General features: G+C 40.6%; 47 protein-coding genes and 1 riboswitch (2 of these 48 cut by a window edge). Of the genes, 25 read left to right on the top strand and 22 right to left on the bottom strand.

Going from position 1 to position 57,671, the window contains the following annotated elements; all coding sequences use genetic code 11:
- From rseP to BMY70_RS17255, 4 genes are all read left to right on the top strand, one after another.
- Positions 1-865: the 3' portion of an RIP metalloprotease RseP gene (gene rseP, locus BMY70_RS17270; RefSeq protein ID WP_090337309.1), read on the top strand. The gene continues 452 nt to the left of window position 1, outside the view; 865 of the gene's 1,317 nt are visible here — the last part of the coding sequence; the start codon falls outside the window, past its left edge; the stop codon is at positions 863-865.
- 115 nt (positions 866-980) lie between these two features.
- Positions 981-1,430: a DUF6702 family protein gene (locus BMY70_RS17265; RefSeq protein ID WP_143072115.1), complete on the top strand. Its 450-nt coding sequence runs from the start codon at positions 981-983 to the stop codon at positions 1,428-1,430.
- 168 nt (positions 1,431-1,598) lie between these two features.
- Positions 1,599-4,076, top strand: coding sequence for an endopeptidase La (gene lon / locus BMY70_RS17260; protein WP_177197053.1), 2,478 nt, complete (start codon positions 1,599-1,601; stop codon positions 4,074-4,076).
- A 126-nt stretch (positions 4,077-4,202) separates the two neighbouring features.
- Positions 4,203-5,693, top strand: coding sequence for a tagaturonate reductase (locus tag BMY70_RS17255; protein ID WP_090337305.1), 1,491 nt, complete (start codon positions 4,203-4,205; stop codon positions 5,691-5,693).
- An 85-nt stretch (positions 5,694-5,778) separates the two neighbouring features.
- Here BMY70_RS17255 and BMY70_RS17250 read toward each other — a convergent pair whose 3' ends face one another.
- Positions 5,779-6,498, bottom strand: coding sequence for a DUF3784 domain-containing protein (locus tag BMY70_RS17250; protein ID WP_090337303.1), 720 nt, complete (start codon positions 6,496-6,498; stop codon positions 5,779-5,781).
- A gap of 108 nt (positions 6,499-6,606) precedes the next feature.
- On the bottom strand, positions 6,607-8,007 hold the full coding sequence (locus BMY70_RS17245; protein WP_090337301.1) for an alpha/beta hydrolase family protein: 1,401 nt from the start codon (positions 8,005-8,007) through the stop codon (positions 6,607-6,609).
- Positions 8,008-8,174: 167 nt separating this feature from the next.
- Between BMY70_RS17245 and BMY70_RS17240 the strand changes: the two genes are divergently transcribed.
- The 3 genes from BMY70_RS17240 (at position 8,175) to BMY70_RS17230 (ending at position 12,157) form a co-directional block, all read left to right on the top strand.
- Positions 8,175-10,616 (top strand): helix-turn-helix domain-containing protein, encoded by a 2,442-nt coding sequence (locus BMY70_RS17240; protein ID WP_090337299.1) that lies wholly within the window; start codon positions 8,175-8,177, stop codon positions 10,614-10,616.
- Between the two features lie 522 nt (positions 10,617-11,138).
- Positions 11,139-11,888, top strand: a complete 750-nt coding sequence (locus BMY70_RS17235; protein ID WP_090337296.1) for a hypothetical protein — start codon at positions 11,139-11,141, stop codon at positions 11,886-11,888.
- Complete coding sequence (locus BMY70_RS17230; protein WP_090337293.1) at positions 11,882-12,157, top strand: hypothetical protein; 276 nt, start codon at positions 11,882-11,884, stop codon at positions 12,155-12,157. Before BMY70_RS17235 ends, BMY70_RS17230 begins: the two co-directional genes overlap by 7 nt.
- Before the next feature lie 73 nt (positions 12,158-12,230).
- Here BMY70_RS17230 and BMY70_RS17225 read toward each other — a convergent pair whose 3' ends face one another.
- The 5 genes from BMY70_RS17225 to BMY70_RS17205 all read right to left on the bottom strand — a co-directional run bounded on the left by BMY70_RS17225 (position 12,231) and on the right by BMY70_RS17205 (position 17,694).
- The gene (locus BMY70_RS17225; protein ID WP_090337291.1) at positions 12,231-12,905 is read right to left on the bottom strand and encodes a bifunctional 4-hydroxy-2-oxoglutarate aldolase/2-dehydro-3-deoxy-phosphogluconate aldolase; all 675 of its coding nucleotides are present in this window, start codon (positions 12,903-12,905) and stop codon (positions 12,231-12,233) included.
- A gap of 105 nt (positions 12,906-13,010) precedes the next feature.
- The gene (locus BMY70_RS17220; protein WP_090337288.1) at positions 13,011-14,006 is read right to left on the bottom strand and encodes a sugar kinase; all 996 of its coding nucleotides are present in this window, start codon (positions 14,004-14,006) and stop codon (positions 13,011-13,013) included.
- Between the two features lie 159 nt (positions 14,007-14,165).
- On the bottom strand, positions 14,166-15,593 hold the full coding sequence (gene uxaC, locus BMY70_RS17215; protein ID WP_090337285.1) for a glucuronate isomerase: 1,428 nt from the start codon (positions 15,591-15,593) through the stop codon (positions 14,166-14,168).
- A 53-nt stretch (positions 15,594-15,646) separates the two neighbouring features.
- Positions 15,647-16,837: a mannonate dehydratase gene (uxuA, locus tag BMY70_RS17210; protein WP_090337282.1), complete on the bottom strand. Its 1,191-nt coding sequence runs from the start codon at positions 16,835-16,837 to the stop codon at positions 15,647-15,649.
- A gap of 245 nt (positions 16,838-17,082) precedes the next feature.
- Positions 17,083-17,694, bottom strand: coding sequence for an RNA polymerase sigma-70 factor (locus BMY70_RS17205; protein WP_090337280.1), 612 nt, complete (start codon positions 17,692-17,694; stop codon positions 17,083-17,085).
- 284 nt (positions 17,695-17,978) lie between these two features.
- On the opposite strand from BMY70_RS17205, the gene BMY70_RS17200 reads away from it, so the two are divergent.
- Complete coding sequence (locus tag BMY70_RS17200) at positions 17,979-19,013, top strand: LacI family DNA-binding transcriptional regulator (protein ID WP_090337277.1); 1,035 nt, start codon at positions 17,979-17,981, stop codon at positions 19,011-19,013.
- Here the strand turns inward: BMY70_RS17200 and BMY70_RS17195 are convergent.
- Positions 18,999-20,279, bottom strand: coding sequence for a DUF349 domain-containing protein (locus BMY70_RS17195; RefSeq protein WP_090337274.1), 1,281 nt, complete (start codon positions 20,277-20,279; stop codon positions 18,999-19,001). The two genes, BMY70_RS17200 and BMY70_RS17195, sit on opposite strands and share 15 nt — an antisense overlap.
- A gap of 71 nt (positions 20,280-20,350) precedes the next feature.
- Here BMY70_RS17195 and ettA point away from each other — a divergent pair, with 71 nt between their 5' ends.
- From ettA to BMY70_RS17165, 6 genes are all read left to right on the top strand, one after another.
- Positions 20,351-22,018 carry an energy-dependent translational throttle protein EttA gene (gene ettA / locus BMY70_RS17190; protein ID WP_090337270.1) on the top strand — a complete coding sequence of 556 codons (1,668 nt, stop codon included), beginning with the start codon at positions 20,351-20,353 and terminating at the stop codon, positions 22,016-22,018.
- A gap of 363 nt (positions 22,019-22,381) precedes the next feature.
- Positions 22,382-24,643 (top strand): T9SS type A sorting domain-containing protein, encoded by a 2,262-nt coding sequence (locus BMY70_RS17185; protein ID WP_177197052.1) that lies wholly within the window; start codon positions 22,382-22,384, stop codon positions 24,641-24,643.
- 131 nt (positions 24,644-24,774) lie between these two features.
- Positions 24,775-26,157, top strand: a complete 1,383-nt coding sequence (locus BMY70_RS17180; RefSeq protein ID WP_090337266.1) for a UDP-N-acetylmuramate--L-alanine ligase — start codon at positions 24,775-24,777, stop codon at positions 26,155-26,157.
- A 36-nt stretch (positions 26,158-26,193) separates the two neighbouring features.
- Positions 26,194-26,796, top strand: a complete 603-nt coding sequence (locus BMY70_RS17175) for an LOG family protein (RefSeq protein ID WP_090337263.1) — start codon at positions 26,194-26,196, stop codon at positions 26,794-26,796.
- Positions 26,797-26,841: 45 nt separating this feature from the next.
- Positions 26,842-28,419 (top strand): OmpA family protein, encoded by a 1,578-nt coding sequence (locus BMY70_RS17170; RefSeq protein ID WP_090337261.1) that lies wholly within the window; start codon positions 26,842-26,844, stop codon positions 28,417-28,419.
- A 119-nt stretch (positions 28,420-28,538) separates the two neighbouring features.
- Positions 28,539-29,750 carry a TCR/Tet family MFS transporter gene (locus BMY70_RS17165; protein ID WP_090337258.1) on the top strand — a complete coding sequence of 404 codons (1,212 nt, stop codon included), beginning with the start codon at positions 28,539-28,541 and terminating at the stop codon, positions 29,748-29,750.
- Here the strand turns inward: BMY70_RS17165 and BMY70_RS17160 are convergent.
- On the bottom strand, positions 29,747-30,373 hold the full coding sequence (locus BMY70_RS17160) for a cytochrome c oxidase subunit 3 (protein ID WP_090337256.1): 627 nt from the start codon (positions 30,371-30,373) through the stop codon (positions 29,747-29,749). The genes BMY70_RS17165 and BMY70_RS17160 overlap by 4 nt on opposite strands.
- Positions 30,374-30,472: 99 nt before the next feature.
- Positions 30,473-31,282 carry a 4-(cytidine 5'-diphospho)-2-C-methyl-D-erythritol kinase gene (gene ispE / locus BMY70_RS17155; RefSeq protein ID WP_090337254.1) on the bottom strand — a complete coding sequence of 270 codons (810 nt, stop codon included), beginning with the start codon at positions 31,280-31,282 and terminating at the stop codon, positions 30,473-30,475.
- A 124-nt stretch (positions 31,283-31,406) separates the two neighbouring features.
- On the opposite strand from ispE, the gene BMY70_RS17150 reads away from it, so the two are divergent.
- Both BMY70_RS17150 and BMY70_RS17145 read left to right on the top strand, forming a co-directional pair.
- Positions 31,407-31,970, top strand: coding sequence for a Crp/Fnr family transcriptional regulator (locus BMY70_RS17150; RefSeq protein ID WP_090337251.1), 564 nt, complete (start codon positions 31,407-31,409; stop codon positions 31,968-31,970).
- A 116-nt stretch (positions 31,971-32,086) separates the two neighbouring features.
- Positions 32,087-32,404, top strand: a complete 318-nt coding sequence (locus tag BMY70_RS17145) for a DMT family transporter (RefSeq protein ID WP_090337832.1) — start codon at positions 32,087-32,089, stop codon at positions 32,402-32,404.
- A 27-nt stretch (positions 32,405-32,431) separates the two neighbouring features.
- Here the strand turns inward: BMY70_RS17145 and BMY70_RS17140 are convergent, their stop codons facing one another.
- Positions 32,432-33,901, bottom strand: a complete 1,470-nt coding sequence (locus BMY70_RS17140; protein WP_090337248.1) for a M20/M25/M40 family metallo-hydrolase — start codon at positions 33,899-33,901, stop codon at positions 32,432-32,434.
- A 315-nt stretch (positions 33,902-34,216) separates the two neighbouring features.
- On the opposite strand from BMY70_RS17140, the gene BMY70_RS17135 reads away from it, so the two are divergent.
- The 3 genes from BMY70_RS17135 (at position 34,217) to BMY70_RS17125 (ending at position 38,161) form a co-directional block, all read left to right on the top strand.
- A complete protein-coding gene (locus tag BMY70_RS17135) occupies positions 34,217-35,698 on the top strand; it encodes a xylulokinase (RefSeq protein ID WP_090337246.1) in 1,482 nt (493 codons plus the stop codon).
- Between the two features lie 254 nt (positions 35,699-35,952).
- Complete coding sequence (locus tag BMY70_RS17130) at positions 35,953-37,095, top strand: T9SS type A sorting domain-containing protein (protein WP_090337244.1); 1,143 nt, start codon at positions 35,953-35,955, stop codon at positions 37,093-37,095.
- A 178-nt stretch (positions 37,096-37,273) separates the two neighbouring features.
- On the top strand, positions 37,274-38,161 hold the full coding sequence (locus BMY70_RS17125) for an aldo/keto reductase (RefSeq protein WP_090337242.1): 888 nt from the start codon (positions 37,274-37,276) through the stop codon (positions 38,159-38,161).
- 4 nt (positions 38,162-38,165) lie between these two features.
- Here the strand turns inward: BMY70_RS17125 and BMY70_RS17120 are convergent, their stop codons facing one another.
- A complete protein-coding gene (locus BMY70_RS17120) occupies positions 38,166-38,579 on the bottom strand; it encodes a hypothetical protein (RefSeq protein ID WP_090337240.1) in 414 nt (137 codons plus the stop codon).
- 125 nt (positions 38,580-38,704) lie between these two features.
- On the opposite strand from BMY70_RS17120, the gene BMY70_RS17115 reads away from it, so the two are divergent.
- On the top strand, positions 38,705-38,986 hold the full coding sequence (locus BMY70_RS17115) for a hypothetical protein (protein WP_090337238.1): 282 nt from the start codon (positions 38,705-38,707) through the stop codon (positions 38,984-38,986).
- Positions 38,987-39,063: 77 nt separating this feature from the next.
- Here BMY70_RS17115 and BMY70_RS17110 read toward each other — a convergent pair whose 3' ends face one another.
- Positions 39,064-39,996 (bottom strand): SAM hydrolase/SAM-dependent halogenase family protein, encoded by a 933-nt coding sequence (locus tag BMY70_RS17110; RefSeq protein ID WP_090337235.1) that lies wholly within the window; start codon positions 39,994-39,996, stop codon positions 39,064-39,066.
- 150 nt (positions 39,997-40,146) lie between these two features.
- Here BMY70_RS17110 and BMY70_RS17105 point away from each other — a divergent pair, with 150 nt between their 5' ends.
- Positions 40,147-41,667: a GH3 family acyl-acid amido synthetase gene (locus BMY70_RS17105; protein ID WP_090337233.1), complete on the top strand. Its 1,521-nt coding sequence runs from the start codon at positions 40,147-40,149 to the stop codon at positions 41,665-41,667.
- Here BMY70_RS17105 and BMY70_RS17100 read toward each other — a convergent pair.
- Together BMY70_RS17100 and BMY70_RS17095 are read right to left on the bottom strand one after the other, a co-directional pair.
- Positions 41,662-42,267, bottom strand: coding sequence for a hypothetical protein (locus tag BMY70_RS17100; protein ID WP_090337230.1), 606 nt, complete (start codon positions 42,265-42,267; stop codon positions 41,662-41,664). The two genes, BMY70_RS17105 and BMY70_RS17100, sit on opposite strands and share 6 nt — an antisense overlap.
- A 52-nt stretch (positions 42,268-42,319) precedes the next feature.
- Positions 42,320-42,892: a hypothetical protein gene (locus BMY70_RS17095; protein ID WP_090337228.1), complete on the bottom strand. Its 573-nt coding sequence runs from the start codon at positions 42,890-42,892 to the stop codon at positions 42,320-42,322.
- Positions 42,893-43,092: 200 nt separating this feature from the next.
- Here BMY70_RS17095 and prfA point away from each other — a divergent pair, with 200 nt between their 5' ends.
- Positions 43,093-44,166, top strand: a complete 1,074-nt coding sequence (prfA, locus tag BMY70_RS17090) for a peptide chain release factor 1 (RefSeq protein ID WP_090337225.1) — start codon at positions 43,093-43,095, stop codon at positions 44,164-44,166.
- Positions 44,167-44,403: 237 nt separating this feature from the next.
- On the opposite strand, the gene BMY70_RS17085 is transcribed toward prfA, so the two are convergent.
- Positions 44,404-44,964 carry a thioredoxin family protein gene (locus tag BMY70_RS17085; RefSeq protein WP_090337223.1) on the bottom strand — a complete coding sequence of 187 codons (561 nt, stop codon included), beginning with the start codon at positions 44,962-44,964 and terminating at the stop codon, positions 44,404-44,406.
- 135 nt (positions 44,965-45,099) lie between these two features.
- On the opposite strand from BMY70_RS17085, the gene BMY70_RS17080 reads away from it, so the two are divergent.
- Positions 45,100-45,465, top strand: coding sequence for a glyoxalase superfamily protein (locus BMY70_RS17080; RefSeq protein ID WP_090337220.1), 366 nt, complete (start codon positions 45,100-45,102; stop codon positions 45,463-45,465).
- Positions 45,466-45,496: 31 nt separating this feature from the next.
- Here the strand turns inward: BMY70_RS17080 and BMY70_RS17075 are convergent, their stop codons facing one another.
- Positions 45,497-46,459, bottom strand: coding sequence for a DMT family transporter (locus BMY70_RS17075; protein ID WP_229209660.1), 963 nt, complete (start codon positions 46,457-46,459; stop codon positions 45,497-45,499).
- A 92-nt stretch (positions 46,460-46,551) separates the two neighbouring features.
- Positions 46,552-46,747, top strand: a riboswitch (cobalamin riboswitch).
- Between the two features lie 59 nt (positions 46,748-46,806).
- Between BMY70_RS17075 and BMY70_RS17070 the strand changes: the two genes are divergently transcribed.
- Together BMY70_RS17070 and BMY70_RS17065 are read left to right on the top strand one after the other, a co-directional pair.
- Positions 46,807-48,732 carry a TonB-dependent receptor plug domain-containing protein gene (locus BMY70_RS17070; protein WP_229209659.1) on the top strand — a complete coding sequence of 642 codons (1,926 nt, stop codon included), beginning with the start codon at positions 46,807-46,809 and terminating at the stop codon, positions 48,730-48,732.
- A 70-nt stretch (positions 48,733-48,802) separates the two neighbouring features.
- Positions 48,803-49,873, top strand: a complete 1,071-nt coding sequence (locus BMY70_RS17065; protein WP_090337217.1) for a DUF5074 domain-containing protein — start codon at positions 48,803-48,805, stop codon at positions 49,871-49,873.
- Between the two features lie 88 nt (positions 49,874-49,961).
- Here the strand turns inward: BMY70_RS17065 and BMY70_RS17060 are convergent, their stop codons facing one another.
- From BMY70_RS17060 to BMY70_RS17040, 5 genes are all read right to left on the bottom strand, one after another.
- Entirely contained in the window at positions 49,962-50,702 is a 741-nt protein-coding gene (locus BMY70_RS17060) for a tetratricopeptide repeat protein (protein WP_090337213.1), read from the bottom strand.
- A 70-nt stretch (positions 50,703-50,772) separates the two neighbouring features.
- A complete protein-coding gene (locus tag BMY70_RS17055; RefSeq protein ID WP_090337211.1) occupies positions 50,773-52,116 on the bottom strand; it encodes a DEAD/DEAH box helicase in 1,344 nt (447 codons plus the stop codon).
- A 38-nt stretch (positions 52,117-52,154) separates the two neighbouring features.
- Positions 52,155-53,150 (bottom strand): class 1 fructose-bisphosphatase, encoded by a 996-nt coding sequence (gene fbp, locus BMY70_RS17050; protein WP_090337829.1) that lies wholly within the window; start codon positions 53,148-53,150, stop codon positions 52,155-52,157.
- Between the two features lie 511 nt (positions 53,151-53,661).
- Positions 53,662-56,292: a valine--tRNA ligase gene (locus BMY70_RS17045; protein WP_090337208.1), complete on the bottom strand. Its 2,631-nt coding sequence runs from the start codon at positions 56,290-56,292 to the stop codon at positions 53,662-53,664.
- Positions 56,293-56,410: 118 nt separating this feature from the next.
- On the bottom strand, positions 56,411-57,671 hold the 3' portion of the coding sequence (locus tag BMY70_RS17040; RefSeq protein WP_090337206.1) for a sensor histidine kinase. Its footprint extends 560 nt past the window's final position; the window shows 1,261 of its 1,821 coding nt (coding positions 561-1,821); its start codon lies beyond the right edge, outside the window; the stop codon is at positions 56,411-56,413.

Below are 57,671 nucleotides of genomic sequence, written 5' to 3'. Positions count from 1 at the left end.
CTTGAAAACAGGCGATAAAATTGTGAAAGTGAACGGTAAATCATTCACCGATTTCAATGATGTTGTTAGCTCGGATGTATTTTTGGGAAGCAATAGCTCATACACGGTGAATCGTAACGGCCAGGAAGTTGACATTGATATCCCGAATAATTTTATTGAAAAACTTTCTGACCCGGAAGAAAAAGGGAATTTTATTCGTCCGGCGATGCCGTTTAAAATCGCAGAACTTGTGCCTGGAATGCCTGCTGCGAAGGCAGGTTTGAAACCAGGCGATAAAATCGTTTCGATCAATGGCTCTCCTATCCGTTTTTACAATGAAATTCAGGCACAACTTCCGTTGTTAAAAGGCAAAGAAGCTAAGCTTGGTATTGAACGTGAAGGCAGGCAACAGGAAATAAATGTAAATGTTTCGGCAGACGGCACGATCGGGTTTTATCCTGAAAGTCTTTTAGCTACAACAACGATAAATTATACTTTGGGCCAGGCTGTAAGCAAGGGCACAGAAAATGCATTTGCCGTAGTATTTAACAACATTAAAGGTTTCGGCAAAATATTCCGCGGCGAAGTTTCTGCATCAAAAGCATTGAGCGGACCCATCGGAATTGCCCGTATGTTTGGCGGAATCTGGGATTGGAGCCGGTTCTGGTATTTAACAGGACTTCTTTCCATGGTTCTGGCATTTATGAATGCCTTGCCAATTCCGGCTTTGGATGGTGGTCATGCTGTCATCCTTTCTTATGAAATTATTTCCGGCCGGAAGCCGTCGGATGCTTTCCTTGAGAATGCACAGAAAGTAGGGATGGTTCTCTTACTGGGCCTCATGGCCTTCGCCATTTTCAACGACGTTTGGAAAGCTGTTTTCTAAAAAATTGCTTAACCGGTTTCCAGAATGGAGACCGGTTATTTTTATAAATTTTACATCTTCTTACACGTTTGCATTGAAGATATCCTGTTTCCCTTTTCTGCTGATTATTCTTTGTTTGTCAAGTTCCTTTGCTCCAAAACATGAGTATCATGTAAGTGTTACGCAAATGCAATACGACAAGCCGGGGAAATCTTTTCAAATCAGTATCCGGATTTTTACGGATGATCTTGAAAAAGGTATTTCGGAAGACAATAACAAACGAATCTTTACGATTAAAAATAACGATCAGAACAATCCATTCGTTGAACGTTACATCCGCAAACATTTTATATTAACCAGCGGACAGAAAAAAGCAGAAGTTCAGTATCTTGGCAAAGAAGAGGAAGCTGACGCAACCTGGGTATACCTTGAAATTCCATTTTCAGAAAATCCGGAGGGCTGGAAACTTCAAAATAGCATTTTAATGGAAGTGTTTGATGATCAAGTCAATATGACGAATGTCAAATCGCCGGCCGGCCCAAAAACTTTTTTGTTCAAGAAAGGACAAACTGTGCAATCACTTTAAGCGGATTATTTGCAAAATGCCTGACACTAATTCCATTGGCACGGCTATTTTGTTTTTATATTCCCTTTCTTTTGAAAGTCATTATTTATAAATTGGGAAAAGATTATCTGTCATTATGACAGAATGCCTATGAAATTTGAACCTTCTGACCTCTATAGTCGGCTACTTATGTCCGATTCGGATTTAGATAGCCTTGAAATTGTACCCCTTGGTGGTCCTGAGGGATCCGATGAACCATTTGAAGTACCTAATGAACTTGCCATTTTGCCGATCCGGCAAACTGTACTTTTTCCCGGCATGGTAATTCCGGTTACCGTAGTACGCCAAAAAGCAATTCGTCTCGTAAAGAAAATATATCGGAATTCGGATATTAATATGCGGATTCTGGGAGCGGTTACGCAGGCAAAACCAAATAAAGAAGATCCTACTGCGGAAGATCTGCATAAGATCGGAACCGTCGCGCATATCCTGAAAATGATCACATTACCAGATGGAAATGTGACGATCATCGTGCAGGGACGCCAGCGTTTTGAAATTAAAAAGATATTAAGCGAAGATCCTTATCTGACTGCGGAAGTGGAAGCTATCGAAGATTCTTTCGTTGCTCCGACTAAAAAAGAATCAAAAGCACTTTTACAATCGCTTCGCGACGGTGCGCATAAAATCATGCGTCTGAATCCCGAAATACCTCAGGAAGCCAGAATTGCGCTGGATAATATCGAAAGCCCTGTTTTTCTGATTCATTTCCTCTCTTCAAATATTAATGTTGAAGTCGCGGATAAGCAAAGATTACTGGAAGAAAGAAACGGCCATAAACAAGCAACACTTCTGCTTCAGTATATGATGCGGGAGATTGAAATGCTTGAATTGAAACGTGAAATCCAGTCGAAGGCGAGTTCTGATATCGACCAGCAGCAACGTGATTATTACCTGCGTCAGCAAATCAAAGTTTTGCATGATGAGCTTGGAATTGATAGCCCTGAGCGCGATATGGACGATATCCGTGCAAAAGCAAGCCAAAAGAAGTGGTCTGATTCTGTTCGTGCGCATTTTGACAAGGAACTTGCCAAATTACAGCGCATCAATCCAATGGCACCAGAATATCCGGTTACTTTAAACTATCTGGAAACATTGGTTGATTTACCTTGGGGTGAATATACAAAGGACAATTTTGATCTTGTTCGTGCACAAAAGGTGTTGGACTCTGATCATTTTGGTTTAGAGAAAGTGAAAGAGCGGATTATCGAATACCTGGCTGTTTTGAAACTGAAAGGTAATTTGAAGGCTCCGATCCTTTGTTTGTATGGCCCTCCCGGTGTTGGTAAAACTTCCTTGGGTAAATCCATTGCAAAATCCCTGAACCGGGAATATATCCGTATGGCACTTGGTGGTGTGCATGATGAAGCTGAAATACGCGGTCATCGAAAAACCTACATCGGTGCAATGCCCGGAAAAGTTATTCAAAATATCAAAAAAGCAGGCTCTGCAAATCCGGTTTTCATTCTGGATGAAATTGATAAGGTAAGCTCGGATTACCGCGGCGATCCTGCTTCGGCTTTATTGGAAGTATTGGACCCTGAGCAAAATTCTTCTTTTACAGATAATTATCTGGAAGTGGAATACGATCTTTCGCGCGTACTATTCGTAGCAACAGCCAATGCTCTTGACACTATCCATCCGGCGCTTCGTGACCGTATGGAAATTATCGAGATGACAGGTTATACAATTGAAGAAAAATTACAGATTGCGAAACGTTATCTTGTGCCTAAACAGCGTAAAGATCATGGACTGAAGGCAACAGACGTTAAAATTGACGACGCCGCTCTTCTTCGCGTCATCGAAGGATATACCCGCGAATCTGGTGTTCGGAATCTTGAACAAAAGGTGGGAACGCTGATCCGGAAAATTGCAAAATCAGTTGCGATGGAACAGGAATATCCTAAAACCATCAAAATTGAGCACGTCGAAAAATTCCTTGGTGCCGAAATTTTTGATAAAGATCTGTATCAGGATAATGATTTTGCAGGCGTTGTAACAGGATTAGCCTGGACTTCTGTGGGTGGTGAAATTCTTTTTATTGAAACAAGTTTAAGCCGCGGAAAAGGTGGCCTGACACTTTCCGGACAGTTGGGCGACGTTATGAAAGAATCTGCAATTACTGCACTTTCATACCTCAAAGCGCATTCAGATGAATTGGATATCGATTACAGGATTTTCAATCACTACGATTTACACGTGCACGTTCCTGCCGGGGCAGTTCCGAAAGATGGTCCTTCGGCTGGTATCACCATGGTAACATCGATGGCGTCTATTTTCACACAGCGTCGTATCCGCCCGTTCCTGGCCATGACAGGGGAAATTACACTTCGTGGAAAAGTGCTTCCGGTTGGCGGTATTAAAGAAAAAATTCTTGCCGCCAGAAGAGCTGGTGTTAAAGAAATTATCATGTGCGTGAAAAACCGCAAAGATGTAGAAGAAGTACCGGCAAACTATATCCAGGATTTGAAATTCCACTATGTAGATAAAGTTGATGAAGTGCTGGCCATTGCGCTTTTACCAGAAAAAGTTAACAATGCTACAACTTTTGTTTTCCCAGAAGAGAAGAAAGAAAAAGAAGAAAGTGGTTTTGTAACGCTTAACGCGTAAATATAGGTTTAAAGAGAGCTTTAATCTAAAAATAATATGTTAAAAGAGGCATCCAAACGATGCCTCTTTTTTTAGGGGTTTCATTCAAGAAACGGCGTCATACCTACGAACAAGAACTTTACAAAAATGACTGCACCACAGCTTTCTCCGGAATTGATCGAACAAAGACCTGAATTATATCCTGACCATAAAAAACTTTTGGCTTTGCCTGAGAAAATTATTCAGTTTGGCACCGGCGTACTCTTACGCGGTCTCCCTGATTTTTTTGTCAATAAGGCAAATCAGCAAAATATTTTTAATGGACGTATTGTTGTTGTGAAATCTACATCACAAGGCGGTGTTGATGCTTTTGCAACTCAAAAAAATATGTTTTCACACAGTATCCGAGGGATTGAAAATGGGAAGCAAATTGACGAAACGATAATAAACAGTGCCATCAGCAGAACACTTTCAGCCAGCAATAACTGGGCTGAAATTCTTGAATGTGCTCACAATCCTGAAATGCAAATTGTTGTTTCCAATACAACCGAAGTTGGGATACAGTATGTGGAAGACGATTTGAAAGCTTCTCCGCCTGTTTCTTTTCCAGGAAAACTGACTGCCTTTTTGTTCGGACGTTTCAACGCATTTTCAGGCTCAGCGGAATCCGGAATGGTGATTGTTCCAACGGAGTTAATTGTTGGAAACGGTACCAAGCTTCGCGAAATCGTTTTGAAACAAGCTGAGCAACATAATTTAGGTACTGATTTTATCAACTGGCTCGAAAAGCACAATCACTTCTGCAATTCGTTGGTTGACCGCATTGTTCCGGGAAAACCCGATGCTGAAACTGTGGCTGAACTGAGCGAAAAATCCGGTTACAAAGATGACTTGTTGATCGTTTCGGAGGTTTACAGTCTGTGGGCGATTGAAGGTGGTGATCATGTGAAATCGGTATTGAGTTTTGCTCAGGCAGATAAGGGTGTGGTGATTGAACCAAACATTGACCTTTTCCGTGAATTGAAACTGCGCCTTTTAAATGGTACACATACCCTGGCTTCCGGCTTATGTTTCTTACATGGACTTAATACCGTTCGGGAAAGTATGGAAAACCCGGAAACTGCGGATTTCATTTCTGGTGTGATGCTGAAAGAATTAGCACCCGCAATTCCCTATGAAGTTGATCCGGCACGTGCGCAGGAATTTGGGAATCAGGTTTTGGATCGTTTCAGAAATCCGTTTATTCGTCACCAGCTGATTGATATAACTGTTCAGTATACTGCGAAAATGAAAATGCGTAATATTCCTACGCTCTTAAATCATTATCAAAAATCAGATGAAGTACCTGCTCTTTTTGCCAGAGGATTTGCTGCGTTCTTATTGTTCATGAAGCCGGTTCAACTGGTTGATGGAATTTATTCAGGTGACCGCAATGGCGAATTATATCCGATCCGTTGTGATTCAGCAGCTTATTTTGCAAAAAAATGGGAAAATGCAGAATCTCAGACTGAACTTGTTAACGCCGTTTTAAGTGACCAGAGTTTATGGGGCGCCGATCTTTCATCACTTTCAGGATTTAACGATGCAGTTGTGAAAAATTTGAAACTACTTTCAAAACAGGAGACGATCATTAATTAAGTTTATACTATACCAAAAACGATCTTGTTAATAATGTTGGCAAGATCGTTTTAAAGTTACCTCATGACTTCAAAATTCTAATTTCTTATAGCCCCTTCCACTTCTCAATCTTCCAAATCAAAGTTTCCGAAGGCTGATGTGTGGAGCTGAAATATATTTCCCCATCTCGTGTGTTTAACATAAGGAAAGGTTTTTGTTTATTATTGACGATCAGCTTGACTGTTTTTCTATCTTTCGTCCTGAAATATCCTTTCCTGAAATCACCTGCGGCAAATCCATTTGAACGGATTGCTATTTGCGGTAACTCTGGCACCAGTGTTAGTCCTAAAATCTCCTCCCGACTGATTTTCTCGCCGTACATTCCGGTTATTTCGAGATTATCCTCGTTAATTAGGATTTCACTATTCTGCAATCCATTCCAAAATAAATGTCCGACACCCACTATCGTAAGCATTAAAATTAACACACCGACTATCGTCCCAACTTTATTATTTTTAACTTCCGTAAAATATTTCCTGCCTTTGATAAGGAAATAAACGTAGGCAAGCAAAGGATATATACCAAGAAAAATCCCAGCTAGATTTTTATTGATCGCTTCAAAAAACATAACGCAAACGAATACAGATATGCCTAGAAACAAATGAAATCGTTTGTGGAATTTTAAATATCGGTCAATATCAACCGAAGCTCTTTGCGAATCAGACATGGTATTGTATCCCGAAAGAATGTATCTGGCGTTACTTTTTGTAACAATAAACGCTAGCGAGCCAAATATGACTGAAAGAATAAGTGTAGGAATTAGCATACGTTAATAAATATTCGGATAGCTGCCAAATCATTTTATCAATTATAAGATACAAAAAATCCGGGATTTCTTATTAGTTGAAATCCCGGAAAATATACTTACTCAATGTTATTTAACTATTTTATTGATCCACGTTGTTACTTCGGACAAAGCACTCGGTGAAAATGTTTGTTCAATCTTGCCATAATCATTAGGAGATCCGGTTTTGCTTTCCTGAAAAAGGTGGTTCAGGTTCGGCAAATCCTTTGTCGTAAAATTTTCATTTCCTCCTTTTTCCAGCGCGATTTTAATCGCTTCAAGATTTTCTTTAGGTGGTACTTGCAAATCATTCTCACCATTCAAAGCCAGCACAGGACATTTTACTTTTTCCAAAGCTGGCGCTGGATCATAAGTCAGGAAAAAATGGGTCCATGGCGATACAATTGAATTGACCATCCTGGAAATTACCGCTTCCTTGTCACGATCAGAAAGTCTCTGTTCGGCAGGCGCATTGTTATGATCTTCTTCCAGAAGTACTTTAATCTGCTTTTTAGTCTCAGCAAGATCTAATTTCTGTTTTAAAACTGCATATACCTTCCTGTTCATTTGCTCTGATTTATCCAATGCTTGATCTGGTATACCACCAGCCTTTCCGATCAGACGATTTTGTTTTATCATAATTTGATCTCCGGGAATTCCTGGTCCCGCAAGCAAAACGATAAAAGCTACATCCTTAGAATCTGCTGCGACCATCGGAGCTATTAACCCGCCTTCACTATGCCCGATCAAACCTATTTTCTTAACATTAACTTCTTTTCTAGTCTTCAAATAAGAAATCGCTGCTTCAACGTCTGTCGCAAATTCTCTGGATGTAGCAGCATTAAAATCACCTGTTGACTGTGCGGTTCCCCTGTCATCATATCTCAAAACAGCGATTCCATTTTTAGTTAAATGATCCGCTATGACCAAAAATGGTTTATGACCCATAATTTCCTCGTCCCGGTTTTGCGGACCGCTACCTGAAATTAAAATTGCTACCGGATAATTTCCTTCTTTCGATGGCAAACTCAGGGTGCCCGCCAACGTAATTTTGTCCTTTTTGTTTTCAAATTTCACTTCCTCTGTGTAATATGAATAAGGTTTTGCAGGTTCCTGCGGACGCAAGGCTTTGGTACCTTCTAAAACTTCCCGGCCAAGGTCCAAAGGAAAGGACATGCCATTTTGCCTGAATGTTCCCTTAAAATTATTTCCGGCTTCCAGTGTTCCCTGGTATTCTGCATTAATACCTGACAATTGTATTTTTAAAACCGAATTGGAAAATTCGACGCTGTTGACCGGAATGCCTTTCGCACCCTGATCAGGACTGTCTAATGTTGCAGCATATCCGCTGCCATTCTTGGATAAATTAAGTACCAGTTTCAGTTGAGCTCCCGAAATTTTTAGAATTCCATACCATTGTCCGGAGATATCCTGAGCACGGGCTACAAAAGATATGAGTAAAAGGAATGTAATTAGTAATGTGTTTTTCATCGTGATATATTTGTGAAGAGTAAAACGATTTGTCACCGATATGCTACGATTGCAATAAAACGCAAAGTACACGGAAAACAAATAAGAAAAGGATAAGTGGAAAATTTCTTTCCGAAATCAACTTTTAACAACCGAAAGCAAAATTCTGCGGTAATTAACCCATTGTCATGGAGCAAAACACACAACTGGAATTAGCGGCTCAATTCGTTCATTTTACAAATAAGAATATTTTCCTTACCGGAAAAGCTGGTACCGGGAAAACCACTTTTTTACATAATCTCAAAAAAACTTTAAGCAAAAGAATGGCGATTGTGGCTCCAACCGGAGTTGCAGCCATTAATGCTGGCGGAGTCACGATTCATTCTTTTTTTCAACTTCCTTTCGGGCCATATATTCCTGAAAGTAATACAAATGAACAGCGATACAGCCGTTTTAATACGGAGAAAATCAACTTGATTAAAGGGCTCGATCTGCTGGTAATTGATGAAATAAGTATGGTCCGCGCTGATACCTTAGACGGAATTGATGAGGTTTTAAGAAGATATAAAGACAGAAATAAACCTTTTGGCGGTACACAATTGCTCATGATCGGGGATTTGCATCAGCTTTCACCTGTTGTGCAAGATCAGGAATGGAGCATGCTTAAACCTTACTACGATACTTTTTATTTTTTTAGCAGTAACGCTTTGAAACAAACAGCGCCCGTAAGAATTGAGCTGAAACATATTTACCGCCAATCAGATACTTTTTTTATTGATATACTAAATCGCATCCGCGAAAACAAGCTTGATAAAACTACATTAGAAGCTTTGAATCAGCGATTTATCCCGAATTTCAAACCAGCTGACGACGAAGGTTATATCACGCTGACCTCTCATAACCATTCGGCACAAGAAATCAATAGTAAAAAACTGGCCGATCTTGGCGCGAAATCGAAATTTTTCGAAGCTCGGGTCGTGGAAAATTTTGTAAAGGAAACCTTCCCGACCGAACAAAGTCTGGAGCTGAAAGTCGGTGCTCAGGTAATGTTTGTAAAAAACGATTCTTCGCGCGACAAGTTATATTACAACGGAAAAATCGGAACAATAACGCGTTTTGATGAGGATACGATTTATGTAAAATGCAAAGGAGATTATTCTGAAATTGATGTTCATCCGGCTGAATGGCAAAATATCAAGTATGCGCTGAATCCTCAGACAAAAGAAATTGAAGAGCAGGTTATTGGAAGTTTTACCCAGTATCCTCTTAAACTGGCCTGGGCCATAACGATTCACAAAAGTCAGGGCCTGACTTTTGAAAAAGCGATTATTGACGCTAATAATTCATTCGCTCATGGTCAGGTATATGTTGCGCTGAGTCGTTGTAAGAGTTTTGAAGGTATGGTCTTACGGACACCGATTTCCCTGAACAGTGTAAAAACGGATGGAACGGTTGCTGCTTATGTAAAAGAAGCGAGCGCAAACGAACCGGATACAAGCCAGTTAACTGATTCCAAGATCGTTTTTCAAAGATCTCTTCTGCAGGAATTATTTGATTTCAGCGAAGTCAAAAATACGGCTTTCCGGTTGAACCGTGTGTTGGAAGAGAATGAAAGTATTATCAATAAATCTGCCAACACCACGATGAAACTGATAAAAGCTGCGGCAGACCATGACGTTTTCAACGTAGCAGATAAATTTAAAAATCAGTTAAACCAGTTTTTTACAGAGCCAGGTCTTCCTGAGGAAAATGAAGTTCTGATTAATCGTGTTCAAAAAGGTGCTGTCTATTTTTACGACAAAATCGACCAGTCTATCTATCAGGAAAGCAGATCTATTGAGATTGAAACAGATAATACGGCGGTAAAAAAAGTTGCAGTTCAGGCGCTTGAAAATTTCCAGAGAGCCGTTTTTATCAAACGAGCGGTCATGCAGGCGACTAAGGAAGAGTTCAGTACTTCTAATTATCTGAGAGCAAAATCGAATGCGGAAATCGATTTCAAAGTAAGCATAAAAACCACTACCGCTACCAAAACAGCCACAACGGTTTCAAAAGATATACCCAATCCTGAGCTTTACAAAACAATTAAAAACTGGCGCAATAACATTGCCACTGAAAACGATGTTTTTGTGTACATGATTTTACCGCAAAAAGCGATGGAAGAACTGGTAACCAAATTACCTACCACTTTGCCGGAGCTTGAAAGTGTAAAAGGTATTGGTAAAGCGAAAGTAAAACAATTTGGAAAAGAGCTGGTTGAAATGGTTATTGCTTATTGTGAACAAAACCAGATAGACAAGGGTACGATTGAGCTTCCGCTTAAAAAGGAAAAAGTAGATACGAAAAAAGTAAGCTTTGACCTTTTCCACTCCGGAAAGAATATCGAAGAGATTGCAGAAGAACGAGGTTTTGGAGTTTCGACGATTGAAACGCATCTTGCCCATTATATCGGCACCGGCGAACTTGAAATCTTCGATATTTTCCCGAAAGAGAAGATCAATAAGATCATTGATTATTTCCTGGAAAATAAACAAGTCACTTTGAACGAAGCGAAGGCAGCTTTACCTGATGACGTTACCTACGCTGAGCTACGCGCAGCTTTAAAACATCTGGAGTTTTTGGGCGCGTAACCGGATAGCGATAATTACTTGCATTTGTTATGTTTGATTGAACAAAAAACGGCGGATTCTTTTTATGATTCTTCCATGCGTGTTCCTGACGTCGACTGGATTAAAATAGGGCGCTGGGATCTGCTTTCAATGTCTAAAAAAAAACTTTCCCATACCTCGCTCGTGATTTTATTATTGAGCTTAAATCAGAAACGGACAGTATGAATGATCTGAAAGCAAAAGATGTAAAAATGGATAGATAATGGAGTCAGACTTGACTGGCTCGTCTCTACCGAAGATCAGATCGCCTAAATTTATGAGCCAGCAAAAGAGGTTATGCTATGCTCCTTCAATGATGTATTGTATGGTGACCGGGTAGTAACTGATTATTCTTTAAGGTTGAGTGACATGCTCGAATATTAATCCCGCCGCTCGCTCATTATAACCAAAACAAACAGGAATACTTCGTAAACGTTTTGGTCATTTTGGACACAAGCAGTTACTTTGTGGAGAAAGCTTATTTCTCACACAAATTACAACGTCATGAAAAAAAATTACATTTCCCTGATCCTTCTCTGGGCTTTTCTGGGTATTTCTTTTATTGGATGTACCGACCACGACATTGAGCCGCAAGCGTGGTTAAATGATCTGGAAACTTTATTGGGGCAAGGCACCAAAACAACAATAGAAGGCTGGATCAACGCGGGCCTTGACGAAGAAAAAACAAAAGAAGCGTTTGGAAAATCAGGAAATAAAGCCGGATTGTTTAGCAGTTTGAAAACAGCAATCAGTATTTACGATCAGCGCGTTTATATTGAAGACTGGGATCGCATTCCTGGCATTGAAAGAGGAAATTACGTTGCCAACGGGCTAAAATCCGGCGCTTCTAATCCTGTTTGGAATAATTCTGAGCTTGATCTGTCGGCGGCGGACGCGGCGAACTTTGTTGATGCGAAAGCTGATGATCTGCCAGCCGGAACAAAAATCTACCGTGTAACAGGGGAAAATCCAGCAGGCGGATACTGGACGATTCAAGTTTCTGGTTCTGTTGGAGATGTCATTGGTGGAACTGCGGTGCGTCCTGCATGGAATAATTTTTCTAAAATGTACGTTTATGAAGTTCCGGCAGGTCAAACATTGAAAGTATGGAGAGGCACAACGGCTGCTCAGCAAATTGCAGACGGCGTAATCAATCCGTTTCTGGCTGGAAAAGCCGAACAATTATTTATCCCATTTGTAGTGAGAGATGCTGCGTTTAAATCTCTTGTACAAGAAATTCCGTTACCATGGTAAGCAACTTAAAAGCTCAAACAGACAATTTATTTCAGGAACTGATAACATTATTGACCGCTGAATCAAAGTTCGATTCCTACAATAGCCAGTTCCTTCAATACGTTCAGGAAAAGCATCATTTTATCCAACAAAACACGGATGAAGCTGAGGTTTTAGAAGCCATCAGAGGAATTAACCGCTATTCCGATGAATTCTCCTTCACCGATATCAATACAAAGAAGATCAAAGTGACTATCGATAATCTCTATAATTTGGCCAATCGTTCGTAGTTCATAACCGTTGTTAAAATAAAAGCTCAACAGACCAGGTACCTGTTGAGCTTTTATCTTAACAAAATTCCAATTATACTTTCGCTCTAAATTCCTTAATCAAAGCAATGCTTTCAGCTACTTTTGCTTCGATCCAGGCATAATTTCCTTCTGTAATTACGTTTTTAGGGAATAAATTCGAACCCATTCCAACGCCATAAGCGCCTGCGCCAAACCATTCTTCAATACTTTCTTTGGTAGGAGAAACTCCGCCGGTTACCACAATTTTCACATGCGGCATTGGTCCTTTTACTGCTTTTACAAACGCAGAACCAACAACTTCACCCGGGAAAAGTTTTACAACTTCTGCTCCGCCTTTCAGCGCGTGAAAAATTTCAGTCAAAGTAGCAATTCCTGGTATCCATGGAATATCTGCTTTATTACAAACTTCTCCAACTTCAGGATTTGTGAAAGGTGCCACGACAAATTCTGCACCTGCATCAATGTATTTTTGAGCTGTTTCTGCGTCATAAACTGTACCAATTCCCAATGCTAAGCCTGGTAGGTTTTCAAGCGCATAAGCGATAAGTTCAACAAAAACTTCGTAGGCATTTACACCACGATTTGTAAACTCAAATGCTCTTGCACCTCCGTTATAACTGGCAGTCAAAACCTTTTTAGCAATTTCAACATCTGCGTGATAAAAAAGCGGTAATATTCCCGTTTCATTCAATAAAATGATCGTAGTATCTTTATCTATTGTTGCCATAATTTATATTTTAGATTTTCCGGCATACGAGTTATTATCGTGCGCTGCACCGTCAATACCCGTCGCCCATACATTCTCCCTAAAAATATTGCTGTGCGTTGCACCTTATCTTCTGATTCTTCCGGAAGTTTCACCCTGGCGAATTGCTTCAACCTCGGCAACCGTAGAAATAAGTGCATCACCTTCAATGGTATGTTTCAAAGCAGATGCTGCAACGCCAAATTCAAGCGCTTTCTGTTCGTCGTTAAATGAAATCAAACCGTGAATCAAACCGGCTATGAAAGCATCTCCTCCCCCAACCCGGTCGACAATTGGGTTAATGTCAATATCAGGCGTTTCCAATACGCTCGTTCCATTCCAAAGATATGCTCTTAGCAAGTTATGCGTCGCACTTATTGAAGTCCTTTTTGTATCTACAACCCTGCTAACCTGAGGAAAAGCCTTCTTTAAATTGACACAAGATTCGATAAAATCGTTTCCGTCGATGCCAAATATTTCCTTTATGTTTTCACGGTTTGCGATCACGATATCGGTTCCCGCTGTCAACGCGGGAAGTACATCGGAGGGTTTTTTGCCATACTTCCACAAATTAGCACGATAAAAAATATCACCTGAAACTGTAATTTCTTTTCTGCGGGCCGCTTCAATTCCAGCCAGACAAGCATCTGCCGCTCCTTGTGAAAGCGCCGGGGTAATACCTGCCCAGTGAAACCAATTCGCATCTTTCAGGATTTCATCCCAGTTCAATTCACTTGGATCGATGGTTGCAAGGGAAGAATTTACACGGTCATAAACAATCTGGCTGGCACGTAAAGCTGCACCCGTTTCCAGAAAATAAACCGCCATTCTAGGTCCACCGTAAATGATATTTGAAATATCAACACCATGAAAATGAAGATATTGTGCAGCTGAACGTCCGATCGGAGAGTCAGGAAAGCGCGTAACGTGAGCGGTATGATGTCCCCAATAAGCCAATGCAGAAGCTACATTGGCTTCTCCGCCGGCATAGGTAACGTCAAGTTGCCTGGCTTGTTCAAAACGTGAAAAACCTGGCGTCGACAGGCGCATTAATACTTCTCCGAATGTTACTATTTTAGACATAATTACTAGGTCAATTTAATCTGAAATGGTTAAGATGGCATCAGTTTTAAATGCCGGAATAGGATTTAAATTACTGACCGCTAAGTTATACCAAAAGCCGGCCGATTTGCAAAATCAGACCGGCTTTCTGCAATAAGGTTTTAAAAAGAAATCCTACCGTCAAAACCCAAAATAATTTTTGGCATTGTAATAAGATATATCCTGCACCAGTTTTCCTAACCAGGGAATATCTTTGGGCAGTTCGCCATTTTCAACATCAGTACCGATCAGGTTACAAAGAATCCTTCGGAAATATTCGTGACGCGGATAAGAAAGAAAACTTCTGGAATCGGTAAGCATACCTACAAAACGGCTTAATAAACCAATGTTGGAAAGTGCATTCATTTGTTTTTCCATACCGTCTTTCTGGTCTAGAAACCACCAGCCGGATCCAAATTGCATTTTTCCCGGAATGGTTCCGTCGTTGAAATTACCGGTCATTGTAGCTAAAACTTCATTATCACCTGGATTCAGATTATATAATACGGTTTTGGCCAACTGATCTGTTGAATCCAGTTTATTCAAAAACTTAGACAAAGCCTGCGCCTGGCTGTAATCACCGATTGAATCCCAACCCGTATCCGGTCCAAGTTTGTTAAGCATCCGGGAATTATTATTTCTCAAAGCTCCAAGGTGAAACTGTTGCGCCCATTCCTTGCTATGATCCATTTTAGCAAGATCATAAAGTAAAACTGATTTGAAAGCGGTACGCAATTCAGCCGAACTTGTCTTGCCTGATAACGTTTCAGCCAGTGCAGTGCGCGCGGCGGCTTCGTCGAAAGATGCATAAATATGTTCAAGGCCGTGGTCTGACAAGCGCCCGCCCATTTCTGCAAAAAAGTCATGACGATTTTTTAGCGCAGCCAATAAATCTTCGTACGTACTCCCGTTCGAAACACCTGCTACCTGAAATAATTTGTTCAGATATTCCTGAAAATCGGTAGGTGAATCAATTAACAACATCGCCTTATCCGGCCGGAAAGTCGGTAGAACTTTGATATCAAAACCGCTATCCTGGATTTGCTGATGATATTGCAGTGAATCTGTCGGATCGTCCGTTGTGCATATCACTTTCACATTCATACGTTTCAATAAACTGCGGACGCTAAAATCTTTCTGCTTCAATTTTGCAGAACATTCATCATAAATTTCACGTGCAGTATCTTTATTCAGGATGATATCAACATCAAAATACCTCAGTAATTCAAGATGCGTCCAGTGGTACAACGGGTTACGCATCGTGTAAGGAACTGTTGCCGCCCATTGTTCAAACTTTTCCCAGTCGCCTGCGTTTCCGGTACAAAATTTTTCGTCGATGCCGTTCGCGCGCATCGCACGCCACTTATAGTGATCGCCATAAAGCCAGATCTGCGTCAGGTTTTCAAACTGCTTATCTTCTGCGATCTGATCAGGCGGAAGGTGGCAATGGTAATCGATAATCGGCATTTCCTTCGCATAATCATGATATAATATGCGTGCTGTTTCTGAGCGTAAGAGAAAATCTTCGTCAATAAACGTTTTCTGGGCGGTGGTATTTGTGTCTATCATTGCTGAATTTTTACGTCGGCTGTCGGCTTTCAGCTTTCAGTCTTTCTTGATAATTATTCCAAACTTCTTTTGATTCCCATTTCCAAACCACGCAATTCCGCCAGTCCGCGTAACCGGCCGATTGCCGTATAACCCGGATTCATTCGCTTGGTTGCGGTAAGATCGTCCAGCATTCTGTGTCCGTGATCAGGACGGAAAGGCATTCTCAAATCTTCTCTGCCTTCCGAAATTCTTCTTTTTTGTTCAGTAATTAACGCGCGCATCACACTGTACATATCGACATCTCCATTGAGATGATCCGCTTCGTAGAAACTTCCGTCCGGCTCGCGGGTTGTTGCCCGCAAATGAATAAAATTAATTTTATTTCCTAAACGATAAACCATTCCCGAAAGGTCATTATCGGCACGTACGCCATAAGAACCCGTACAAAAACAAAGTCCGTTTGACTTGCTGTCATAGGCGTCCAGCAAAAGATTTGCGTCATTTTCAGTGCTTACAACACGTGGCAATCCTAAAATCGGATAAGGAGGATCGTCCGGGTGAATTGCCAGATTTATTCCTGCTTCTTCTGCAACTGGCGCAATCGCCTGAATAAACTGATATAAATGCGTGCGTAATTCCAGATCACCAATATGCTTATAGGTCTCCAGGACCTTACGAAATTCTTCAATCGTAAAACTTTCTTCGGAACCAGGAAGACCTGCGATAATATTTCGGGTCAACTTATTAACCTCATCGCCTGTTGCTTTTTCCAGCCAATTCAACGCAGCTGTTTTTTGTCCTTCATTATATTGATCACCAGCATTTTCGCGTCTTAAAATGTAAAGATCAAAAGCGGCGAATTGGGTCGCATCAAACCTTAAACCTGTCGAACCATCATGCATGGGCGCATCCAGATCTGTTCTAGTCCAGTCCAGGATCGGCATGAAATTGTAACAAACCGTATCAATTCCGCATTTCCCCAAATTGATCAGTGATTGCTGATAATTCCGGATATACTTTTCAAAATCACCCGTGCGTGTTTTTATCGCCTCATGAACCGGCACACTTTCCACGACAGACCAGGACAAACCTGCCTCTTCAATGATGTTTTTTCGATTTAAAATCTCGTCTATTTCCCAAACGACTCCGTTTGGTATATGATGTAATGCGGATACAATTCCCGTGGCTCCTGCCTGACGGATATCCTGTAACGTAACAGGATCATTTGGGCCAAACCAGCGCCAAGTTTGTTCTAAAGACATATGTTAGTGACTGTCGGCAGTCGGCTTTCGGCAGTCAGCCAGTAAGCCTCCTACTTTTCAGCAGATTTAGTTATAACAATTTATTGAGCTACTTGTACCTAAGCAAATCTACTTTTGGCACTCCAAGTTAATCTCAGCAAACCTATTTTTTATAAAATATTTATAATTTCTAAAACAGAATAGTAACAAAGAGCCTTCCAAGTCAATCAACTGAAAGCCGAGAGCCGACTGCTGACAGCCGAAAGCTATGCTACCAACCGATGTTCAGGGACTCTTTCACGTAACACTTTCAAAGCGCGGCTCATTTGTGTTTCAACTGTTTTAACAGAAATCTGCAAACGCTCAGCAATGTCTCGATAACGTAAACCTTCTTCGCGGCTTAATCTGAAAATAACCTGGCATTGCCTTGGTAAATCCTGAATGCAGCCCTCCACTCGTTCGTAGAATTCATTAAATGCCATTTCTTCAATCGGTGTGTAATGATCTGCATGTGTCAGATTCCATTGCACGGAGTCGAGCGACTCCCGTTCGTACTGGCGATGGATACGTAATTTCAAATAATCAAGAGCCTGATTCCGAACCGCTCTATATATATAAGCCTGGAAAGAAGTATGCACTTCAATTTGTTCCCGGTTTTTCCAAAGCTTCACAAATACATCCGAAACCACTTCCTCAGCAATTTCCCGGGTTACAACCACCCGCATGGCATAATTACAAAGCGATCTGTAATGATGTGTAAACAATTCACGAAAAGCATAATAATCTCCATTAGCGACTACCTTACCAAAAAGATTCTCTAAAACGCTTTTTTGAGAATACGTAGTCGGTAATGCATTAGTAAATGATTTCGTTTCCATTAAACTTTGGGTAGGTTAATATAGAAAAATTCCTTGATTACTGCACGCACCAGTCAGTGCAACTATTGCAATCATTCGTCTAGTTTAATGATTGGTTCGTTGATATACAAAAATTAATCTTGAAAAAAATCAATATATTTACGCAACCGTTCCCGAAACCGTTCCCGATTTAGTATTTTTTCCCGGAACATGGTTAGTGACGGTTACTTTACTGAGTTCTTAACAGTTAGTTCATTTCGGAGAAATAATATCACGATTGCATTATTTTAATATACACCCTACATATGAGAAAGGCTTCGATTACAATTAAGGAAATTGCACGTCAACTGGATGTTTCGAAATCAACAGTGTCACGCGCGTTGCGTGACAGTTCCGAAATAAGTGAGGAGACAAAAAAGAGAGTGATCGAACTGGCTGAGTCTTTAAATTATTCGCCCAATCCTATTGCATTAAGTTTACTCCGTAACCGTACACAAACGTTGGGAATCATAGTTCCCGACATTGCGAATCCATTTTTTTCAACAGCCATCGGAGGTGTTGAAGATATTGCATACAGCCGCGGATACCATACCATGATTTATCAAAGTCATGAATCTTATGAAAGAGAACTGGCCGACACCAGGCACATTGCCATGCGGCGTGTGGACGGACTGATCGTCTCCATTTCAAGCCAGACGGAAAATCATGACCATTTTATAGAATTGCAGGAACAAGGAATTCCGGTTGTATTTTTTGATCGCGTCAGTGAGTCGACGCCAAGCCATAAGGTTCGGGTCGACGACTACAAGGGAGCTTTTGAAGCCACGGAACATTTAATAAGCCGGGGATGCAAATGTATTGCTCATATCGCGGGACCACCAAATTTATCCATCAGCCGTAACCGTTTAAAAGGTTATCAGGATGCATTGACAAAACATGGAATTGAATTTCATGACGAATGGGTTGTCAGCAGCGAATATAATCAGGCTGGCGGAACGGAACGTGCCTATCAATTAATGGCTTTAAAAAACCGCCCGGACGCAATTTTTGCTGCAAGCGACCGGATCGCGATCGGTGTACACTGGGCACTGCGCCAGCTTGGCTACCGAATGCCTGATGATATTGCCCTGGTAGGATTTTCAGATCTTTCCATTTCTTCACTTTTGGACCCACCGCTAAGTTCAGTTGCACAGCCGTCGTTTGAAATGGGCCAGCTTGCCGCAACATTATTATTAGACCTCATCGAAAGCAAAAGCACCCCGGCCGCTTTCGAGACCAGGGTGCTTACTTCGAACCTTATTATAAGACAATCTTCTATGAAAGAATTAGTTAGTAATTGATTTTAACTTTCTTTCAAATTCAGATAAAATTCTCTCTTTCATTGCCACTTTACGCTTCTGGATATTAATGCGTCCCTGTGCTTGTTTATCCTGCTCAGGGTCGCCGGTAGCAGTTCTGTCAAACTCGATGATCGCAAATTCAAGATCACTTTTCTCACGTTTGGCAAGCCACTCTAGTTCTCTGAGTTTCGTACGCAGCTGTTCTTCCTCGCTCTTCATTTCAAAAGCAGGATATTTTCGGCTGATAACACGAGCCAGATAACTTAACTCAAAAATCTTATCACATACAGAACGGAAACGCTCAGCTAATTCTTTATCAGCAAGTTTGAAGGGTATCTTGATCTCCTTCCATTTGCTTAACAACACTTTTGCTTCCTGCGATGCTTCCACAATGTCTTTCTGCCTCAATAAAGTTTCAGCGCGAGCCAGTAAAGCCTGTTGTTCAACAATTCTTGGGTCAACACGTACTTTTGGCTCAATTCCTTTGGCAAGGTTATACTTGTCATAAAATAATTTAAGGAAATGGCGGTACGCCTTGTTGACCTTAAAGAATCTCTTTGGAGGAACTTCCCCGACATTATTCCACGCCACACGAACTTCACGCGCTTTGTTGTAAGCATCATCAAGATCCCGCGAGTAGCTTAAAGTTTTTGTAATTTTAATCAGGCGCTCATATTCATCGATACGTTCCTGATTAATTTTGTTTTGTTCGTCAAAATAATCGCGGCGTCTCTGGAAGAAATTATCCAGAATTTCCTGAAAAGTTGTTTCTACTTCATCCTGAAATTCTTTTTCTACCGGACCTGTGCGAATCCATTTTGCTTTAATTTCCTGAATTTGATCTGTGGCCACAGCATAATCTTCAATGGCTGCCGCTTCTTTCACATCTTCAATCAGTGCGCGTTTGATCTCAAGATTTTTTAATTGATTTACCTCAATCAAACCTCTGAGATACTCTTCCTTCTCCTGAAGCCTTTCCAACAAGGGGACAAAATCCCCAAGTGCGTCAAAACTTATCAGTTTTCGCTGCAACTGTATAAGTTTTGTCAAGTACGAGCCCTTGTTAAGCGCTTCATCAATCTCAGTTTCCAGCTGCTCTACCTTGTTAAGTACGATAGAAAACCGGTTTTTGAAATAATCAATTGCTTCCTGCTCCGTCCTTTTTACTTCTCCAATTTGCCGATCCGGGTACTCCAGATACCCTTTTAAAAATACTTTGCTGTCTTTAACATAGCCGTATTCGTCATTCAATGTGGCATTTTCCATTCTTTAAAGTTTTTTATCTGCTAAGTGTAGGGATATATAACGATATTTGCTAAGCACAAATTAACTAAAAAATGAGTAACGAAACCATTATTTTCTCAATGTCGGGAGTTAACAAAATCATTCCCCCCAACCGACATATCATAAAAAATATTTATTTATCCTTTTTTTATGGAGCTAAAATTGGTGTACTAGGGTTAAATGGCTCTGGTAAATCTACACTTTTACGCGTCATTGCAGGTATAGATAAAGACATTCAGGGGGACGTTGTGTTTTCTCCTGGCTATTCTGTCGGCATGCTGGAACAGGAACCAAAGCTTGACCCGACCAAAACCGTTCGCGAAGTTGTTGAAGAAGGTGTGCAAGAAATTGTGGATCTTCTAAAAGAATACGACAAAATCAACGAAGCGTTCGGAGAAGAAGACGCCGATTTTGACAAATTATTGGAAAGACAAGGCGAAGTTCAGGAAAAACTGGACGCGACTGATGCCTGGAATCTTGACAACCGTCTTGAAATTGCCATGGATGCATTGCGTTGCCCACCTTCCGATACGCTGGTTTCCACATTATCAGGTGGAGAAAAACGCCGCGTCGCCTTGTGCAGATTATTGCTTCGCCAGCCAGACGTATTATTGCTGGATGAACCGACTAACCATTTGGATGCGGAATCGGTACTTTGGCTGGAAGAACACTTAAGACAATATAAAGGAACTGTGATCGCGGTTACCCACGATAGATATTTCCTTGACAACGTAGCAGGATGGATTCTTGAATTAGACCGTGGTGAAGGAATTCCGTTTAAAGGAAATTATTCTTCCTGGCTGGAACAAAAACAAGAACGTCTGAAAAAAGAAGAAAAGACGGAATCAAAACGTCAGAAAACTTTACAGCGTGAGCTTGAATGGGTTCGGATGGGTGCAAAAGGCCGTCAGGCAAAATCAAAAGCACGTCTGGGTGCTTATGAAAAATTATTAGGACAGGAAGGAAAAGAAAAAGAAGATAAATTGGAAATCTTTATCCCGGCAGGTCCTCGACTGGGTAATAAAGTAATTGAAGCGCATGACGTCTCGATGGGATTCGGCGATCGTCTTCTTTATGAAAACCTGAATTTTGCATTGCCGCCTAACGGTATCGTTGGAATTATCGGACCGAACGGTGCCGGTAAAACAACGCTTTTCAAATTGATTACAGGAGAATTAAAACCTCTGAAAGGACATTTTGACGTTGGTGATACCGTTCAACTCGCTTATGTGGATCAGGAACATGATAATCTTGATGCCAATAAAACGGTATATCAAAGCATTGCCGACGGAAATGACTGGATCATGATGGCTGGAAAACAGTCTAACGCACGTGCTTATGTAAGCAGGTTTAATTTTGGGGGCGGTGATCAGGAGAAAAAAGTAGGAACGCTTTCAGGCGGAGAACGTAACCGCGTCCATTTGGCGATGACATTGAAAGAAGGCGGAAATCTTCTTTTATTAGATGAGCCAACCAATGATCTGGACATCAACACGCTTCGTGCATTGGAAGAAGGTCTGGAAAATTTTGCTGGTTGTGCTGTAATTATTTCCCACGACCGGTGGTTCCTTGACCGCGTAGCGACACATATTCTTGCGTTCGAAGGTGATTCGCAGGTTTACTGGTTTGAAGGAAACTTCTCGGAGTACGAAGAAAACCGTAAAAAGAGACTTGGCAACGAGTCTACGCCTACCCGAATCAAGTACAAAAAACTGGCCTGAAAAGATTAACAAATAATATTTGAAAACAAAAGACGGCTCACACAAAGTGAAGTCGTCTTTTGTTTTAGAGTCATCTTTTGAAAAAACATTTCTTAATAAAATTTATAGTAAAAATTTTACCGTTTAATAATTTACTCTAAAAAGCTCTATTGATAACAATAAAAAGTAATTTATCTGAGAAAACATATAATGTTAGATATTAAAACCATCTTCTTAAACCCGGAACAGAACTTAATTCACGCAAATTTTTTTTATGATACAGGTAGATTGGTGACATAACGACCAATTTTATAGTATTTATTCTACGATTATATAGTATGTTTAACATTGAAACGGAAATGATCAATGCTAAACTCTTGCTATATGGACAGAAAAAAAACCTTCATAAAGCGACTTTCTTCGTCCTTATTTTTAAAGAAATTTTATCTTGTTCTTTTTCTAATCTTTCTTTCCCAAACGTATCTGCCCGCTCAAACCGAGCTTATCATTAATACAACCGGCTACGGTTTTAATAAAAGTGAAGCCAATGGAATCAATGCAGAACAGTGGGACTACATTAAAAAGTTTGTAAACATTTCTTACAACGGTCAGGATGCAAGTGTTACCGCTGTCCGGCTGCATATTGAATGGCACCAATACGAGCCGACTCCGGGAAATTATCAGCGGAAACAAATTGTAGAAGCCGTAAAAGCTATTCTGGCACTAAAACCGGGAATGAAATTCGCACTGCATTTTCCTTACCAGAGACCGGGATATTGGAACGACAGCTATTTTTCCACCGATGATATCGCCCAGACCAGATTCGGTGCTTTTGTAAGGAATGAAATTGCATATGCCTGCCCGTCGATGTATTCAGATTATGCAACGACCCGCTTTTACGCTTTTGTAGACGACGTGCTGACGCAGATTTCAGCGTACTATCCGCAATTACTGTATGTGCAAATGGGAAATAGTCCGGCCGAAGAATTTGCAATGCCTTTCAATAACGGCAATCCCGATCCCGGTTTATATGAACAGGCTGCCGTTAAAGCATGGCGGGAAAAATTTCTTCCGTTACGTTTTCCAAACAAAACAACGGCAAAATGGGGAAATCAGGAATATGAAATAAAAAATGCTCCGCAGCCGATGGACGGGAACTGGACTTCTGATATGGGAAAAGATTTGCATCGGTTTGCAGGCTGGGGGCTGTTAAAGAAATTCGAAGGTTTTTACCGGCTCGTAAAACGCCATAGTGCTTCGATCAAGGTTTTATATTTCATCTCCGATTTCGGCTCTCAACAAGGGAATTTAAGACATCTTCATAACAGTACCATTCCATTGGCACTGCAGCTTGCAGATGGTATTTATAGCTCCGATGGAACAAACCCCTGGGATCTGTGGAGAAAAATTTCGGTCCCGGATATTGTGAAAGGAACCAATTCAAATAAAATAGCGGCCGTAGAATTTGATCCGGAAGATTTGGGAGAACCTCGTGGCGGTAACGGCCTGGAAGGAAATCTTCCGATGGAATGGCTGCCGAGAGCATACAAACATGGTACAAATTATGTCCATATCGCAATGCATTTCACCGATCTTGAAATTTACCAACTGAAACCTGCACTCGCCAAATGCCGGGCCGAATTTGTGAACAATACATACACAGCCCCTGCCCGCTCTCCCGCAATTCCGGTTAATATTTATCCAAATGTCTTTACTGAAAATTATCTGTTTGAGGAATGGAAAAACGGTGGAATGGATTGGGGCGCAACTGACAATACTCCAAAATCGATTAAGATGTCGGATGAAGGCTATTGGGATAACCTTTGGGATTCATATAATCTGTTGCCTTGTACTTTTACAATTAATGCTGCGGCTTCAAATAACAAACCCAAGCCCGGAGCAAAAACAACTTTATCGGTAGCCTGCTCGGGAGGAGAATGTGACGGTGCGAAATTCACCTGGAATGGTCAGGGAGTCAGTAACGTAACCGGAAACTCAGTTGAAATTACAGTACCCTCAACGCCTGGAAATTATGTTTATGCCGTAAAAACAAGCCGAAGCGGATGTATGCCGAAAACTTCGACGACTACCTTGCTCAGTGAAAATCCCCTCCCCGTAACTTTGGTTGAATTTAGTGCGACCAAAGAAAATAAAACTACTCAATTAACCTGGCAGACAACTTCGGAAACCAATAGCGATCGTTTCGAAATAGAACTTAGCCTGGATGGGAAAAAATGGAATAAAATAGGAAGTGTCAAATCAAATGGAGATACCTACCAATCCATCTCCAATTATTCATTTACTGACAATTCCCCGGCGTCAGGTGAGAACTTATATCGTTTAAAGATGATTGACCGGGATGAAACTTTTGCATTTAGTGCCATCCGAAGTGTGCAATTTGAACACTCAACTTTCTTATCCATATACCCTAATCCTGCCAGTAACAAATTGGTAATTGCGACTGAAAACTGGAAAGGAATAAAAAATGTCCAAATTTTAAGTACTTCCGGGAATATTATATTTGATTCCGGAAGCAAGCCTGAACCCGAAATTGATATCACATCATTAAGCCAAGGCACTTATCTTATCAGGTTCATTTCAAAAAATGGTGCCTTCGAAACACTGAAATTTGTAAAGAAAGGCTGAGATAGCTTCAATAAATTGACTGTCTTTATGACGCCCGATTGACTATTTTTGTCAAAGGCGATTTGCTTGGCATTTGCCCAAAGATCAATTCTTACTAACTTCGCTTCGAATCAGTCATTCCGATTATAATAATGAGTCAAAATACCCAATCCCGAAAAATACATTTTATATCCATAGGCGGCAGTGTGATGCACAATCTCGCCATCGAATTGCAGCAAAAAGGTTTCACAATCACGGGATCTGACGATGAGATTTACGAGCCGTCGGTAAGCCGTTTAAAAAAACATAATTTACTTCCTGCTGAAATGGGATGGTTTCCTGAAAAAGTTACGACGGATCTGGAAGCTGTCATTTTAGGGATGCATGCACGGGAAGATAATCCGGAATTGAAAAAAGCTCAGGATCTGGGTATCAAAGTTTATTCATATCCTGAATATATTTTTGAACAGAGCGAAGACAAACAGCGCGTGGTGATCGCCGGAAGCCATGGCAAAACAACGATCACCTCCATGATCCTGCATGTATTGAACGTCAACAAACGCATATTCAACTACCTGGTTGGCGCGCAGATCGAAGGGTTTGAAAACATGGTAAAACTTTCTGATGAAGCTCCGGTCATCGTGATCGAAGGTGATGAATATTTCACCTCCCCTCTGGACAAAACTCCCAAATTCATGCATTACCAGCCTCACGTCGCGCTCATCAGCGGTATTGCCTGGGATCATTTTAATGTTTTCCCAACCTGGGAATCTTATGTTAAACAATTCGAATCACTAGCAGATTCTATACCAAAAGCGGGTGCCATCATATTTGACCAGACGGATGATATGCTGGATGTAATTGGTCAGAAAGAACGTGCCGATGTTGTTAGCATACCTTATCAGGCACATCCATATAAAATTGAAAACGGAAAAACTTTGCTCACAACAGCTGAGCAAGGTGATGTTCCTATTTTAGTTTTTGGGGAACACAATATGAAAAATATCAGCGGAGCCAGAGCTGTTTGTGAGCGCCTGGGTGTCACCGATGAAGATTTTTATGCTGCAATTCAAACGTTTAAAGGAGCTTCGAAACGCATGGAATTGTTAGGAAGCAACAGTGAAATCAATATTTACCGTGATTTTGCGCATGCTCCTTCTAAAGTGGAAGCGACAACTTCGGCAGTGAAAGCGCAATTTCCGGAAAGAACGCTGGTCGCCGTAGCAGAACTGCATACTTTCAGCAGCCTTAACAAAACTTTCCTGAAACAGTATCGTCGTAAATTAAATGCAGCAGATGTGGCAGTAGTTTATTACAATCCATTGACCGTTGAACATAAAAGATTAGAGCCGATTTCTGAAAGCGATATTCGCGAAGCTTTCAAACGTGAGGATTTAAATGTTTTCACAGATAGCAGTGAATTATCGAATTTTCTAAAAAAACAGGAGTGGAAACAATCTAACTTACTGTTGATGAGCTCCGGAACTTTCGGAGAGCTCGACCTGAACGGCTTGGTCGAAGATATTATCAAATAAGGAATAATCGTTTAAAAGGAAATAAAGACAAATTCAATGCAGTCCATCGTAGTTTATTGCGGATCAAATTTTGGGAATAAGCCGGTTTACAGTGAATCGGCTTATGAATTAGGCATTGCGTTAGCTAAAAATAATATCAAGCTCATTTACGGTGGCGGCAATATGGGGCTTATGGGCCGGGTTTCAGATGGCGCAATGGACAATAATGGATCGGCAACCGGTATTATTCCTAACTTTCTTGCCAAACTGGAAGTTGCTCAGAAAACCTTGACCGAACTCCATTTTGTGGAAACGATGCACGAGAGAAAGGCAAAGATGGTCTCGCTTTCAGATGGGGTCATAGCGCTGCCCGGTGGATTTGGGACTTTGGACGAATTATTTGAAATCCTGACCTGGTCACAGTTGAAGATTTTCCATGGACCTATCGGATTGCTGAATATCAACGGTTTTTATGATCACCTGATCGCACATTTAGATAAGACCGTTGAGGAAGGTTTTTTACATATCGAAAACCGGGATCTTCTGATCGTTGCAGATAATGCCGCCGAACTTCTGGAAAAAATGCAGGCATACCACCTAAGCGAGAAAGAAAATAACCCGCTTGATACATCGTTGTATGTGAAAAATATAGAAAAGTAAATTTCGTTTTCTATTATCATAACACACCATATCCTCTGACATAAAATGCGTCTCGTTCTGTTATTTACCTTTTGTACGTTACTAAATTCTCCGCTTTGGGCGCAGCTTGAAAATCTCGGAAAAACCGTTAATACTGAATTTAACGAAATAGCGCCGATTATTTCCCCAGATGGGAAAACGGTTTATTTTTCCAGAATCAGCCATCCTCAAAATACAAATGGAACAAAAGGAAGCCAGGATATCTGGTTTTCAGAATTAAAAAATGAACAATGGACCGCGGCGCGCAGACTACCTTCTCCACTAAATAAAGAACAATACAACAGTTTATACAGCATTACACCTGACGGAAACACCCTTTTACTCAAAGGAGCTTACAAAAACGGGGTATATGAAACCCGGGGTTTTTCACTAAGCAAAAAAACAGCAAGAGGCTGGTCTGCTCCTAATAAGATTGAGATTCCCGGATACTCAAAAACAAGTAAAGGACAGTTCGACTGCGGTTATTTATCGACGGATGGAAAGGTCTTGGTTATGTCTTTCAGTGAAAAAAAGAACAGCAAGGTTGACGATTTATACGTTAGTTTTAAGCAAAAAGATGGTACCTGGACGAAGCCGATGAATCTGGGAAAAGAGATCAATACGGAGGAATTTACTGAAACAACCCCTTTTCTGGCTCCGGATGGAGTGACATTATATTTTTCAACAGACAGAAAAGGCGGACAAGGAAGTAATGATATTTATTACAGCAAGCGTATCGACAAATCCTGGAAGAGATGGAGTCGTCCCGTTAATCTTGGATCAGCTATCAATACGGATGGCTATGATGCCTATTATACAATTTCTGCGGCGGGCGATTATGCTTACATGGTTTCCTTTAAAGGCACAGAGGGAAAAGGTGATGTGGTCAGATATAATTTACAGCCAAAAGTTGTGCCGGGTGATACGGCAACCACAAAACCCGTTGTGCCGACATCAGATCCCGTCGTTATGATCAGCGGTCGTGTGATTGATTCTAAAACGGGAAAACCGATTGAAGCAACCATTATTTATGAAACGCTTCCTGACGGTGAGGAAGCAGGTACCGCAACCACAAATCCAACAACAGGAGAATATAAAATTATACTCCCTTACGGTCAGAAATATAGTATGCGCGCTGTCGCACCCGATTTTATTGCAGAGGGCGAAAGTATAGATCTGACCGATTCAACGGCTGACGGGAAAGGGAAAAACTACAAAGAAATTACTAATAAATCGTTGAAATTAATTCCGATCGAAGAAGGCCAGATTGTACGTTTGAATAATATTTTCTTTGCATTTGGAAAAGCGACTTTGAGCAAAGAATCTTTCCCCGAACTTGATAGAATCGGCATCACGATGAATGATAATAAGAAATTATTTATCGAAATCGGTGGACATACCGATAATGTAGGCGGAAATGAAGCGAATCTAAAACTATCACAAGACCGGGCAGATGCAGTTCGGGAATATCTGATAGGCAAAGGAATTGAACCTGATCGTGTTCAGAGCAAAGGCTATGGAGAGACAAAGCCCGTTGCTAAAAATGATACACCCGAAGGCCAGCAAATTAACAGACGCGTTGAGTTCAGGATTTTGAAGAAGTGATAAATTGCCGGGTTTAAGACCCTTCACCTCTGTTTCGTCGTTTAAAATCCCAATTACTAACCGTTTTTTAATCCTTCCGCCTCAAATTAAGGCGTACATTTGGTGAATAATTACTCCTTATGACTTCTAAGAAATCTCCGGCAATCGGATTTATATTTATCACTCTGCTCATTGATGTAATGGGACTTGGAATTATTATTCCGGTCATGCCGAAACTTATCAGTGAACTTGTTGGCGGCAGTTTAAGCGATGCGGCCAGGTATGGAGGCTGGATTTTATTCTCTTATTCTTTTGTACAGTTTGTCTGCGCGCCGATAGTAGGAGGTTTGAGCGATCAGTTTGGCCGCAGGCCTGTATTGTTAGCTTCATTACTTGGCTTCGCACTTGATTATCTTTTTGTTGCCTACGCTCCAAGTATTGTCTGGTTATTCGTTGGCCGCATTATTGCCGGGGTTATGGGGGCCAGTTTTACAACGGGTGCTGCCTATATCGCAGATGTCAGTACGCCAGAAAAACGTGCACAAAATTTCGGTTTGATCGGTGCCGCCTTCGGATTAGGATTTATAATCGGACCTGTACTAGGCGGATTGTTAGGTCAATATGGCTCCCGCGTTCCGTTCTTAGCAGCAGCAGGATTATCCATGCTTAACTTTCTGTACGGGCTATTTATATTACCAGAGTCTCTGAAACAAGAGAATCGAAGGAAATTCAGCTGGAAACGCGCAAGCCCGATTGGTGCTTTAAAACACTTGCAAAAATACCCTGTCATTTCCGGTCTGATCATTTCTCTGGCGTTACTTTATGTGGCGATGCATGCCGTTCAAAGCAACTGGTCGTACTACACGATGGAGAAATTTCAATGGAATGAAAGGATTATAGGTTATTCACTCGGTGCGATGGGATTGTTAGGTGCTATTGTCCAGGGAGGATTGATAAGGTTGATTATTCCAAAAATAGGACAGAAAAGAGGAGTTTATGTCGGCTTATTCTTATATTCTGTTGGCTTTGTTCTTTTTGCTTTCGCGCGTGAAACGTGGATGATGTTTGCTTTCATGGTTCCCTACATTCTGGGAGGAATTGCGGGGCCGTCTTTACAAGGTATCATATCAACACAGGTTCCATCCAATGAACAGGGAGAATTACAGGGAGCACTTACCAGTTTGATGAGCCTTACTTCTATTATCGGTCCACCATTGATGAGTAATTTATTTTACTTTTTCACCAAATCAGAAGCACCCGTTTATTTCCCCGGAGCGCCTATGTTGACGGCAGCAGTACTGACATTATTAAGCGCATATCTGGCCAGAAAAAGTCTTAAAAGTAATTTTTAGTATATATTGAAGAAACTTAGCGAAAGCAGTAAAAGAAAAACGATTACCCAAAGGATATCAACAAAGTGCCAATAACGGGTAATTAATTTAAGCTGCAAACGGTTTGGCGGATTAACGCTGTAAACAAAAGAATCCACATAAGTCCTGTTCTTAAGTGCTTTACGGAAAATAATGCCCATATAGATCACACCAATCAGGATATGCAGCAAATGTAGCCCGGTAAGCAGATAAATGAATCCTGAAGAAGAATTTATATTATTAAAACTCCCGTTCTCGATCATTTCAATCCAGCCGCCTCCTTGTAAAAACATGAAGGTAATACCGAGCGTCAGCGTTGCAGCAAGGAAAATACGATAGTGCAGGAAGCGTTCCTGAATAAAAGCAAGATTTGCTTCGTGAAGTGTGATACTGCTAAAAAGAATAACCAGCGTACTTAGCCAGAACATATCCGGAAGTGCCACAAACCTCCAATTGGCACCGTCCATTCTCAGAAAATACTCAATAAAAATAACGGCGAACAAAAGCGAACTACCAATAACTCCAAGCCAAAGCATGAAGCCGAAAGGCTCTCTTCGCTTTGTGAAAGGATTTTCTTTGTCTTTGGTAGAGTGTTTAGGACTCATTATTTCTATTTTCTTTATAACAAAGTAGGAAGATTACACGAGACTATAAGTTTTACAACGAGATTTTTTTATGTTTCTGTACAACAGGTCAGACAAATATTATTTCAACAGCCCCTGCCAGATTTTGCATTCTTTAAAATGTGCTGACAAATCTTTCTCTTCCTGAAAAATACCATACAATGTTGACCCGGATCCGCTCATGGCCGCATAAGCGGCACCTGTTTTGTAAAGTTCATTTTTGATCTGCTGCAAAACAGGGAATTTAGGAAAAAGCGATTCTTCAAAATCATTTTTAACAGCTGATTTCCAGTCTGATAACGGCAGTTTCAATAATTCTCTGAGATCCGTTTCGGATTGACGAGGCTTAACTCCCGAATAAGCCTCAACAGTCGAAATATGTAATCCCGGATTTACCAAAACAATCCATTTACCTGCAAGTGTTAGACTAATCTCCTCAAATTTGTCACCTTTCTCATAACAGTATAAGGGTTTATTTTCAATGAAAAAGGCACAGTCACTGCCCAATCTACGCGCATAATCCAATTGTTTTTCCAAAGAAATATTCAATAAAAACAGATCGTTCAAGGCTTTAATTGTAAAAGCGGCGTCGGAGGACCCTCCGCCAAGCCCCGCTCCGATTGGAACAGCTTTTAATAAATGAATATTAACAGCCGGGAAAGTATAATCCGCTGCAAGCATTTGATATGCTTTTGTACAAAGATTATTGGAAAAATCGCCGGGGATAGTAATTCCGTCCGATTGAAACGCAAATTTTTCTGACCGTACTATTTCCAAAGCATCGGACCAGCCCACCGGATAAAAACAGGATTCGATATTATGAAAGCCATCCGACCGTTTTTCAACGATATTTAGTCCTATATTAATTTTTGCGTTTGGAAATACAAGCATAGAATTTAAAATTAGTCCACAAATATCCGCAGTAATCGTGCTAACTTGAAAGTGCGCTTGAATAAATATGTGTTAAAAGTTATCAACTGCGAATTATTCAGGTTCTTATCTAACCCATAACTTCTTGGAAAACACGATTAAAAAAATTCTGGCACTTGGATTAAGAGAGGAGTCACTCGCTAAATTACTTCCTCTGCTTGAAAAAGTTACGTTTCAAAAAGGACATATGCTTTTCAAAGCCGGGCGAATTGAACGCTCTGTTTACTTCATTGAACAGGGAATTGCGCGCGCTTTTTGCTATAAAGAGGATAAGGAAATTAACTTCTGGATTGGCTCTGAATCAAATATTTTACTTTCCTACAATAGTTTTTTCCTTAACAAGGCCGGGTATGAAAATATCGAACTTCTGGAAAACGCAGTATTGTATAAAGTGTCAGACTCGGTACTGATGGATTTATATCAGACTGATCTGGAATTTGCCAACTGGGGGAGAAAGCTGGCTGAATCAGAATTGATTAAGCTGGAAGAATCTTTTATCTCGCGACAATTCAAAACAGCAAAAGAGTGTTACGAAGATTTCATACGTTCCAGCCCGGACATTCTTCAACGCGTCCAGCTTGGCCATATCGCTTCCTATTTAGGCATTAGTCAAGTGACGTTGAGCCGCATCAGAGCTGAAATCAAATAAATCTATTTTTTAACAATTGTAAAATTTTGTCTGAAAAAACAAGGCGACCTTTGTGATAGTAATGGCAGACAGCTAACTGCAAGTTATTAGCTTATTCACTAACAAAGTCGAAAATGATTTCCTGGATACTTCTTTTTATTGCCGGCGCGTTCGAAATTGGTTTTACGACTTGTCTGAAACTTTCAGACAATTTCTCAAACGTGAAGTGGAGCGCGGCGTTTTTTGTTTGTATTATCTGCAGCTTTCTGTTTCTAAACAAAGCCATTCAGACTATTCCCTTAGGTACAGCATATGCAGTTTGGACGGGAATCGGGGCGGTAGGTACCGTGTTGATGGGAATCTTTTTTTATAAAGAACCAGCCGATTTCTGGCGATTATTTTTTGTATTTCTATTAATCGGATCAATCATAGGATTAAAAATGGTATCGAAATAATCTTTCGATACCATTTTTGAAAGTCATTTATTTAGCGTCTCCCCATCTCCACTCCTGCCCTATCACAAGTTCCTGTTTCAGGCCTTGCGAGATCAGATAGTCTCTGGTTTTAGTATCTGAAAGTTTTTGCCCTTCAAGCTTTTTAGCATCTGAAAGTGCGAATAAACACATTGAAGCAATTCTCACAGTATTTTCAAGCTGCTCTTTATTAACAAGATCAAAATTATCGCAGTCGGCGTGGTAACACTGGATCACATCAGGCGCCAAAGTTCCGGACAAGCCAGCCACAGGAATTCCTTCCAGCATAAACGGCTGGTGATCGCTGTGCAGACCTGCTCTGTTCGCTTGCTCATTTTTGTAAGCCGGGTCAATATTATGAATTGCATCACCAACTCCTTTGAAAAAATCAGTCATTTCAGCTTTGCCAAATGCATTGATTCCCTTTGGATCATTGGTCATATCCAGGTTCATCATATAACTTACTTTGTCAATGGCTCCGGTACGTTTCAGTTCGCTGACAAAATGTTTTGAACCTAAAAGTCCCTGCTCTTCTCCCATGAACAAAACAAATTGGATCGTGCGTTCCGGCTTAATTTTAAGCGCTTTAAAAGCACGGGCTATATCCATCACAGCGAACGATCCGATTCCATTGTCAATGGCTCCTGTTGCAAGATCCCAGGAATCTAAATGTCCGCCGATAATTACTTTTTCGTCCGACCTTCCTTTAAGCGTAGCAATTACGTTTCTGGCTTTTATCTTTTTCGAAATGTTATGCATTTCCACATGCGCCTGCAGCGGGCCTTCGTCTTTCAGCCAGCCACGGATTTCTTTTCCGCTATCGCTTGAAACACAAACCGCAGGAATTGAAATAATTGCACCTGTTACTGAAGCAGTTCCTGTCAACAATATTTTGCCGGGAGCCTGGTTCACCATCACGATTCCATCTGCACCATACTTGATCGCAAGTGCGGTCTTCTCTGAACGGTGAAGATTTTTCTTTCCTGTCACCCCAACAAGACCAATATTGGCAAGGACGATTTTACCTTTTATTTTATCTTTAAGTGCTTCAAAATCTTCTTCAAGACCGTTTCCAACGTCCACAATTTCACCTTTCAGGTTCGCTTCTACCGGCGAATGCGCCAAAGAAACAACCGGAACTTCACGAAAATTATCGCTGCTTGAAGGAACGATGCTTAATGTTACAGTATCACGCATCCAGGCCTCTACTTCAAAAGGCTGATAGGAAACGTCAGAAAAACCATAGCTTTTCAGTAAATTGAAGGCATATTCCTCTGCTTTTTCCCCATTGGCACTTCCCGTCAAGCGATGACCAATCGTTTCGGTAGCTTTACCCAGCGTCTCATACGCTTTGCTGTTCTTTCTTACTTCAGTGTCAAAACGTGTAAAAGTTTTCTCCCATTTCTTATCCTCTGAATTGAATGCAGCGGTTAAAAAGAATAATCCGCCGGCTAATGCAACTAATATTATTTTTTTCATAATTTCCTTAAAAAGGACGATGTAGATTTACAGAATCTAAGTTAACAAAGAATTTCGTTTTAATTATCTCAGGGAAATAACTTAGACTCAATTTAGGATTCCTATACAAAGAACAAGCTTTCTCCAATCATTTAAAAGTGCATAAATCAAATTTGCCATTAGCTATAAAAATAATTGAAAATTCATTAAAAGTGTAATATATACACTTAATAATTTGTTGTAATATGATACAAATTCAACATTTTTGTATTTCGGAAATTTGTCTGTTAATAATTATAATTTTTCTATCAAACCGACTAACTCAAAACGATAAATATGTATTTCCTGGGATTCGATTTAGGCAGTTCATCAATAAAAGCTTGTCTTTTGCATGCAGACACCGGGCAGGTAGTTGCTTCGGCTTTTTACCCTGAAAAAGAAATGGCAATAGCCGCTCCAAAGCCAGGTTTCGCAGAACAACAACCAGAACAATGGTGGGAAAATGCATGCCTTGCCTCCCAGGCAGTCATGAAACAATCCGGAATTTCGGCAGATGCTGTTGGCGCAATCGGCATTTCTTACCAGATGCACGGTTTGGTGGTTGTTGATAAAGATCTGAACGTATTACGTCCGTCCATTATCTGGTGCGACAGCCGCGCGGTTGAAATTGGGAATAAGGCGATGGAATCGATTGGGGAGAACAAAGTTTTACCTCATCTGCTTAATTCGCCAGGAAACTTCACAGCTTCGAAATTAGGCTGGGTGAAACAAAATGAGCCTGATGTATTTGCAAAGGTGCACAAGTTTATGCTACCCGGCGATTATCTGGCGGCTAAGATGACGCAAGAAGTTGTAACCACGCCGTCAGGATTATCAGAAGGAATTTTCTGGGATTTTGTGGATGAAAAACCCGCCGATTTCCTTTTGGATTATTTTGGTTTTGATAAAAATCTGATTGCCAAAGTCCTTCCAACATTTTCTGAACAAGGCCGCCTTACTGCCGATGCCGCTGTATCACTAGGCCTTAAAGCAGGAATTCCTATTACGTATCGCGCAGGAGATCAGCCAAATAATGCGTTTTCCCTAAATGTGTTAGAACCGGGAGAGGTAGCAGCGACAGCGGGGACTTCCGGCGTTGTATATGGCGTCAGCGAACAAATCAAGTTTGACGAGAAGTCAAGGGTCAATACATTTTTACACGTAAACCACACGGTTGAAGCTCCTCGATATGGCGTTTTACTTTGTGTAAATGGAACCGGAAGTTTGAACAGCTGGCTGAGAAATACATTATTGCAGGGAAATGTTTCTTACCCGGCAATAAACGATTTGGCAGCAAAGGCACCAGTTGGTTCTGATGGACTGCTATGCCTTCCTTTTGGAAATGGCGCAGAAAGAATGCTGGAAAATCAGGATCCGGGAGCAACTTTCCAGGGACTTCAATTCAGTCGCCATGGAATAAATCACTGGACACGCGCTGCTCAGGAAGGTATTGTCTTTGCCCTATATTATGGTATGGAAGTAATGGAAACGCTTGGTGTTTCTTTGAAAAATATAAGAGCTGGTGAAGCAAACATGTTTTTAAGCCCGGTTTTTCGTGAAACATTTGCCAACGTTTCAGGCGCAACCGTTGAGCTTTTTAATACCGACGGAGCACAGGGTGCTGCGCGCGCAGCAGGTCTGGGCCTGGGTTACTACAAGAGCCGAAACGAAGCTTTTGTCGGGTTATCTGCCCTCCGGACTATCGAGCCGGATTCTTCATTAAAAGAAGCAACAAAAGAAGCCTATGGCAAGTGGAAAGAAGCGTTGATTAATAGTTAATTGTTTTTCTTAACATATTTGCAGAAAAAAAACCGGGGAGTCAGCTTTCTAAAGTTGACTCCCCGGTTTTTTAATTATTGATTAAAACTTCAATTTTTCCGCTAATACTAACGACTAATTCGCATAAAATTTAATCATTAAGAATACCATAATCAAATATTGATTATATCTCTAATTTATTCGTTACGAATAGTTTCAAGAATTTTCTTTTAGGTATTTTTAGTCAGCTTACTTCATCAATACACATACTGACTATGAATAATATTTACCTGAAAGGGCTACTGCTTATGCTGTTGGCCAATGCTTTCTCTTCTGCATCTGCCCAAATTTATTCCAATGTTTTTACAGGTTCCTCATCATGCCCGACACCTGGAAATCTTCCAACTGTGGCAACCAATGCATCGGGAACGGTGGTCACGAGAAACACCATCACCTGTATGGCGGCGTCAAACGTATTGAACTCTTCAACATTAAATAACACGGCTGCCATTAATGAGAGTTCTTACATCGAATTTTCAGTGACACCAGACATCGGGTATCAATTGAACATTACTTCGTTGAGTTTTTTCATTCAGGGTAGTATTACCGCTCCTAATCAGTTGGAAGTTCGTTACAGTTCAGATGGTTTCGCAACGTCTACAAACTGGGGCGCGGCACCAAAAACGGTTACGTCTCCCGGTATAACGAATGTGTGGGATTTTGATGATATTTCAACGATAGCCGGAGAGACGGTAACATTCCGATTTTATCCCTATGGAACACAAAGATCTGATCTCGGAACCACAAGAGCATCAGCCAGCGGGACGATAAGGCTTGATAATATCATTTTAAATGGAACGGTTTTAAATCCCATGCCTGTCAAATTGATCACATTTCAAGGAAGTTCCAACAAAAACACAATTACCTTAAAATGGCAGACTGCCTGGGAGGAGCAAAATGAGGGATTTGAAATACAGCAAAGTACGGATGCTGTGAATTTTGAAAAGGTTGGATTTGTAACGGGGAACTCAACGACAAAATCCAGCTCGAATTATGAGTTTTCATATCCGGTATCGTTTTCTGACAGAATTTATTATCTCCGTTTGAAGCAACTTGATATCGACGGACGATTTGAATATTCCAAAATTATTTCGCTCAAATCTTCTGACTCCGAGAAGGATGAAGATTATATATATCCTAATCCTAGCCGAGGAAATTTCACTTTATCATCTTCCAGGGCAAGATCCGAACACCTAAAACTTTTTGATAGGACTGGAAGAGAGATCAATATTCAAACTTTTCAAACGGATCACGATGACGTTTTCAAAATCCAGGTGAAGAATACTATACAACCCGGTTTATATTACCTGCGCATAGCAGATAAAGAAAATCCTGTAAAAGTGTTGATTGGAAATTAGCTACTTGATCATATACCCTTAATCTGAAGCTCCGAAGTTCTGAAAAAGAATAAGGAGCTTCATTTTTTATGAATTCAAAAGTCCCGAAGTTCAACCTGTGACCAGACAATCTGAAAATTCGGATTGCTATTTTTAAAATTAGGCTATTTTTGCACCATGATCCAACCAACGCCACCGAATGAGAAAAGTTAGTTTAAGTGATTCTGGCCCAAAAGTATCAGAAGCAATTTATGGTTTCTGGAGATGGAAAGATGAAGGTACGGCTACCACTTCATCTATTGAAAAAACTGTAAATCTGTGTTTGGAACTTGGTATAAACACATTTGACCACGCCGATATATATGGTGACTTTACCGTCGAAGAATATTTCGGAAAGGTTATTAAAAATAAATCTTTTAAAAGAGAAGATATCGTTTTGTTCAGCAAATGCGGTATCCGGAAGTCTGACGACGGCAACTTTAAATATTATGATACGTCGAAAGAACATATTGTAAGCAGCGTCAATGGTTCTTTAAAGAGATTGAATACCGATTATCTCGATATATTCCTGTTGCAACATGCTGATTTTCTTGCTGATCCGGAAGAAACTGCCGGAGCATTGGCGGAGGTTGTAAAATCCGGGAAAGTAAAACATATTGGTGTCGCAAACTTCTCAGTTTTCCAGCATCAATTGCTTGCTTCGTTTTTGCGTATTCCAATTGTGACGAACCATATTGAATTAAACTTAATGAACACAACGGCGATCGAAGATGGCCGGATTGATTTTATCAAACAGTGTTTCAGTAAACCATTGGCATGGGCTCCTCTGGCCGGCGGACGAATCCTCGATGGAAAGGATGAGAAAGCGGTTGCGCTACGGGCGAAACTGGAAGAAATCGGTAAAAAGTACGATGCAAACATTGAACAAACCGCAGTAGCGTGGCTTATGAAGCTGGGCACTTTACCAATCGTAGGCTCACTTTCAGAATCGAGAATAAGAAATGCAGCAAGTGCGTCGGATATCAAATTAACGCATCAGGATTGGTATGAAATCTATCAGGTCACTGGCAAAGTAAAACCTGATTAAGGATTTATTTCCAGTGCCAGACATATAATCCAAGCCAGATAAACCTCCAGGTAACTGCCAAGATCATAATGATCAGGAATCCCAAAAAGGCTCTATCAGCAGAGAAATTTCGGTACGGGTCCATATAAGCGTGATATTTAGAACTATGTCTTACGGTTGTAAGTGAATCAATGGCTGCCTGCCTAAACCACTTCCGACCGGCGTAAACATAAATCGGGACCAGACCATGTCTGATCCCGATTTTACTTTTTCCCTTACCCACCCCGACTCTTTTATCAATAACCTTCACGCAGATCAGCTGACTATCTGCTAAAATTTGCTTGTCTGTTTCATAAGACTTATAAAATAAATATGTCCCGGTTACCAGTGCGATAAGAAAAGGAATCCAGCCCCAAAATTCTCTTTTTTCATTTTTCATATAAAACTTTAAAAGCGGCTCTGTTTAATCGAAATAAGAATAATTATTCATTAAATTAATAAACTTATCTTCTTCCTAGCTCGTTCTCACCAGTAAATAACTTATCTGAAAACACACAAAACAACATGAAAAAATTATTTGTTTTTGCTGCTTTATTATTAACGGTAACAACGGTTTCTTTTGCACAGGATTCTGATTCCACCAAAACCCAAAAAGCAGTTGCAGCTACGAAAGCAACCGCAAAAAAGGTTGGAGCTGAAATTAAAAAGGATGCGAAAATTGTAGGAAAAGGTGTGAAGAAAGGCGCTGTAAAAGTTGGCGAAGGAGCTGAAAAGGCGTATGACGGGACAAAAAAAGTAGCCAATAAGGTAGGCGCGGAAGTGAAAGCAGAAGCGAAAAAGCTTTAAGCCCGGTCGAAAATAGACTGTTCAGTAAAAAACTGCCTCTAATGAAGCGGTTTTTTACTGAACGATTATTGCCTATGTCATTTTTTACTAAGCACGATACTCCATGTATTTCCACTAAAAACCTTATACTTCTCAGAAAAATTTGCCATATTGATTCCAAGAGAGAAATTTAACAAACTATTGAAATAACCTACATCAACGCCTCCCTCTACTTCACCGAAAGTATTTACATATTTAACGGTTCCTTCATAAACCTTCGCTTTTTCGTTAAAAATCTGCACTCTGATATCTTCTCCGATTTTAATTCCTAATTGATTAAAAAGCTTTTTGTCAATATCAGTCCAGACATTTCCGTATTGAATATCAAGAATTGGTATAGTCCCTTTAACTTTTCCTTGTTCAAACGAAGGTTTTTGATAATCAATTGTTACAACCTGATTTGGAAGCTTTTGTCCTACTTCCGCATAAGTTATGGTTTTAGAAGCAAGTCTGGCACCAGTAAAAGCATACACATCCCGGCCGTGAAAGGTATAAGATTCATTTGAATTTTTCCTGCGATTTTTTACTTCGTCGATTTCTCTCACCTCTTGGATACCTAATTGCTCTGCAACAAGCGTCAGCGTTCCATTATCCGGGGTTACAAAATAATGTCCAGACCGGGTTAGTAATACGACAGATTTTCTTTCTGTGCCAACTCCCGGATCGCAGACAGAGACAAAAACGGTTCCCGCCGGCCAGTATGGTGCCGTTTGAACCAGACGGTACGATGCTTCCCAGATATTGTAGGCCGGAATTTCATGGGTTACATCAAATAGCTTCAGGTTCGGCGAAACGCCCATCGCAACACCTTTCATAGCAGAAACAGCCCCATCTTTTAATCCGAAATCAGATTGAAAAACAAGGATATTATTTTGTGAGTGACTGCTAAAAGAGATGAGCAATAAGAGTACAAGTATTCTGCAGGTCAGTTTCTTAAACCTGAAAATTGTAAAACAGGAAAATGGGATCATATCGCTTTCGAAGTTTTAATTCATCGTGGATAGAAAATGTATTTCGTAAAGTTAAAAAGTTCACCGCGACTACCTTCTTCAAAATTGTCATTGGCACAAGATTTTAACCGTAGACTGTAATTACTTTACTCACTTCATAAATTAAAATTCATGGCAGTTATCGGCGAGCTTATCAAAAAAGCGATTGATCTATCGGGTTATATAATGCGGGACCCAGATCCGGTCAAGGAGCAGCGGGAGGTTTTGAATACTCTTCTGGAAAAAGCAAAATTAACGGCCTTTGGTAAAGCATATAATTTCAGAGAGATATTGGAAAGCCAGGATATTATTTCTTCGTTTCAAAAGAATGTCCCAGTCCATGATTATGATAAAATGAACGCCGATTGGTGGCACTATCTGCTGGAAGGCCACCAAAATGTTACCTGGCCGGGCGGACAAAAATATTTTGCGTTGAGTAGCGGAACTACCAGCCATAGTAAACACATTCCGGTGACTGATGAGATGGTTGATGCGATCAGGAAAAGCGGCATTCAGGAAATAATGAATCTGAAAGCTTTTAATCTGTCTTCTGACTTTTTTGAAAAACAGATCCTGATGCTCGGAAGCAGCACCAATTTAATCGAAAAAGACGACCACCTGGAAGGTGAAATCAGCGGGATCAGCGCAAGCAATATCCCGGGCTGGTTTAGCGGTTATTATAAGCCGGGCCGCGAAATTGCCGACATAAAAGATTGGGACGAACGGGTTAAAAAAATTGCCGAACAAGCTGCCGACTGGGACATCGGATGTCTTTCCGGAATTCCTGCATGGATTGAGCTGATGCTAAAAGAAATTATCAAATACCACAAGCTTGATAACATCCATCAGCTCTGGCCCAATCTGCAAGTCTACACCACAGGCGGTGTTGCCTTTGAACCTTATAGAAAAAGTTTGGAGAAACTGCTTGCCCATCCGCTGATCTATATCGATACTTATCTCGCTTCCGAAGGTTTTATTGCCATCCAAAACCGGCCCGAAACTACTTCGATGGCTCTTTTCACAAATAGTGGTATTTTCTTTGAATTTGTCCCGATGGATTCAGAAAATATTGATGATGATGGCTTGGTCAGAGATGGTGCTACGATACTGCCATTTGAAGACACCGAAGAAAATATAAATTACGTTTTGCTGATTTCTACAGTTTCAGGTGCCTGGCGTTATATGATCGGCGACACGGTGATGATTACCGACAAATCGAGAGCTGAAATTAAGATCACCGGACGAACAAAACATTATCTCAATGTCGTCGGAGAACAACTTTCAGTTAACCAAATGAATGATGCGCTGAGAGTTTTGGAAAAAGATTTTGATGTAGTGATGACTGAGTTTATTGCAGCAGCGATAAACAGAGATAATGAATTCATTCTTAAATGGTATATCAGTTGCGATAAATTCCCGGATTCACTCAAAGTTTCAGAAACACTCGATAATGCCTTACAGAACAGCAATAAAAATTATAAAGTCGCTCGTGGAAAAGCTTTAAAAGGGGTTGAGGTTGTTCTTATCCCGGAAACCACTTTTCACAAATGGAGTGAAGAGACCAAAAAATTAGGCGGGCAGGTCAAAATTCCAAGGGTAATGAAAGAAGAAGATTTTCTTGAATTTGAAGCGTTCGTTAACGCGAATTCATAAAGCGGGTTTTTGTGATTCCAATAATCTGACCTGTTCCACAATGTCGTCCGGAGAAAGATATAAGCGGGCAATTTTCTGTTTATATCTCTCCGGTAATTCGGCGTGGTTAAGGATAAATTTTTTGGTTTCGATAATGTAATAAGCCAAACCATGCGTAACCGCGAAAGTATCAGCAACTTTTTCTGCTTGCTGAATATATTTAGTTGAAAACAGGTAGCCAAAACCAAAACGGATCATACCAAAAATAGATCGGTTATGATAATCCATAATATGGCCTAGCTCGTGCCCTATCCAGCCCACCATAATGTCCGGGGGGATTTGATGGATAGGAATCGCGGTGTGCGTAAGCTTGAATAATGCGCTGATATTAATCTGATAAGCCCAGTTTTTCCGCGAAGAAAACATGGTTTTAATTTTCGGCTGCGCCTGCATCACTGATTTTTTAATATTTTGTTTAAACACAAAATCAATAGGGACGCTTTGTAATTCCGGATAAAAAGAGAGCGCTTTTAATACTTCATTTTCAATCACCTTCGGGACTTTTTTATTTTCACGAAAGTGGTCAAAATTGTCTGGATTATTAAAATCTGAATTATTCATAAGCCTAGAATGCGTGGGGTATACTAACTCAGTTATAAAAAAACTGAACCAATCAATCTTTTAACTTTTTTACATCAACTTTTCTCAGAATTTCTTTTTTATCAAATAACAAGCGCCATAATGCAAACGAAGGTGTTCTATCACCCAAGCAAGTTTTGCAGATCTGTATATCAGCCGGAAGATTGTACACCACCGTTGTATCATTCAATGGCTGAACATTATCGCTCAACGGCGTATTGCTGCTGGCACTATATAAATATGCATGCAAAAGCTCCTGTTCCTTTTTATTCAGCTTTATATTATTGGTATCGCTGGCCGTTAACAACGATATTTTGACGCCATACTCTTTTTGTAATGCTCCAATAATAGCAACTTTCGAAGGATCAGCACATAATTCAGTAGAATTTTCCGGATTTTTTGCCAGTGCTTCCAGAAGAGATTTCTGAGACAACTTTGAAATTTTTTTGCCCCATTCATCCACAGTATAAATAAGCTGTGTATTGGTGACACGTACAATTTTTGAAGCCTTGATTTCAGTCGAAAGCTCTTTTGTATTTTCCAACCGTTTGTTATTACAGCTGTAAAAACACAAACTCAAAGCGAGACAAGATAAAATGCGGTTCATTAGAAGTCAAATAAGTTATGGTAGCGAAGAAAGTTCAGTATCGGATTTAGAAAACTGACACATTTTTCCTTCTGTATTGATCAACATCATTTACAACTTTGAAATTCAAAACAGACAACGAACGTACGAAAAACATTCTTCAACCTAAAATGCGTATCTTTGTCGCCCGAATATGCAATGCCAAAAGACATTAACGCGATATGCAAGATAAATTAGAAGCTATAAAAGAACGTTTCGAAGAAGTTTCGCAACAGATTATACAACCTGAGATTGTTTCCGATTCTACCAAATATTCCAAACTAAGCAAGGAATATAAGGATTTGGGCAAGATTGTAGAACAATATGCAATTTACCAAAAGCTTCAAAAAGACATTGCAGGCACAAAAGAAATGATTGCCACGGAAAAAGACGAAGAGCTTCGTCAGATGGCAAAAGAAGAACTGGATGAATTACTTCCTAAAATGGAAGAAATGGATTTGATTATCAAAGAATTGCTAATCCCAAAAGATCCGAACGATAGTCGTAACATTATTCTTGAAATCAGAGGTGGAACGGGTGGTGATGAAGCATCAATTTTCGCCGGCGACTTGTTCCGCATGTATCAGCGTTTCTTTGAAAAAATGGGTTGGAGATCGTCCATTATGGACTTTACAGAAGGAACAAACGGCGGATATAAAGAGATTATTTGCAAAGTTGAAGGAGAAGATGTTTACGGAAAAATGAAATTTGAATCCGGTGTTCACCGTGTTCAACGCGTTCCGCAAACAGAATCACAAGGCAGAATCCATACTTCAGCAGCTTCTGTGGCAGTTTTACCGGAAGCAGAAGAAGTTGATGTTCAGATCAATATGAATGACGTCCGAATTGATACATTCATGTCGTCTGGTGCTGGTGGACAGTCAGTTAACACAACTTATTCTGCGGTACGCCTAACCCACATTCCGTCGGGATTGGTGGTAAGTTGCCAGGATGAGCGTTCTCAATTAAAAAATAAGGACAAAGCTTTGGGTGTTTTGCGCTCACGTCTTTACGAGATCAAATTAAAAGAACACAACGACGCGGTAAGTTCTCAGCGTAAATCGATGGTGGGAAGTGGTGACAGATCTGACAAAATCCGGACTTATAATTATCCGCAAAGCCGTATCACAGATCACCGTATCGGTTATACAGTTTACAATTTACCGGCAGTAATGGAAGGTGATATTGCCGAATTTATTGAGCGTCTGCGTATTGCAGAAAATGCGGAAAGAATGCAGGAAGGCGATTCGTTTTAATTTCCAAGTTCGTTCAGGAGCTTCTTTTCTGTAGCTGATATTAGTTATAGAACCAAACCAACCAAAATGCAGGCGCCCCCGAAAGAGTCAAAATCTTGGTTGTTGCCATTATGTTTCTATAAACAGCATATCCCGATGGGATGAATCGACTGTCAGAATTTAAGAAAAAATAAAAAAGCAAAAAGCAAAAAGGCAAATAATACAACAACCATTTGCCTTTTTGCTTTTAAAACTATACTATCTACTCGAATAAATCTTTTTGTAAGTCTTTGCTTTATAATCTTCAAATGATTCTTTTTTGTGAAAGTTATCACCAAAAAAAGTAATCACCTCATGAAATTCCTTTGCCTTCATATAACCAGGCAATGGCTGGATCATTTGAAATTTATCATCTAAAAATACAGTCGTTGGATAACTTGGCTGGTTATTAGTTAAAGCCATTGCGATCTGATGTACACCCTTTTTCCCTTGCGGTACAAACTCAAACTTTTGATCGCCGATTGTTATTGGGCCGGTTTGCTCCGCATCCAATTTTACAGCGTAGAATTTTTTATTTATATAATCGATCACCTCAGCGTTTTTGTAGGTTTCCCGATCCATTACTTTACACCAGCCACACCAGTCAGTATAAATATCAATTAATATTTTTCGCGGTTCTTTCTGGTTTTTCGCATACGCCTGCTCAATCGTCAGCCATTGAATTTCAATCTCCTTTTCAGGAGAAGAATCTGTGCGAAATGCCGTTAAGCCTGTCAATAAAATACAGGAAAAAATAATTGTATAAGTCAGTCGTTTCATTATTGATTGAGTGCGTACTGGTAGGAAACGAATATTTAATACAAATAATTTTTTCGTCTCAGTTATTAGAACGAATTTAAAATAAAATACCGTTTAGATCAGACGATTTTCCAAATTCAGTTATTTCCAAATATTATGGAAGCAAGTAAAGTTATTCCTCTGATACGAATTTTTGATGAAGCCAAAGCAGTAGAGTTTTATATTGATTGGCTCGGTTTCACGATTGACTGGACGCACCGGTTTGGAGATAACTTTCCACTTTACCTGCAAATTTCAAAAAATGGAATTGTTTTGCATTTGACAGAACATCATGGAGACTGCACGCCCGGCAGCAAGGTTTTTATCGAGTGCACCGGATTAACGGAATACCATCAGGAATTACTGGAAATGAATTACCGGTTTAACCGCCCGGGATTAGAAGATGCCCCCTGGAACGCCAAAACGATGGAAGTTTCTGATCCTTTTGGGAATAAATTACTTTTCAATGAATCTAAAGGATAACTTTTTCCTGCCACGAATACACAAATTCCCACTAATCTTTCGTGGAAATTTGTGTATTCGTGGCAGGAATATTTTTTGTTTTATCTTTTGAAAGTGATACCAATAAGCCTCCGCCGATAATTAAACCCATTCCGATCATCATCGAAACTGTTGGAACCGCTTCTCCAAGCCAGAGCCCGAAAAACAACGCAAATAAAATATTTGAATAACCAACGGCAGCGATCCGGCCCGCTTTGTCAAACGTGAATGATTGCGTCATCATAATTTGCCCGATCATCGCAGTAATTCCCAGGGCAAGAAACCCAAACCAATGCGCCATGGTTGTAGGCCACTTAAAAGTTCCTATTAGAAAATCCAGATCTTCATTTGGAAAATAAGTGCCGATAATCATCGAAAAAATTGGTAAGATAATTCCGCTCAGCATGAAAGATAAAACAATAGCACGTGTATCATACACCTGTCCAAGCTGCCGGATGGCGAGATAAGCGACAGCAGTCAGCAACGCATTACCTAAACCGATTACATGATTTCGCAACGACATGGATAAGTCGGGGCGGAAAACAAACAATATTCCGCCGAACCCCAGCAGGATCGCAATCCACTCCTTACTGCTCAATTTTTCTCCGAGAAATAGCCAAGAAAGAAACGCGAGAAAAATCGGATAAGTATACTGATAAGTGGATGCTCTTCCCAGGCCCAGTGTCCGGATGGCATAAAAAAGCAGATAAAGGGATAATGTCCCGACTATACCTCTGAAAATAAGCAGCCCAAGTTTACCTCCCTTTTGCTTCATCGGCCGCTGTAAAATACTGGCCCCGATAAACAAGACGCCAATTATATTTCTGAAAAATACGAGTTGTACGATGTGAAAATCCTGGCTCAGCCATTTAGAAATCGCCGACATCAAAGCAAAGAAAAACGATGCGCAAAGCATCAAAAAAATTCCTTTTTGCGGTGCGGAAAGTGTTATGCGGTTTGTGCTGCGGGTTAACAAATCATTTAAAGTTTCGACAAAGATAAGGTATACGATTTTATCCGGCGAAGTTTAGTTCTTAAAAGCAGTATCCACACCCGCCATTAATTACTTACCTTTGTAAAGTTTTTGGTGCCAGAAGTTAATTTAACTTAATGGCTTAAAAGGGAATCCCGCGAAAACGGGAGCTGTCCCCGCAACTGTGAGTCTTATCCAAACATTGATCTGAACTGCAAAACCACTGTTCAAACGGGAAGGTATCTGATCAATAAGACAAGCCAGGAGACCTGCCAGAAATTATTCAACGTTTTGATTTTCGGAGGAAAAATCACAAAACCGGTTCGCTATGGTCTTTTTATACTTTTAAGGTGCTTAACAGACAAGTTTTTCGCCGTCTGTTCTTACCGGCTCTGACATTATTGGCAGTAGCAGAAAATTGTGTTGCCCAAAAAGACTCGATTTTTCTTTCTCCTGTAACCGTATTTGGCTTCGTGCCGGAGCGTTTTATGAGCGGATTAAAAGTTCAGAAAATCGATTCGGTCACAATTGAACAATTTCGTTTTCGAAATATAGCTGATCTGCTTTCTCTGAATACACCCGTGATTTTTAAAAATTATGGTCCGGGACAATTGTCGACGGTTGCCTTTCGTGGAACAGCATCCAATCATACCGCGGTACTTTGGAATGGCCTGAACATTAATCTTCCAACATTGGGGCAAACTGATTTTTCAACTATTCCCGTTGCAGGATTCGATCAATTATCCGTTCAGTATGGGTCTTCGGCGAGCATTGTCGGAACTGATGCGGTTGGTGGAAGCATTTTGCTCAGCAGCTCGAAACCTGAGGCCGGTTTGCAGGTCATGATTGGAAGGCAGCAGGAAAGTTTTCGAAACAGCCAGACCCAGGCGACCATAAAATTTGGGACCCGCCTAAATAGTACCTGGAATTTTTCAGGAAAAACAGCGGCCTATGACGGAAATATGAATAACAGGTATCGCCATCCCGAACGAAATGGCGAAGCTATCAGTCCCTCAACTACTTTTCAAAAAGGTTTGGTTCAGGATCTGTTTTTTTCAAATAATAAACATGAGTTGTCGGCACATGTCTGGCTGACAGATAATAAATTAACCAACAATCCCGAGAATCTGGCCGGGCGACAAATGACGAGAATTAAATCGTACCGGACGATGCTTCGTTATGAAATTGAAGGGTGGACAGTGCGAACTTCTTGGATACGGGACATTATTGATTATGCGATTGGAGATTATTCAACGCTGGATCATGCAGTTACGGACCGTTACGGAATTCGTGGCGAACGCACTTTTGAATGGAAAGTGGGGAAATCAGGAAGTACAATCCAAATGCAGACCGGTAGTGAATTTACCCATTATAAAACTCAGGTTGAAAATTATGAACGCCCCGTCATAACAGAAAACCGCGGCGATTTTTTTATACTTACACGCTGGCAAACCACTTCAAGGCTACTGATTTCCGCGAATTTAAGACAGGCCCTTGTCACCGGTTACAATCCGCCGTTCACTCCTTCTTTGGGAGCAGAATATCGACTTATTCAAAATCTTCCATATAGTATCAAATTAAAAGGTTCGGTTGGAAGAAGTTATCGCGTTCCGACTTTAAATGAGCGTTACTGGAAAGATCTGGGCAACCCAAACATTAAACCAGAAAACGGATTTAATAAAGAAGCCGGAGCAGAGGCAGGTTATGTTTTAAATAAAATTCATTCTTTTACGGCAAATCTTACCGCCTATCATAATCGGATCGATAACTGGACATACTGGAATCCCACCAATAATTTTCGTGTAGAAAATCTTCAGATGGTTATCGCTCGCGGCGCAGAAATGCAGTTCGGCTGGAAAGGAAACTGGGAATATTGGAAATTTGGAGGCATGCTGAACTATGCACTAACCAGCACTTCGCAGGAAAAGACCTTCGATGCCTACGCGTCTGACATTGTCGGAAAGCAGTTACCGCATATCCCTTTGCATACCGGAAACGTTACTATGTTTATGCAATACAAAAATTTTCGTTTGACCAACCAGCTTCAAATCATTTCCAAACGGTATACAACCGCTGATCATAGCCAATCTGTGCCAGCCTACATGCTCGAAAATTTAATCATCGAAACGAACTTTAACCGGCCGCATTTTAGAGCATCGTTACAAGGCAGAGTCAATAACGTTTCTAATACTTTTTATCAGACCATTAACGGAAATCCCATGCCTGGGCGTAGTTTTGCAGTCAGCCTGTTGCTGTCAGCCAAAACAATCCGATGATGTCGGAGACTTTTTTTCAACCAATTAATGCTAACAAAATCTTTTTAACGATTACTTTAATACGATTATAATGAAAAAACAGCTAACCAGAATTTTAACAGTTACACTCATATCGGCCATTGCCTGGTCTTGTAACCAAAGTGATCCGGCTCCGAAAGGCACCTATGTACAAGGCGTTTTTGTGATCAATGAAGGGAATTTTTCTCAAAATAATGGCAACATTTCTTTCCTTACGAGAGAAAAAAATATAGCAGATTCTGACATATTTTCAATTGTAAACGGAAGTTCACTAAAAGGTGGAATGCAAGGATATGCTGTGGCGGGTGATCATGGAATAATTTTGGTTGATAATTCTAATCCCGGTTCCGATAAGGTTGAAATCGTAGATGCCAATCTGTTTACATCGACAGGATCCATCGGAGCACCTGATATAGAAAATCCTCGTGAAGTTGTTGCCATAGGAAGCACAAAAGCTTATGTGACAAACTGGGGTATTTTAAATTCTGATTATTCTTACCCAGCCGGGTATATTGCAGTGATTGATCTTGCAACGAAAAAAGTTGTTAAGAAAATCACTACGGATAAAGGTCCTGAAAATCTGGTTTTGCATAACAACAAAATATTTGTTGGTAATTATGATTACAGCGAGGGCAAAAACCTGACGGTGATCAATACAACTTCCGATGAGGTTATCAATTCTATTCCTTTCACTGAGGAGCCAAATCCAATCGGAGTGGATGCAAATGGCAAGTTATGGGTTCAGGCCGGACTTGATCTGATTCGTATAAATCCGGATACTTATGAAAAAGAAACTACCATAAAAATCAGTACTGATATGTCTAAATCGGCTAGCAATTTTGCGATGAGTCCTGATCTTAGAACAATCTATTTCGTCCTTGGTGATTTTACTCGCGGAGAGACTTATAAGTTTCAAATCACAGATACAGCCGTTAATTTGGCTACACCTTTCGCCAAAAGAATGTTCTCAGGTTTGGCAGTTGATCCAAGACAAGGTTTGATTTATGCTGGTGTTACACCATCTTATACGCAATCCGGATACGCGATTCGTTACCGCGCAGACGGGACATTAGTTGATTCAGTAAAAGTTGGTATCGCTCCAACGGGATTTTATTTCAGATAATGTACAAGCATTTTCTGGACACAAAAAAGAGGTCAGGTTTTAAAAACCTGACCTCTTTGGCTACTTGCTAACTTGACTATCTACTATCTTATTTGAAAAATCCCTGCGGATCAGGAAGTTTTGCTTTTAATAATTCTATAAACTCAAAATTAATCTGGTTAAAGTCCAGGTTTCTACCTTTGTGTAGATGTTCCCATGATTTCTCAGGCTCATTCCGGTTGTAATGCACCAGGGCCAGATTATATTGCCCCAAAGCGTAAGTAGAATCCAGCGCTACGGCATCTTCCAATAATTTAAACGCCTCATCAAGTTCTTCCTGCCGTTTGTTCATCGCATAAAGTTTCAGATCAACAGTAGAAAGATCTACCAGCAGAGGTACATTGTTGGATTGAAGACTGACTCCACGGCTCAGCATGCGTTTTGCATCAACCCAGTTTTCTCTCTGGTAACAAACAACTCCCAGTCCCCAATAAGCCTCGACATTTTTGTCGTTCAACAAATTGGCCAGGTTGAAACGGTAACAGGCTGTGTCCAATGAACCTTCCTGCAAATATTCCCAGGCCCGGGCAGAAAAAAAACTGCTCGCTTCTGGTCGGCTGCTAAAAGATTTATCGCATTCACTCAGGAAGCGTATCTCTTCATCAATCTGTTCAGAGCTCTTACTTTCTTCTCCAAACAACGGTACTACGCGTCTCTCTCTTAATTCCAACGGCCTTCTTTGCGAAATATTCGTATCAGAAATAGGTGCCGCACTTGCTAAATGTTTCTCCTGAGCAAGCCCAAGAGCAGGGATTAAAAGAGCAAACCAAATAACAACAGATTCTTTCATAAATTAAAAAATAGAGAAACAGGTTTTTCTATTGTCCAAGTTAAACGGAAATATTGGATATCGTATTGTATTATTTGCGTTTAGTTCGCTTTGTAGCAGTCCTACGACGGCCAGTGTCTTTGCCCTTCGTCGTAGGTTTTGCTCTAAATAGATGTGCATTCTTTTTTTCATGAAATGCGCCCAGGAACGTAGGATCCTCTTTTCTTTTCTGATTATCGATCTCCCGAAGCATCATTTGTCTCTCGTCAACCGGCGTTTTCATGATGTCAAGATCTTCCGGTAAATTTTCACGGGGAATTTCCATCCGGATCATTTTTTCAATTTTTGCAATATGATATTCATCTGCAACCGTCATAAAAGTGATCGCCTGTCCAACCGTATTTGCTCGCCCTGTCCGTCCGATTCTGTGCACATAGTCTTCATAAATCAAAGGAACGTCAAAATTAATCACGTGACTAACCTCTGTAATATCGATCCCCCGGGCAACTACGTCCGTCGCGACCATCACACGCACAGCACCTTCACGAAAAGCATCCATTGCGTTCGTTCTTGTATTTTGTCCTTTATTAGCATGTATAACCCGCAGCGCATCCTCTTTGACAACCGTATTCCGTAGATAACTATGAACCTGGCCAGCTACTTCACGGCTCCTCGTAAAGATCAGGACACGATTAAATGTCTCCTCATCTTTTAGTAAATGTGTGAGCAAATTGATTTTTGTACGGAAGTTTGGCAGCTCGTAAAGCACCTGCGTCACCATCTCCGCCGTCGTTGCTTGTGGCGTAACTTCTATCCTTGTCGGATATTCCAGAAATTCGAATGAAAGACGTTCAACCTTCTCGGAGAAAGTGGCAGAGAAAAGCATATTCTGGCGTTTACGGGGAAGAATTTCCAGAAAGCGACGAATCTGCGGCATGAAACCCATATCCATCATTTTGTCAGCTTCATCCAAAACCATACAGTTGATATATTTCACCACGATCTCTTCTTTCAGATAAAGATCCATGAATCTGCCCGGGGTGGCAACAATAATATCAACACCTTTGCGGATCGCGTCAATCTGTGCTTTTGGACCAATTCCACCAAAAAGAACAACAGTACGTATGTCTGTATATTTGCTTAGCTGAACAATTGCCTCAGAGATCTGCATCGCCAGCTCACGCGTAGGCGCCAGGATCAGGGCGCGCGGATGCTCTCCCTGCGCATATTTTATGCGCATAAGTAATGGCAATGTATAAGCAGCCGTTTTTCCTGTACCGGTTTGTGCTATACCTAAAATATCCTGTCCGGCTAGCGCTAGTGGGATTGCCTGCTCTTGTATGGGTGTAGGCTCCGCGTAGCCTGCTTCTTCAATCGCATTGAGTAATTGACGGTTAAGCTTAAATAGCTCAAATTTATTTTGCGTAGTTTGCATCGCGCAAAGGTACGAAAACAAAAATGAGCTTCCATAACTTAGGCCTTTATAGCTTCGTCAACCATCGCGGTTGAACCCACATAAATAGGAGAACGCTGATGAAAATTGGAAGGGACAATATCCAGAATTTCTCTGAAACCATCACTTGCTCTGCCACCGGATTTCTCGGCAATAAATGCAAGCGGGTAACATTCGTAAAGCAAGCGCAGCTTCCCTTTCGGATCTTTTGCCGTGGCAGGATATAAATAAATCCCACCCTTTAAAAGGTTCCTGTGGAAATCACCAACAAGAGAACCGATGTAACGGGCACTGTAAGACTTACGTTTACAGTTTGTTATGTAGTTTTGAGTTGAGGTAGTATAGCTGTTATAATTCCCTTCGTTTACTGAATAAATGACTCCGTTTTCAGGAGAGACAATATTTTTATGAGAAAGAATAAATTCACCCAGCGAGTGGTCATAAGTAAAACCATTCACACCATCGCCGGTCGAATAAACCAGCATGGTGGATGAACCATATAGAATATACCCGGCAGCAACCTGCTTTCGTCCGCCTTGTAAAAAATCATCAATCGTAGCAGGTGAATCGATCGGTGTGATGCGTCGGTAGATTGAAAAAATGGTACCGATTGACACATTTACATCAATATTAGACGAACCATCCAGCGGATCCATAGCGACCACATATTTCCCATGGTCATTGCCTGTATGGATAATGTCTTCATCTTCTTCTGAAAGAATCGCACAAACTTCTCCGCCGTTTTTCAATGCGCGTATAAACCGGATGTTAGCAATGATATCCAGCTTCTGCTGGTTTTCTCCCTGAACATTTTCTGTTCCATTTGCACCGGTTACGTCGATCAAACCGGCTTTATTTACTTCACGGTTGATGATTTTTCCTGCTAATGCGATATCTCTCAACAACTGCGAAAGTTCGCCTGTCGCATAAGGAAAAGCACTCTGACTGTGCATAATAAACCGATCAAGCGTCACTCCTACCGGTAACGCAAGTTCCTGCTCAATTTTTGATTCCATAACACCCATCTTTTAATACGAAGAAGTTATTGATTTATAAATTTGACCCTCTTTAATACCAAATTTCAAACACTTTTCGGACAATTCAGCAAGTAATGTGATATATTTTTCAAGTAGAAAATTACCTATATACGTCGTTCAGGGTGAATCATTTATTAGATCGTCGGAGAAATTTTTTCCTTATATTTTTAAATTATTTTAAGGAAATTTATGACATAGACCAGGAAATAACACTAAATCGAAGAGCAGGTTATTTTCGAAATTTTATAAAACAATTTATCTAACGGATTTATTTTAGAGAGGATAGAGAATGATGTCACAGGTGACAGGTATGACTGCAAAGCCGTAATCTTAATGATTTAATTTAGGCTGAGCTAACCACTGTGGTTTCAGGATACGCAACAATCCTGATTGTCGTTAAATAATTAAATTCACTGTAGAGACTTAAAAAAAATGGCGCTGAAAACAAATCGTTTCCAGCGCCACAACCTATATTTAAAAGACTTTATGGTTATCCTAACCTTACCAAAGCTTCTTTCAACGTAGCGATTTTCGCCTCCGCATCTGCCATTTTTTGTCTTTCTTTTTCAACAACATCAGCATTTGCATTTTGAACAAAACGTTCGTTCGAAAGTTTTTTAGCTACCGAATTCAGGAAGCCTTCGGTATAAATTAATTCCTTTTGAAGATTTTCACGTTCTGCTTCTACATCAATCTCTCCTTCAAGATTAATAAAAAATTCATCGGAACGAATAAGGAATGACATACCGGGCGCCTGCTCTGTCACGAAATTAATTTCAGCGACGTTCGCAAGTTTTCTTACTAATGCTTCTAATCCTTTATAAAGCTCTGGCTGATCACTTTTCACTGCCAAAGGAAGCTCCACTTTCGGACTGATATTTTTTGTATTTCTAAGATTTCTGACCGCGGAAATTAACTCAAAAAGAATTTCAAAATTCGCTGTTAAGGCAGTATCAACAGCACCGACCGTCGGGAATTCAGCCACACAAATACTTTCCTTTTCTTTTCGATCACGAATATTCTGCCAGATCTCTTCAGTAATAAAAGGCATATAAGGATGAGCCAGACGCATTAGTTTGTCAAAGAATTCAAGCGTTGCCTCGAAAGTTTGGGCATCAATGGGCTGTTCAAAACCCGGCTTGATCATTTCCAGATACTGTGCACAAAAATCATCCCAGATTAATTTGTAAACCGCATTCAAAGAATCAGATATACGGAATTTCGTAAAGTGATCCTGAACTTCTGCCAACGTCTGATTTAATTTGCTTTCAAACCATTTCACAGCGAGTGCCGAACCTTCCGGTGTTGAAAGAGATGTATCAACGGTCCAACCTTTTACAAGGCGGAATGCATTCCAGATTTTGTTACAGAAGTTTCTTCCCTGCTCAACCAGTTTTTCATCATAAGGCAAATCATTTCCGGCAGGAGAACTGAAAAGCATACCCGTCCGAATTCCATCTGCTCCATACTGATCGATCAAATCAATCGGATCAGGAGAATTCCCAAGGGATTTCGACATTTTTCGCCCTTGCTTATCCCGAACGATACCGGTCAGATATACATTTTTAAATGGGTAGGTTCCTCTGTATTCGTAACCGGCAATGATCATACGCGCTACCCAGAAAAATAAGATTTCAGGTGCTGTAACCAGATCGTTTGTCGGATAATAATAATTTACTTCTTCGTTTTCCGGCTCTTTGATTCCATTAAAAACAGAAATCGGCCATAACCAGGAAGAAAACCAGGTATCCAAAACATCGGCATCCTGCGTAAGATCTTCTTCGGTCAAAGCAAAAAGCTGGTATTCATGCTGAGCGATATGCAGTGCTTCATTTTTGCTTTTGGCAACGATCAGTGTTCCGTCCTGGAGATAGTAAGCAGGAATACGGTGTCCCCACCAAAGCTGACGACTGATATTCCAGTCGCGAACGTTTTCCATCCAATGACGGTATGTATTTTTGAATTTTGGTGGAATGAGCTGAATAGTATCATTCATCACATTTTCCAAAGCAGGCTTGCTCAACCGGCTCATTTTCAAAAACCATTGTTCTGAAAGTCTTGGTTCAATTACCGCGTTGGTACGTTCCGAGTGGCCTACGTTCGATTTATATTCTTCGCTTTTAACCAGATTTCCTGATTCTTCAAGCAACCTGATGATTTTCTTACGGGCCACAAAACGATCTTCTCCAATAAGAATCTGCGCTTTTTCATTCAGCGTTCCATCTTCATTTAAAAGATCGATGATTGTCAGGTTATGTTTTTTACCTAATTCGTAATCATTTGTATCATGCGCAGGAGTAACTTTCAGCGCACCGGTACCGAATTCCATCTCCACATATTCGTCAGCAATAATATCGATTGCCCTGTTGATTAAAGGAATTGTAACCTGTTTTCCAATCAGATTCCGGTAACGTTCGTCATTCGGATTCACACAAATGGCGGAATCCGCCATAATTGTTTCCGGACGCGTGGTTGCTATAATAATTCCCTCTCCCACTGCACCGCCAACCAGGTCGTAACGGATATAAACCAGTTTTTGGCTTACCTCCTTTGTAATCACCTCTTCGTCGGAAACGGTAGTGCGCGCCTGCGGATCCCAGTTCACCATACGGTGACCGCGATAAATATCTCCTTTTTTGTATAAATCAATAAAGACGTCGATCACCGAATCATAAAGATCCGGATCCATGGTAAACCGTGTGCGGTCCCAGTCACAGGAAGCACCCAGCTTTCGTAACTGCTGCAAAATGATACCGCCATATTTGTGCGTCCATTCCCAGCAATATTCTAAAAACTCATCACGGGAAAGATCTCGTTTGCTGATACCACGCTCTTTCAACATCGCGACCACTTTCGCTTCCGTAGCGATCGATGCGTGATCCGTTCCGGGAACCCAGCAGGCTTCTTTGCCCTCCATCCGCGCCTTACGGATCAGAATATCCTGAATGGTATTGTTGAGCATATGTCCCATGTGCAAAACACCCGTCACGTTTGGCGGTGGGATTACAATGGTATACGGTTCTTTATCAGGATTTGGCTTTGAATTAAAATATTTATTTTCGATCCAGTAGCTATACCATTTATCTTCTATCTCTTGCGGCGCGTAGGTTTTGGAGATCATTCTTTTTGTAAAATATGGGCGTTGTAAACAATTGCAGTCTTAAAAAGACGGCAAGTTATCATTTGAAAACGATATTTTCACGTGAATGATAGGAGATTAATGCCTGGGCCGGGAATATTTATTGTTCTGAGGGAGCAATCGGAAGCCATAAAATAAAAGTACTTCCATGACCCGGACGACTTTGAACGCTAACTGTTCCCTGATGTGCTTCCACCATTTTCTTTACATAACTCAGTCCAAGGCCGAAACCTTTTACATCATGCACGTTACCTGTCGGAACGCGATAAAAAGTATCAAAAATCCGGTGAATCTGATCTTTGCTCATGCCTAAACCCTGATCCTTGATGGAAATAGTAACCCCATTATTTTCATTTTCTGTTTTGACGGTCAAATGAAGTTTTTCAGGAGAATATTTAATTGCGTTATCCACAAGATTGTTAAGAATATTAGAAATATGAAGTTCATCACAAGAAATGACCTCGTTTGCCGCTTCAAATTCCAGGTCCAGCTCACCTTCTTTTTGCTCAATCTGAACACTCTGGCTATTCAAAACTTTTTCGATCAGATCGTGAATATTCGCATCGCTTCTTTTCAATTTAACATGACCTTTATCCAAAAGAGCCATTTGTAACACTTTTTCAACATGCGTTCCGAGTCGTTTATTTTCTTCCCGGATTATGCCGAGATATCGCGTCATTCTTGGGGAAGCCTCGTTTCCTGCCGACCTGGAATTTTCCTGTGCCATATCCGCTGCGAGCGCAATCGTGGAAATTGGCGTTTTAAATTCGTGGGTCATGTTGTTGATAAAATCATTCTTGATGTCCGAAAGTTTTTTCTGATGAAGAATGGTAGAAACTGCCATATAGAAACAGGCCATAATTACTACGATCAAAATTCCGGAGCCGCCAAACATGACGCCCATATCATTCAAAATGTATTTCTGCTGATCCGGGAAAAACACATATAGCAAATTATTTCCCTGCAACGTTTCGTTCGGAAAAAGTGACGCTTTATAGGAGCGCTGCTGCCACTCGTTGGACTTCAAACTTGCAGTGGAGAAGATCATCCCATTGTTTGCATTCGCCTGGACGGCAAATTCAAAAGGCAGCGTTATACCTTTTTCATTTAGTTCTTTTCTCAACAAAGTATCGAGTAAAAAACGGTTAACGCGTTCCTGGATCGGCCGCTTAGTATACATTAAATCCTTCATTACTTCACGGAGTAAATCCGCCCGATCGAGATCTTTTGACTTACCGTTGATGAGCGGTTTTGTTCCGGCAAGACTCGCAGATTTTTTTGCTTGCGGATTTACCTTATAGTATTCAATATGATTATTTGAAGATTCTCCGTTGCCCTGATTTTTAACAGCACTTTTCTGA

The sequence above is a fragment of the Dyadobacter koreensis genome, from assembly GCF_900108855.1.
GTDB lineage: Bacteria > Bacteroidota > Bacteroidia > Cytophagales > Spirosomataceae > Dyadobacter > Dyadobacter koreensis.
Note: the sequence above shows the minus strand (reverse complement) of the source record. Positions and strands in the feature narration are given on the sequence as shown.

Bases quoted from the DNA above. Each gene is read 5' to 3' on its own strand.
- BMY70_RS17140 (WP_090337248.1), bottom strand. From the start codon at position 33,901: ATGAAAAAAATAATATTAGTTGCATTAGCCGGCGGATTATTCTTTTTA.
- BMY70_RS17095 (WP_090337228.1), bottom strand. From the start codon at position 42,892: ATGAACCGCATTTTATCTTGTCTCGCTTTGAGTTTGTGTTTTTACAGC.
- BMY70_RS17060 (WP_090337213.1), bottom strand. From the start codon at position 50,702: ATGAAAGAATCTGTTGTTATTTGGTTTGCTCTTTTAATCCCTGCTCTT.
- BMY70_RS17045 (WP_090337208.1), bottom strand. From the start codon at position 56,292: ATGATCTCCAAAACCTACGCGCCGCAAGAGATAGAAGATAAATGGTAT.
- BMY70_RS17185 (WP_177197052.1), top strand. From the start codon at position 22,382: ATGGACAGAAAAAAAACCTTCATAAAGCGACTTTCTTCGTCCTTATTT.
- BMY70_RS17170 (WP_090337261.1), top strand. From the start codon at position 26,842: ATGCGTCTCGTTCTGTTATTTACCTTTTGTACGTTACTAAATTCTCCG.
- BMY70_RS17110 (WP_090337235.1), bottom strand. From the start codon at position 39,996: ATGATCCCATTTTCCTGTTTTACAATTTTCAGGTTTAAGAAACTGACC.
- BMY70_RS17225 (WP_090337291.1), bottom strand. From the start codon at position 12,905: ATGGCAACAATAGATAAAGATACTACGATCATTTTATTGAATGAAACG.
- BMY70_RS17255 (WP_090337305.1), top strand. From the start codon at position 4,203: ATGACTGCACCACAGCTTTCTCCGGAATTGATCGAACAAAGACCTGAA.
- BMY70_RS17230 (WP_090337293.1), top strand. From the start codon at position 11,882: ATGGTAAGCAACTTAAAAGCTCAAACAGACAATTTATTTCAGGAACTG.
- BMY70_RS17205 (WP_090337280.1), bottom strand. From the start codon at position 17,694: ATGGAAACGAAATCATTTACTAATGCATTACCGACTACGTATTCTCAA.
- BMY70_RS17065 (WP_090337217.1), top strand. From the start codon at position 48,803: ATGAAAAAACAGCTAACCAGAATTTTAACAGTTACACTCATATCGGCC.
- BMY70_RS17160 (WP_090337256.1), bottom strand. From the start codon at position 30,373: ATGAGTCCTAAACACTCTACCAAAGACAAAGAAAATCCTTTCACAAAG.
- BMY70_RS17195 (WP_090337274.1), bottom strand. From the start codon at position 20,279: ATGGAAAATGCCACATTGAATGACGAATACGGCTATGTTAAAGACAGC.
- BMY70_RS17100 (WP_090337230.1), bottom strand. From the start codon at position 42,267: ATGAATAATTCAGATTTTAATAATCCAGACAATTTTGACCACTTTCGT.
- ispE (WP_090337254.1), bottom strand. From the start codon at position 31,282: ATGCTTGTATTTCCAAACGCAAAAATTAATATAGGACTAAATATCGTT.
- BMY70_RS17165 (WP_090337258.1), top strand. From the start codon at position 28,539: ATGACTTCTAAGAAATCTCCGGCAATCGGATTTATATTTATCACTCTG.
- BMY70_RS17125 (WP_090337242.1), top strand. From the start codon at position 37,274: ATGAGAAAAGTTAGTTTAAGTGATTCTGGCCCAAAAGTATCAGAAGCA.
- BMY70_RS17220 (WP_090337288.1), bottom strand. From the start codon at position 14,006: ATGTCTAAAATAGTAACATTCGGAGAAGTATTAATGCGCCTGTCGACG.
- BMY70_RS17055 (WP_090337211.1), bottom strand. From the start codon at position 52,116: ATGCAAACTACGCAAAATAAATTTGAGCTATTTAAGCTTAACCGTCAA.
- BMY70_RS17080 (WP_090337220.1), top strand. From the start codon at position 45,100: ATGGAAGCAAGTAAAGTTATTCCTCTGATACGAATTTTTGATGAAGCC.
- BMY70_RS17105 (WP_090337233.1), top strand. From the start codon at position 40,147: ATGGCAGTTATCGGCGAGCTTATCAAAAAAGCGATTGATCTATCGGGT.
- BMY70_RS17115 (WP_090337238.1), top strand. From the start codon at position 38,705: ATGAAAAAATTATTTGTTTTTGCTGCTTTATTATTAACGGTAACAACG.
- BMY70_RS17120 (WP_090337240.1), bottom strand. From the start codon at position 38,579: ATGAAAAATGAAAAAAGAGAATTTTGGGGCTGGATTCCTTTTCTTATC.
- BMY70_RS17130 (WP_090337244.1), top strand. From the start codon at position 35,953: ATGAATAATATTTACCTGAAAGGGCTACTGCTTATGCTGTTGGCCAAT.
- BMY70_RS17175 (WP_090337263.1), top strand. From the start codon at position 26,194: ATGCAGTCCATCGTAGTTTATTGCGGATCAAATTTTGGGAATAAGCCG.
- lon (WP_177197053.1), top strand. From the start codon at position 1,599: ATGTCCGATTCGGATTTAGATAGCCTTGAAATTGTACCCCTTGGTGGT.
- BMY70_RS17200 (WP_090337277.1), top strand. From the start codon at position 17,979: ATGAGAAAGGCTTCGATTACAATTAAGGAAATTGCACGTCAACTGGAT.
- ettA (WP_090337270.1), top strand. From the start codon at position 20,351: ATGAGTAACGAAACCATTATTTTCTCAATGTCGGGAGTTAACAAAATC.
- BMY70_RS17085 (WP_090337223.1), bottom strand. From the start codon at position 44,964: ATGAAACGACTGACTTATACAATTATTTTTTCCTGTATTTTATTGACA.
- BMY70_RS17250 (WP_090337303.1), bottom strand. From the start codon at position 6,498: ATGCTAATTCCTACACTTATTCTTTCAGTCATATTTGGCTCGCTAGCG.
- uxuA (WP_090337282.1), bottom strand. From the start codon at position 16,837: ATGTCTTTAGAACAAACTTGGCGCTGGTTTGGCCCAAATGATCCTGTT.
- BMY70_RS17180 (WP_090337266.1), top strand. From the start codon at position 24,775: ATGAGTCAAAATACCCAATCCCGAAAAATACATTTTATATCCATAGGC.
- prfA (WP_090337225.1), top strand. From the start codon at position 43,093: ATGCAAGATAAATTAGAAGCTATAAAAGAACGTTTCGAAGAAGTTTCG.
- BMY70_RS17235 (WP_090337296.1), top strand. From the start codon at position 11,139: ATGAAAAAAAATTACATTTCCCTGATCCTTCTCTGGGCTTTTCTGGGT.
- BMY70_RS17135 (WP_090337246.1), top strand. From the start codon at position 34,217: ATGTATTTCCTGGGATTCGATTTAGGCAGTTCATCAATAAAAGCTTGT.
- fbp (WP_090337829.1), bottom strand. From the start codon at position 53,150: ATGGAATCAAAAATTGAGCAGGAACTTGCGTTACCGGTAGGAGTGACG.
- uxaC (WP_090337285.1), bottom strand. From the start codon at position 15,593: ATGATAGACACAAATACCACCGCCCAGAAAACGTTTATTGACGAAGAT.
- BMY70_RS17245 (WP_090337301.1), bottom strand. From the start codon at position 8,007: ATGAAAAACACATTACTAATTACATTCCTTTTACTCATATCTTTTGTA.
- BMY70_RS17240 (WP_090337299.1), top strand. From the start codon at position 8,175: ATGGAGCAAAACACACAACTGGAATTAGCGGCTCAATTCGTTCATTTT.